Annotated in this window: 42 protein-coding genes and 1 pseudogene (1 of these 43 cut by a window edge); 21 read left to right on the top strand and 22 right to left on the bottom strand. The window is 61.5% G+C overall.

Going from position 1 to position 57,671, the window contains the following annotated elements; all coding sequences use genetic code 11:
• Both CD58_RS12220 and CD58_RS29240 read right to left on the bottom strand, forming a co-directional pair.
• A protein-coding gene (locus tag CD58_RS12220) for a LysR family transcriptional regulator (RefSeq protein WP_025213279.1) crosses the window boundary here: on the bottom strand, positions 1-291 show its beginning. It extends 603 nt beyond the left edge of the window; only the first 291 of its 894 coding nucleotides appear in the window; its start codon is at positions 289-291; the stop codon falls past the left edge of the window.
• Positions 292-377: 86 nt separating this feature from the next.
• Entirely contained in the window at positions 378-641 is a 264-nt protein-coding gene (locus CD58_RS29240; protein ID WP_025213280.1) for a hypothetical protein, read from the bottom strand.
• 184 nt (positions 642-825) lie between these two features.
• On the opposite strand from CD58_RS29240, the gene CD58_RS12225 reads away from it, so the two are divergent.
• Both CD58_RS12225 and CD58_RS28770 read left to right on the top strand, forming a co-directional pair.
• Complete coding sequence (locus tag CD58_RS12225) at positions 826-1,383, top strand: NADPH-dependent FMN reductase (RefSeq protein ID WP_025213281.1); 558 nt, start codon at positions 826-828, stop codon at positions 1,381-1,383.
• A gap of 177 nt (positions 1,384-1,560) precedes the next feature.
• Complete coding sequence (locus tag CD58_RS28770) at positions 1,561-5,757, top strand: YncE family protein (protein WP_025213282.1); 4,197 nt, start codon at positions 1,561-1,563, stop codon at positions 5,755-5,757.
• Between the two features lie 503 nt (positions 5,758-6,260).
• Here the strand turns inward: CD58_RS28770 and CD58_RS30365 are convergent.
• Positions 6,261-6,515 (bottom strand): hypothetical protein, encoded by a 255-nt coding sequence (locus CD58_RS30365; protein ID WP_144238558.1) that lies wholly within the window; start codon positions 6,513-6,515, stop codon positions 6,261-6,263.
• Between the two features lie 554 nt (positions 6,516-7,069).
• Here CD58_RS30365 and CD58_RS12235 point away from each other — a divergent pair.
• From CD58_RS12235 to CD58_RS12245, 3 genes are all read left to right on the top strand, one after another.
• Positions 7,070-7,399: a DUF6124 family protein gene (locus CD58_RS12235; protein WP_025213283.1), complete on the top strand. Its 330-nt coding sequence runs from the start codon at positions 7,070-7,072 to the stop codon at positions 7,397-7,399.
• A 241-nt stretch (positions 7,400-7,640) separates the two neighbouring features.
• Positions 7,641-7,991 carry a metalloregulator ArsR/SmtB family transcription factor gene (locus CD58_RS12240; protein ID WP_025213284.1) on the top strand — a complete coding sequence of 117 codons (351 nt, stop codon included), beginning with the start codon at positions 7,641-7,643 and terminating at the stop codon, positions 7,989-7,991.
• A gap of 37 nt (positions 7,992-8,028) precedes the next feature.
• Positions 8,029-9,312: an arsenic transporter gene (locus CD58_RS12245; RefSeq protein ID WP_025213285.1), complete on the top strand. Its 1,284-nt coding sequence runs from the start codon at positions 8,029-8,031 to the stop codon at positions 9,310-9,312.
• A gap of 140 nt (positions 9,313-9,452) precedes the next feature.
• Here CD58_RS12245 and CD58_RS12250 read toward each other — a convergent pair whose 3' ends face one another.
• Positions 9,453-10,418 (bottom strand): DUF1853 family protein, encoded by a 966-nt coding sequence (locus CD58_RS12250; RefSeq protein WP_025213286.1) that lies wholly within the window; start codon positions 10,416-10,418, stop codon positions 9,453-9,455.
• Positions 10,419-10,605: 187 nt separating this feature from the next.
• Between CD58_RS12250 and CD58_RS12255 the strand changes: the two genes are divergently transcribed.
• From CD58_RS12255 to CD58_RS12290, 8 genes are all read left to right on the top strand, one after another.
• Positions 10,606-11,496 (top strand): NAD(+) kinase, encoded by an 891-nt coding sequence (locus CD58_RS12255; protein WP_025213287.1) that lies wholly within the window; start codon positions 10,606-10,608, stop codon positions 11,494-11,496.
• A complete protein-coding gene (locus CD58_RS12260; RefSeq protein WP_200868925.1) occupies positions 11,493-12,467 on the top strand; it encodes a metallophosphoesterase in 975 nt (324 codons plus the stop codon). The genes CD58_RS12255 and CD58_RS12260 overlap by 4 nt, the downstream gene beginning before the upstream one ends.
• On the top strand, positions 12,464-13,336 hold the full coding sequence (locus tag CD58_RS12265; RefSeq protein WP_025213289.1) for a rhomboid family intramembrane serine protease: 873 nt from the start codon (positions 12,464-12,466) through the stop codon (positions 13,334-13,336). The genes CD58_RS12260 and CD58_RS12265 overlap by 4 nt, the downstream gene beginning before the upstream one ends.
• 45 nt (positions 13,337-13,381) lie before the next feature.
• Positions 13,382-13,642 carry a YeaC family protein gene (locus tag CD58_RS12270; RefSeq protein ID WP_025213290.1) on the top strand — a complete coding sequence of 87 codons (261 nt, stop codon included), beginning with the start codon at positions 13,382-13,384 and terminating at the stop codon, positions 13,640-13,642.
• Positions 13,639-14,469, top strand: a complete 831-nt coding sequence (locus tag CD58_RS12275; protein WP_025213291.1) for a DUF2797 domain-containing protein — start codon at positions 13,639-13,641, stop codon at positions 14,467-14,469. Before CD58_RS12270 ends, CD58_RS12275 begins: the two co-directional genes overlap by 4 nt.
• A gap of 13 nt (positions 14,470-14,482) precedes the next feature.
• Positions 14,483-17,140, top strand: a complete 2,658-nt coding sequence (gene pepN, locus CD58_RS12280) for an aminopeptidase N (RefSeq protein ID WP_025213292.1) — start codon at positions 14,483-14,485, stop codon at positions 17,138-17,140.
• 387 nt (positions 17,141-17,527) lie between these two features.
• Positions 17,528-18,580 (top strand): WD40/YVTN/BNR-like repeat-containing protein, encoded by a 1,053-nt coding sequence (locus CD58_RS12285; RefSeq protein WP_025213293.1) that lies wholly within the window; start codon positions 17,528-17,530, stop codon positions 18,578-18,580.
• A gap of 43 nt (positions 18,581-18,623) precedes the next feature.
• A complete protein-coding gene (locus tag CD58_RS12290) occupies positions 18,624-20,999 on the top strand; it encodes an efflux RND transporter permease subunit (protein ID WP_025213294.1) in 2,376 nt (791 codons plus the stop codon).
• Positions 21,000-21,749: 750 nt separating this feature from the next.
• Here CD58_RS12290 and CD58_RS12295 read toward each other — a convergent pair.
• The 3 genes and pseudogenes from CD58_RS12295 to CD58_RS12305 form a co-directional block, all read right to left on the bottom strand.
• Positions 21,750-26,462, bottom strand: a complete 4,713-nt coding sequence (locus CD58_RS12295) for a hypothetical protein (RefSeq protein ID WP_025213295.1) — start codon at positions 26,460-26,462, stop codon at positions 21,750-21,752.
• A gap of 134 nt (positions 26,463-26,596) precedes the next feature.
• Entirely contained in the window at positions 26,597-27,316 is a 720-nt protein-coding gene (locus CD58_RS12300; protein WP_025213296.1) for a FadR/GntR family transcriptional regulator, read from the bottom strand.
• A 305-nt stretch (positions 27,317-27,621) separates the two neighbouring features.
• Positions 27,622-29,357: pseudogene (locus tag CD58_RS12305) on the bottom strand (IlvD/Edd family dehydratase).
• 193 nt (positions 29,358-29,550) lie between these two features.
• On the opposite strand from CD58_RS12305, the gene CD58_RS12310 reads away from it, so the two are divergent.
• From CD58_RS12310 to CD58_RS31605, 7 genes are all read left to right on the top strand, one after another.
• Positions 29,551-30,873, top strand: coding sequence for an MFS transporter (locus CD58_RS12310; RefSeq protein ID WP_025213297.1), 1,323 nt, complete (start codon positions 29,551-29,553; stop codon positions 30,871-30,873).
• Positions 30,874-31,030: 157 nt separating this feature from the next.
• The gene (araD1, locus tag CD58_RS12315) at positions 31,031-32,023 is read left to right on the top strand and encodes an AraD1 family protein (protein ID WP_025213298.1); all 993 of its coding nucleotides are present in this window, start codon (positions 31,031-31,033) and stop codon (positions 32,021-32,023) included.
• A gap of 13 nt (positions 32,024-32,036) precedes the next feature.
• A complete protein-coding gene (locus tag CD58_RS12320; RefSeq protein WP_025213299.1) occupies positions 32,037-33,617 on the top strand; it encodes an aldehyde dehydrogenase (NADP(+)) in 1,581 nt (526 codons plus the stop codon).
• A 236-nt stretch (positions 33,618-33,853) separates the two neighbouring features.
• Positions 33,854-34,150 carry a DUF5629 family protein gene (locus CD58_RS12325; RefSeq protein WP_049866980.1) on the top strand — a complete coding sequence of 99 codons (297 nt, stop codon included), beginning with the start codon at positions 33,854-33,856 and terminating at the stop codon, positions 34,148-34,150.
• Positions 34,137-35,312, top strand: a complete 1,176-nt coding sequence (locus CD58_RS12330; RefSeq protein ID WP_038436631.1) for a lactonase family protein — start codon at positions 34,137-34,139, stop codon at positions 35,310-35,312. The genes CD58_RS12325 and CD58_RS12330 overlap by 14 nt, the downstream gene beginning before the upstream one ends.
• Before the next feature lie 156 nt (positions 35,313-35,468).
• Positions 35,469-35,648 carry a hypothetical protein gene (locus CD58_RS12335; RefSeq protein ID WP_003202673.1) on the top strand — a complete coding sequence of 60 codons (180 nt, stop codon included), beginning with the start codon at positions 35,469-35,471 and terminating at the stop codon, positions 35,646-35,648.
• A gap of 175 nt (positions 35,649-35,823) precedes the next feature.
• The gene (locus tag CD58_RS31605; protein ID WP_003180680.1) at positions 35,824-35,949 is read left to right on the top strand and encodes a hypothetical protein; all 126 of its coding nucleotides are present in this window, start codon (positions 35,824-35,826) and stop codon (positions 35,947-35,949) included.
• Positions 35,950-36,078: 129 nt separating this feature from the next.
• Here CD58_RS31605 and CD58_RS12340 read toward each other — a convergent pair whose 3' ends face one another.
• From CD58_RS12340 to CD58_RS12380, 9 genes are all read right to left on the bottom strand, one after another.
• Complete coding sequence (locus CD58_RS12340; protein ID WP_025213302.1) at positions 36,079-36,681, bottom strand: glutathione S-transferase; 603 nt, start codon at positions 36,679-36,681, stop codon at positions 36,079-36,081.
• Positions 36,678-40,319: an AAA family ATPase gene (locus CD58_RS12345; RefSeq protein WP_025213303.1), complete on the bottom strand. Its 3,642-nt coding sequence runs from the start codon at positions 40,317-40,319 to the stop codon at positions 36,678-36,680. The genes CD58_RS12340 and CD58_RS12345 overlap by 4 nt, the downstream gene beginning before the upstream one ends.
• Positions 40,316-41,560, bottom strand: a complete 1,245-nt coding sequence (locus tag CD58_RS12350; protein WP_025213304.1) for an exonuclease SbcCD subunit D C-terminal domain-containing protein — start codon at positions 41,558-41,560, stop codon at positions 40,316-40,318. Before CD58_RS12350 ends, CD58_RS12345 begins: the two co-directional genes overlap by 4 nt.
• A 298-nt stretch (positions 41,561-41,858) precedes the next feature.
• A complete protein-coding gene (locus tag CD58_RS12355) occupies positions 41,859-43,496 on the bottom strand; it encodes a BatD family protein (protein ID WP_025213305.1) in 1,638 nt (545 codons plus the stop codon).
• Positions 43,493-45,229 (bottom strand): VWA domain-containing protein, encoded by a 1,737-nt coding sequence (locus tag CD58_RS12360; RefSeq protein WP_025213306.1) that lies wholly within the window; start codon positions 45,227-45,229, stop codon positions 43,493-43,495. The genes CD58_RS12355 and CD58_RS12360 overlap by 4 nt, the downstream gene beginning before the upstream one ends.
• Positions 45,226-46,305 carry a vWA domain-containing protein gene (locus CD58_RS12365; RefSeq protein ID WP_025213307.1) on the bottom strand — a complete coding sequence of 360 codons (1,080 nt, stop codon included), beginning with the start codon at positions 46,303-46,305 and terminating at the stop codon, positions 45,226-45,228. The genes CD58_RS12360 and CD58_RS12365 overlap by 4 nt, the downstream gene beginning before the upstream one ends.
• Positions 46,298-46,792, bottom strand: a complete 495-nt coding sequence (locus tag CD58_RS12370; RefSeq protein ID WP_025213308.1) for a DUF4381 domain-containing protein — start codon at positions 46,790-46,792, stop codon at positions 46,298-46,300. The genes CD58_RS12365 and CD58_RS12370 overlap by 8 nt, the downstream gene beginning before the upstream one ends.
• Positions 46,789-47,733 (bottom strand): DUF58 domain-containing protein, encoded by a 945-nt coding sequence (locus tag CD58_RS12375; RefSeq protein WP_025213309.1) that lies wholly within the window; start codon positions 47,731-47,733, stop codon positions 46,789-46,791. Before CD58_RS12375 ends, CD58_RS12370 begins: the two co-directional genes overlap by 4 nt.
• A gap of 9 nt (positions 47,734-47,742) precedes the next feature.
• Positions 47,743-48,702 (bottom strand): AAA family ATPase, encoded by a 960-nt coding sequence (locus CD58_RS12380; RefSeq protein ID WP_025213310.1) that lies wholly within the window; start codon positions 48,700-48,702, stop codon positions 47,743-47,745.
• Positions 48,703-49,267: 565 nt separating this feature from the next.
• Here CD58_RS12380 and CD58_RS12385 point away from each other — a divergent pair.
• The gene (locus CD58_RS12385) at positions 49,268-49,636 is read left to right on the top strand and encodes a DUF6124 family protein (protein ID WP_025213311.1); all 369 of its coding nucleotides are present in this window, start codon (positions 49,268-49,270) and stop codon (positions 49,634-49,636) included.
• A 270-nt stretch (positions 49,637-49,906) separates the two neighbouring features.
• On the opposite strand, the gene CD58_RS12390 is transcribed toward CD58_RS12385, so the two are convergent.
• From CD58_RS12390 to CD58_RS12415, 6 genes are all read right to left on the bottom strand, one after another.
• On the bottom strand, positions 49,907-51,622 hold the full coding sequence (locus CD58_RS12390) for an ATP-binding cassette domain-containing protein (protein ID WP_025213312.1): 1,716 nt from the start codon (positions 51,620-51,622) through the stop codon (positions 49,907-49,909).
• Positions 51,623-52,054: 432 nt separating this feature from the next.
• Positions 52,055-53,032 (bottom strand): 2-hydroxyacid dehydrogenase, encoded by a 978-nt coding sequence (locus CD58_RS12395; RefSeq protein ID WP_025213313.1) that lies wholly within the window; start codon positions 53,030-53,032, stop codon positions 52,055-52,057.
• Between the two features lie 14 nt (positions 53,033-53,046).
• On the bottom strand, positions 53,047-54,345 hold the full coding sequence (locus CD58_RS12400; protein ID WP_025213314.1) for an MFS transporter: 1,299 nt from the start codon (positions 54,343-54,345) through the stop codon (positions 53,047-53,049).
• Positions 54,346-54,433: 88 nt separating this feature from the next.
• Positions 54,434-55,414, bottom strand: coding sequence for a sugar kinase (locus CD58_RS12405; RefSeq protein WP_025213315.1), 981 nt, complete (start codon positions 55,412-55,414; stop codon positions 54,434-54,436).
• The gene (locus CD58_RS12410; protein WP_025213316.1) at positions 55,407-56,189 is read right to left on the bottom strand and encodes a sugar phosphate isomerase/epimerase family protein; all 783 of its coding nucleotides are present in this window, start codon (positions 56,187-56,189) and stop codon (positions 55,407-55,409) included. The genes CD58_RS12405 and CD58_RS12410 overlap by 8 nt, the downstream gene beginning before the upstream one ends.
• A gap of 194 nt (positions 56,190-56,383) precedes the next feature.
• Positions 56,384-57,409, bottom strand: a complete 1,026-nt coding sequence (locus tag CD58_RS12415) for a LacI family DNA-binding transcriptional regulator (RefSeq protein ID WP_025213317.1) — start codon at positions 57,407-57,409, stop codon at positions 56,384-56,386.
• Positions 57,410-57,671: the final 262 nt, after the last annotated feature.

Consider the following 57,671-nt stretch of genomic DNA (forward strand, 5'->3'; position numbering starts at 1 on the left):
GCAGATGACTCGCAGGGGAGGTGCCTGATAGTGTTTCAGGCTGCTGGCCAGGCGTTGCACCGGTTCGAGGGTGTCGTACACCCGCGTGATGCCGTCGCGCAATTCAAGGGTTTCCCGGGTGGCCTGCAAGCGACCGCGCACGCTGGCAAACAGCATGAAACCCAATTGGGCCTCGGCATCGCGCAGTATCGCCTCGACCTCCGCCACTGGCAGTTGCAGCCATTCGGCCGCCGTGCCGAGGTGGCCGGTCTGCAGCAGCGCCTGGATCACTTCGATGTGGCGTAAACGCATGCAAGAAGTCCGTATTAGGCAGGTAAGCCATTGAGTGGCTGAATCCTAACCCAAGTCCGGGCATGACTTCTGCTCATAACCAACGGTTATGAAGCTATTTGCGTTTCAGTGGGCGTTTGAGTGGGCAGTGGCGTTTCTGGTTCGCGCGTCAATTCGATTTGAGATTGCACGAGAATAAATTTGCCGTCGTCGAGTTTGGTGACTCGATCACCGATAGCCAATTTATAGGTAGTGACAGGCTCCTTGCCGTTTCCGTCCGGCGACGGGGTCGATTCCTGGAACTCATGCACCGAATAGACGCGACCTTCGGCGTCCCGCGCATGAAATTGTCCGACAAGTACTGCTGCCATTGCTTAGAACCTCTGGAAATAGATCACTCGATTTGCGGTTCTGTAGACCCTGGTCAAGCGCGGTAAGTTTTCCTACATGAAAAAAATAGTCCAGTCGGCCGGTTTTCGTCGTCCCGCTGGTCCAATTGTCGCTCCGATCATCTATAACTACAGGCTCCTTTGAGCCGACAGTCGAGAGACTCTTATGAGTAATGTCTACACAGTGGCCGTTTTGGTGGGCAGCCTGCGCAAGGCATCGATCAATCGCAAGGTGGCGCTGGCACTGGCTGACCTGGCGCCAGCCAATCTGAAACTGAGCATCGTCGAGATTGGCGACTTGCCACTCTATAACGAAGACATTGACGTAACGCCGCCGGCAGCCTACACCACATTCCGTCAGCAGGTGGGCGCAGCCGACGCAATACTGTTCGTCACGCCTGAATACAACCGTTCGGTGCCGGCACCGCTGAAAAATGCCATCGACGTCGGCTCGCGCCCTTATGGCCAGAGTTGCTTCAGTGGCAAGCCGGGCGCGGTGATCAGTGCATCGCCGGGCGCCATCGGGGGTTTTGGCGCTAATCATCATTTGCGCCAGTCCCTGGTGTTCCTCGATGTGCCGTGCATGCAGCAGCCGGAAGCCTACCTGAGCGGGGCCGGGACGGCGTTTGACGAGGCGGGCAACCTGTCGGAGTCCGTAAGGCCGTTCCTGCAGAAATTTATCGATGCGTATGGCAAGTGGGTGGAGCAGCATAAAAAGGCCTGATGGCCTCCTGCGGTTCAGGATCCAGCGCTCACCAGAAAGCGGGTCACACTCAGGGCCGTTCGTGTTTTCCCACGCACGGCCCTTTTGATGTCCCTTCAACCTGTCAACTCTGACAGTAGGCACATCTCCCTTTCAGGCATTGAATAAACCCAGACCTCATCCGACTGGGACCCCGCCATGGACACTGCCGACAACACCCCCCTGGATTACGACGCGCTGGTCATTCCCGACGGCGGCCCGGCGCATCTGCCGGCTCCGGTGGGCAGCGTCGGCATCAACATCGCTGCCGCCAAGCTCGTCTTTCCCCACCAAGGGTTGCGCCTGCTTCTACCGCCCTGGGGGGACCGCATGGGCCGGGGCGATTCCTACAGGGTCAAGTTGGGCGCTGTCCCCGTGCTGACGGGCTCTATCGATGAAGAGAGTCAGGTGGGCCAGTGGGTCGAGCGGTTTATCCCCGTAGGCGGGCTGGTCGATGGGGACTTCGACTTGAGCTACGACGTGAAAATACTCGGGGACCCCGACTTCAGGCCTTCAGTGGTGACGAAGATCCACGTCAAGATCGACTTCGCCCCGCCCGGTGGCCCCGATCAGAACGGCGATACGCCCGGTCATTCCGCACTGAAACTGACGATCCCCCCCGAGTTCCTGCCGCCCGGCGCGGTGGACCAGGAGGCCGCCAAGCAAGGCGTCCCGGTAACCATCGAGCCTTACCCGATCATGGCCGAAGGGGATCGAATCAAACTGTTCTGGGGCATTAAATTCGTTTGGAAAACGGTAGAAAAAGAACATTTGCCGCCACAGAACACCCCTCTGGTGATCACCGTCGACGAAACCACCATTGTCGAGGACACCGATGCCAACGGCCTGGCGGTGGTCTTTGAAGTCTATGACGTGGTGGACAACAAGTCCGAAGACTTCAGTGCCGAAGTGCGGGTGATCGTGGACACCGGCAACTCGCGCTTGATGGCGCCGTTGGTCAAGGAGGTGTTCGACCTGGAGCTGGACGTGGATCAGCTCGGCGAGGCGGACCTGACCTTTCAGGTGATCGCAGTGGATGCCAACTTCGAGGTGGGCGATGAAGTCGAGATGCATTTGACGGGCACCACGGCGGAGGGGGAAAAGATCGATGAAGTCACCTTCGCGCTGGAGAAAATTCTCGATGTCCCAAGAGTTCTTGAGTTCAAACGCCCCAGCGCCGAGGTGCGACAGCTGGCCGGTGGTCTCCATGCGGCTTTCTTCTACCGGCTGATCAAGGCGGATGGGAGCCCCGACCTTTTTTCGAAAGTGTTTGCGCCGCGGATCGTGGGCCGGACCAATCCCCTGGCGGCCCCGATCCCCCTGGACGAAATCGCCGGCACACTCGACCCACAACTGCCCAGTACAACCATCGAGATCCCGCTGGACCCGGCCATGGAAGAGGGCAATGCCATTGCCTTGATTTGGAAGGGGCTCACCGAGACCGGCAGCCCTTACGAGCCCGACTTGCCCCTGCATCCGCTCAGCGAGAACGAAGCGGAGGGTCGCGTACCGATCGAAATCGTCGTGACCGGCGAGCACCTCACCACCATTGAAGGCGGGACGCTCGATCTGTATTACAAGCTGTTGCGCGATGTGGTGAGCCGGGAAGTCATCGCAGAGGAATCGCTGCACGCCGACCTGCTCAGTATCGGCATCCCCCAGGCCGAATTACCGCTCCCGGTGGTTGAAGGCGAGAACGACGGCGTACTGGATCCGGCGGACAAGCCGAACGGCACACGCTTGATCGTTCGCCAATACAGCGGGCAAAAGGCCGGCGACCGGGTGCATAGCTTGTGGTGGGGGTCGAAAACCGGCCGGTATCGGGACTCGATTCGGGTGACTGAATTTACCGAGAACCAAGACCTCCCGTTCCCCATCACCGCCGCGTTGATCGAGGGGAATCGGGATGGCACGGTGCGGGCGATGTATTGGGTCAAGCGGGTTGCGGGTGGTACTTCTGCTTCAGAAATCTTGCAGATGCGCATTGGCGTAGGCATGGATTTCATAGCGCCCAGCATCAAGCAGGCCACCGGCACTGCGCCCAACCAGCAACTGAATCCGGTGGCGGCTAAGGATGCCTTGACCGTGCTGATCCCCGATTATGGTATCCAGCCCGGAGATAAAGTCAGCGTCACCTGGGCCGGTACTGCAGGCGCGGGTTCTTATACCAAGCCGGCAGACGATTTGCCTTCCAACCGAGAGATTGAACTGCCGGTCTCGGTCATCGCTTATAACCTGGCGAGGTCGGTGACAGTCACCTACACCGTGACCCGCGAGGGTAAGGAGTGGCCAGCGTCAGCACCACTGACCCTGAGCGTGCAGGCGTTCGCCGCGGGCGATCTGCCCACGCCGCTGATCCCTCAAGCGGCTAGCAACGGCACCGGTAGCGAGCTCGACCTGAGCAGCTTCACCGGCGATGCCCGGGTCACGGAAGCGCCGTGGCCGCTGATCGCCGCAGGCCAGCGGGTCTGGTTGCGATGCGAGGGCACCGCCAGCGATAACACCGATCACACGATCACCCTTTACACCAATTCAGCGGTAAGCGGAAGTGAAGTGGGCGCCGGCCTCTCCAAGGAAATCCCGCGGGCCGAGCTTGCGAAGTTGCGCGATGGCTCCGCGCTCAAGGTGGTGCTTGAGGTCACGTTTAACCGCAGTAGCAACCAGAGCGAGGTCGTTGCGTTCCCACTGCGTACTTATATCGTCAGGGCCGTGGAATGGCTTACACCGACCCTCACCGATATCCGTGACTCCAAAGGTACTGTCGTGGGCGGCAGTACCGTGGAGACCAGCGTCACCGTCACGGGTACCGGACACAGCGGTGAACGGATTCAGTTGATGGACGGTACGGCCAATATCGGCAACCCCGTGCCCATTTCTGTTGGTGGGACAACGTGGAGCACCCCACTCACGGGCCTGAGCGTCAAGGCTTACAGTCTGAAGGCCAGAGGCTTATATGGCAGCGAACCTGAGTCAGCTGCGTCGACCTTTACCGTCATTACTCTGACCGAGGTGCATAAGCCTTACATCCAGCAAGCCGAGAACAATGGGGAAGGCGCGACACTCGACCTGAGCACATTCACGGGCAATGCCACCGTCAAGGTAAGACCGTGGCCGGGTATCGCGGCCGGGCAAAAAGTCTGGCTGCGCTGTCTAGGCAAAAAAGCCAATGGCGATGATCATTTCATCACCTTGTACACGGCATCAGGAGTTACCTCTGCGGAAGTCACCGCCGGGCTTTCAAAAAGCCTCGCGCGCGCTCAGCTGGAACTATTGGGGAGCAACACCGAGTTAATGGTGGAGCTCAAGGTGACATTCAATGGCTCCAGCGTGGAGGAGGGCGCGACTGTTTTTCCTTTACGTACCTATAACGTAATAGTCAGAGCGCCGGTCAGCATCGACGTCGGGATCAGCCCAACCCGGCACGCGCTGAGTCCTGACGGCGCCTATCTCTATGTATGTGTTTTTGAAGCAAGAAAAATCGTTGTGGTGAGCACCGCGACGTATGCGGTAATAAGAACCGTCGACTCTCCAGAACCAACGCTTGGTCCTTGGGACATCGCCGTTTCCCCGGACGGTAGATGGGCTTACGTTTTTCTGACAGTCTTGAATTTTGGAGGGATACTGCATTCAATTCGAATTCTTGACCTCACGACCTATTCGTTCACCAGTGGAGGGGCTAACCCATCCCCGACAAGCAATGCTATAGCACTGACTAAGAACGGTACTCAAATTTATGTCAGGAATACCCGCAGTATTTCCGTGTACGATACAGTGAGTCTTTCGCTAATTGGGTCAATCTCGCTTACAGGCAATCCTGATAATAACCATATCAGCTTCAACCCAACAGGTGATCTTGGTTATTACGCTTCAGCTTTAGGCGTCGGTCCAAGTAAAGTCGAGGTTGTCGATACGGTGACTCATACCGTTTTACGCACCATTGGCGTTCCAACCGACTATGCTGTCTCTCTGAGCCTAAGCCCTGACGGATCCCGCGCTTATATAGGGCATAATCCAAACTATTTTACCAGTGGTAGTGGTATAAGTTCTGTGTCTATTATGGAAGTGGCGACGGGGCGCATTATGAAGACTATCGCTATTCCTCAGATGAGCGCAGGTACAGCCTCATTCAGAGTTATAAGTAGTCCAGGTGGCACCCGTGTCTATTTGTATGGGGCTAGTTATCGTCACATAGAGGTCATTGATACGGCGACGCTGACGCTTATGTCAAGTATTCCAATGCCTGACCAGCTTGTGGGGGATGGAGTTGACCACATAACGTATAGTTCGTCTGGTACATACTTTTATATGTCCATGGCAGGAGGGCATCAGTTAGGTATTGTCCCAAGACGCTCCTAACTTGAAGCGAGAAAGGGGGCTGATTTGTTAGATTGGCAGTTGTTACATGAGTTTTCACAGAGCCAGTTTGCAACTGCTGCGCAGCCGAGCGGGAGCAAGCTCCCTCGCCGCAGGGGGCCGTGTACTTCCAGCAAAGCCGTGGCCCACCCGTTTTTGTACGAGCCAAATGAAAAAGCACAAAAATTTTCAGGTGAAAGGACGGCCCAGAGAGTGTGCGAACTGTCAGCATGATAGTAGGCACACATCCGCTTTCAGATATTGAATAGGCCCAGGCCTAGAATAAAGGGTGCATTTATTTACTAGTAAACACAGCCTGTGAAAGCGAGAGCAATCGCCTTCACAGACCCGCGCTTGCCGCTTCTTCGAGTAATCGGTCAATGATGTATGTCGCCAATATTGAAGATAAAAGCGAAAGGAGTTGGAGACTGCTAAGGCAGCCTTCAACTCGGAGAGGTTGTGCCGAAACTAATGGCGCGGAAGCATCGTAATGGTTCAAATTAAACTTAGTGTTTTACATCAATGTCTATTGACCACGAAGAGTCGGGAAGTTCTGGTAGTGTTGTGTCGCCTCTTGAAAAGTGTCTGCCAAACACGGTTCCAAAGTATTTTTTTCCTTCGTGGGAAAAGGCTATGGTATCACCGACTCTAGCCTCAAGAAGCACCTCACGTTGTTCGTCATAGGGGGGGACTACAAATCCTGTAAAGTCGGGATAGTCTGTCGCTGCAAAGCTGATACGAATGCTCAGTGGTCTGGCCATGGCAAGTTACCTCTTGTGTATATCACTTAATAGACGGATTTTCCTGGCCCTAATCGAACTACTGTGGGTCATCTGCTTGCCACGTCGCTTAAGGTCATGCTGATTTTATTTTGGATCGCTGGGCGTGTCTGCTGTCAGACCTGACAGTTGAAACGGAAGGATTATCATGATTCGGTTCGAGGAATGAGGGCGCATTTAGTTTGTAAAGACGGACGCTCTGTTTGTAGGACGCTGCTGCCCCAGGCTACACCGTCTTGCGCCATTGCCTACAACTGCGCCAGAATCCGCCGGCTTGTGCGCTTGGGGGGCGGGCTCTATCGTTTGCGGGTCGCTGATTTATCAGTGATCGGGTTTGGTAGCCCGGGCTTTCGGTGCATAGCGTCATCTTCTGCAAGCGCAATCATGCGCTTCGCTTTTTGGTGGCCATGCGCAGGGCCTTTTCGGAGGCGCCGGCTCCGATGCCCGGTCTACCAACCTTCGTATGGCCACCGCCCAATTCGTTTGGTAGCGAGAGGGTGATGGCTCCTTTTCATAATGCATCGGAGCTTCACTATATGTTCAAAGTAACCCCCAACCCGCCAGACACCGATCCAGACCCCACCGCTTTCGACAAAGCCGCCAAACGCGCCCTCGATTACTATCTCAAGCCCGAGCCCGACACCGATTCGCCTCCAGGCCAGCTCTTCACCGTAGTGAACGGTGTCGACACCGAATGCCTGCTCGCCAACCTCAGCGAAACCCTGGCTTCGGCCGATGCCATGATCAGCGACCTGGCCTTTGAACTGGATGGTTCGCGACGACATGTAGCATTGGGTATTCAGCAGTTGATCGAGTTGGGCGGATTGCTGGCTAACCGCGCGCTGGATAACGGCGATCCGCGCTAGCTGGTCCACTCAATCCGTGGCGAGGGGATTTATCCCCGTTGGGGCGCGAAGCGCCCCCATTCAAATTGCCTGGCACACCAGGGTGTTGGGTCTGGGGCTGCTTCGCAGCCCAGCGGGGATAAATCCCCTCGCCACAAGTGCATGTACATCTGCAAGTGCATCTGCAACTTTAAATCCCTGCTTTACGGAATATTCGAATTTCCATATATTCCCCATTCGCTCATCCAGACTGTTTCCCTTCATGTCCGAATCCCACAATCCCGTCGATGTCTTCAAGGCGCTGGCCGACGACACCCGAACTCGCATCGCGCTGTTGGTGGCCCGCGAGGGTGAGTTATGTGTCTGTGAACTCACCGCGGCGCTGGACCTGAGCCAGCCGAAGATCTCCCGGCACCTGGCGCAGTTGCGCAATGCCGGCCTGCTCAACGACCGGCGCCAGGGGCAGTGGGTTTACTACCGCCTGCATCCACAATTGCCATCTTGGGTGCGTACTCTGTTGGAACAAGCGTTGGCGGCCAACAGCGCCTGGCTGGCGGTGGATGTGCAGCGTTTGGGCGCGATGACCGATCGTCCGGTGGCGCGTTGCTGCTGATGTCTTCTTTTCAATCTCTCTTTCAAGGCTGTTACGCATGCTCATCGCGTCGTTGATTTTTCTGCTGACCATCACACTGGTGATCTGGCAACCCAAGGGGCTCGGCGTTGGCTGGAGCGCGACGCTCGGTGCGGTGCTGGCCTTGTTGAGCGGGGTGGTGCAGGTCGGTGACATTGCGCTGGTGTGGCAGATCATCTGGAACGCCACCGGCACGTTTGTCGCGCTGATCATCATCAGCCTGCTGCTGGACGAGGCGGGGTTCTTCGCCTGGGCGGCCCTGCATGTGGCCCGGTGGGGCCGGGGCAGTGGGCGCAAGCTGTTTGCCTTCATGGTGCTGCTGGGCGCGCTGGTGTCGGCGCTGTTCGCCAATGACGGGGCGGCGCTGATCCTGACCCCCATCGTGATCTCGATGCTGCTGGCGTTGCGTTTTTCCCCGGCGGCGACCTTGGCGTTCGTGATGGGCGCCGGTTTCATTGCCGACACCGCGAGCCTACCGCTGGTGGTGTCGAACCTGGTCAACATTGTCTCGGCGGACTTCTTCGGCATCGGTTTCAACCGCTACGCAGCGGTCATGGTGCCGGTGAACCTGGTCAGCGTGGCGGCCAGCCTGGCGATCCTGCTGTGGTTCTTTCGTCGGGACATTCCGAGCGACTACGACCCGCATCAACTGGACGATCCAGCGAGCGCGATCCACGACAAGGCGACCTTTTATGCTGGTTGGGTAGTGCTGGTGATTCTGCTGGTGGGCTGCTTTGCCCTGGAGCCGCTGGGGATTCCCATCAGCGCGATTTCGGCGGTCTGTGCCGCGTTGCTGCTGGCTGTCGCCGCCCATGGTCACAAGATCTCCACCCGCAAGGCGATGAAGGAAGCGCCCTGGCAGATCGTGATCTTCTCCCTCGGCATGTACCTGGTGGTCTATGGCCTGCGCAACGCCGGGCTGACCGGCTACCTGGCCCACTGGCTCGACAGTTTCGCCGACTATGGCGTGTGGGGCGCAGCCATGGGCACCGGGCTGTTGACGGCGTTGCTCTCGTCGGTCATGAACAACCTGCCGACGGTGCTGATCGGCGCCTTGTCCATCGATGCCAGCCAGGCCACCGGGGTGGTGAAGGAGGCGATGATCTACGCCAACGTCATCGGCAGCGACCTGGGCCCGAAAATCACCCCTATCGGCAGCTTGGCGACTTTGCTTTGGTTGCATGTGCTGGCGCGCAAGAACATTCAGATCGGCTGGGGGTATTACTTCAAGGTCGGGATCGTGCTGACGGCGCCGGTGTTGCTGGTGACGTTGGCGGCGCTGGCGTTGCGGTTGTCCTTCTAGAACCGAGTTGGCTTCATCGCGAGCAAGCTCGCTCCCACAAGGGCGCGCGTTCCAATGTGGGAACTCACTTTTGCAGAAAGGTGCTTTCCAATGTGGGAGCGAGCTTGCTCGCGATGAGGTCCTGACAGGCAGCACAAGGCTCAGCCATTGCCCGGCACATCCGGCCAGCGATCCGCCACCAGGAACAGCCGCTCGGCCTCTTCCCACTCACCCTCGGCGTTTTCCGTCAGGCGCACCATCAGTTGCGCCGGCGCCATGGGGTCGAGCGCCATTCGCCAGGCGTCCAGTTGCTCGGTGCTCCAGGTCTGGTCCGCCGGATAATGGGCTGGAGCCAGCCAGGCGGCGCGGGGCAGGGGTTGCCAGCGGCCTGGCGGGCGTTGGGCGACGAAGGCGGGCCAATCGCGCTGATGCAGCCAACTGCCCCGCAGATGCCTGGGGTGCGCACCGGCCGGTGGTTCGGCCTGGCCCGGCCAGGGGTACAGCAAATAACCGCCGAGCCAGAGCTCGGAACGAAACACCTCGCTGCCGGACGGTTCAATGCCCAGCGCCGCCAGGGCCTCGCGGCTTTCCGGGCGCGTCGAGATCGGTAGCTGGTGCTCGCGCAGATGCGCCAGTTTACGGTCGAGGCGGTCGTGGCACCCCGGGCCGAGCCACTGCGCGGGGTCCTGGCCATTGCCATGCTGGGGGCCGAGGTACAACTTGATCGCCAATTCCAGATGATGGACGCCGTCGCCATCGCGCAGCAGCAGGTCCAACTCACCCAGCGTATGGCCGGCGTGCCGGATCGGCAGGTTCGCGGCAATCAGCTCGATGCCCGGCGCGTGTTGCACGGCAAACTGCCACAGCCTTTCGTAATACAGGCCCAGGCGCCGTGTCCGCCCTTGGGACAGGCAATGCAATAGCGGATAGCTGTCACGGTCCAGTTGCCGCAACCAGTGTTCCAGCCGATGGGGATCCTGCACCCAGCCGCTGCCGGTCAGGGGGTGGCGCTGGGGCCAGGGTGGGTCGATGAGCATCGGCGGGGCGAGTATCGCCCACGCCAGATCGCGCACTTCGGGATGGCGCAGGCGGCGGGGCAAGTCCAGCAATTCGGGAAACAGGATCATCTTGCGAGCATAGCCGCTATGCGGCCAATGCTGTCAATTCAGAAAGGTAAAGCTCCCTCGCCACGGTGATTCAGGTAAACCTTGAATAACAGCATTGCGCCACGTGAAGGCTTAAAGAATTTTGTCTATGGAGCGCTTTCGCCCATAATCGTGGTTTTCGCCCGCCGCAGACCTTCGCAGGAGCCTCATGGAGCAATTTCGCAATATCGGCATCATCGGTCGCCTGGGCAGTTCACAGGTGTTGGACACCGTTCGCCGTCTCAAACGTTTCCTCCTGGAGCGGCACCTGCATGTGATCCTCGAAGATACCATCGCCGAAGTGCTGCCGGGCCATGGCCTGCAGACGTCGTCGCGCAAGATGCTCGGCGAAGTCTGTGACATGGTGATCGTAGTCGGCGGCGATGGCAGCCTGTTGGGGGCCGCCCGGGCCCTGGCGCGGCACAACGTTCCCGTGCTGGGCATCAACCGGGGCAGCCTGGGTTTCCTGACCGATATCCGCCCCGACGAGCTGGAAACCAAGGTCGCCGAAGTGCTGGACGGCCACTACCTGGTGGAAAACCGCTTCCTGCTGCAGGCCGAGGTCCGTCGTCACGCCGAGGCCATCGGCCAGGGCGACGCCCTCAATGACGTGGTGCTGCACCCCGGCAAATCCACGCGCATGATCGAATTCGAGCTGTACATCGACGGCCAGTTCGTCTGCAGCCAGAAGGCCGACGGCCTGATCGTCGCCACGCCCACCGGCTCCACGGCCTATGCGCTTTCCGCGGGTGGCCCGATCATGCACCCCAAGCTCGACGCTATTGTGATTGTGCCCATGTACCCCCATACCTTGTCTGGGCGACCTATCGTGGTCGATGGCAACAGTGAGCTGAAAATCGTCGTGTCCAAGGATATGCAGATCTACCCGCAAGTGTCCTGTGACGGTCAGAACCATTTCACCTGCGCGCCGGGTGACACCATCACCGTCAGCAAGAAGGCGCAGAAGCTGCGCTTGATCCATCCGCTGGATCACAACTACTACGAAGTCTGCCGGACCAAGCTCGGCTGGGGTAGCCGGTTGGGGGGTGGAGGCGACTGATGCTCGATCCTGCGCGCAGTTACGACCTGATCGGCGACGTGCACGGATGCGCCTTGACCCTTGAACGCCTGCTGGACCAACTCGGTTACCACAAGCAGGGCGGGGTCTGGCGGCATCCGTCGCGCATGGCCGTGTTCCTGGGGGACATCATTGACCGGGGCCCACGCATCCGCGAGGCGCTGCACATCGTCCATGACATGGTGATGGCCGGCCAGGCGTTGTGCATCATGGGCAACCACGAGTTCAATGCCCTGGGCTGGAGCACGCCGGCACTGCCAGGCAGTGGCCAGCGTTACGTGCGCGAACACACCCCGCGCCATGCCCGCCTGCTCAACGAAACCCTGACTCAATTCGAGCAGCATCCCGGCGACTGGCATGACTTTCTCAAGTGGTTCTATGAGCTGCCGGTGTTTGTCGACGCCGGCCGTTTCCGGGTGGTGCATGCCTGTTGGGACGCGGGTCTGATCGAGCCGCTGCGCGGCCTGTTCCCGGACGGCTGCATCGACGAGCATTTCCTCCAGGCCTCGGCGGAACCGGGCAGCTTTGCCTGCACGGTGTTCGATCGCTTGCTGCGCGGCACCGACATGCGCCTGCCCCATGGCCAGACCCTCACTGGCGGCGACGGCCTGACCCGTTCGTTTTTCCGGACCAAATTCTGGGAAGACAACCCGCAAACCTACGGCGACATCGTGTTCCAGCCCGACGCCTTGCCTGAACCGGTGGCCCGCACGCCGCTGTCGCCGGAAGAAAAGAACAACCTGCTGCGCTATGGCGTCCATGAACCGCTGTTGTTCGTCGGTCACTACTGGCGCAGTGGCAAACCCGCGCCGATCCGCCAGAACCTGGCCTGCCTGGATTACAGCGCGGTGCTCTACGGCAAGTTGGTGGCGTACCGCCTGGACCAGGAAACTCGCCTGGATCCGCACAAATTTGTCTGGGTCGATGTCGAGCGGCCGGAGATGATGCAATGAGTGTCGTCGCCGTATTGCGCTTGCCCCTGGCCGTGGATTTGAGCGGGTTCGTCAAGCTGTTGCAACGCATGCAGGTGCCCCATCGGGTCAGCGAAGAGGCCGGTGAGCAGGTGCTTTGGGTGCCCGATGAAATCAGCGAGGACGTGCGCTCCCTGTATGCGCGCTTCCCGGCCGGCGATCCCGAGCAACAGCTGGAATTGCCAGCCAGTGACAGCACCTCGCGCCGGGCCGGATTCTTCCAGCAACTGAGCCGTAGCCCGGTCACCGCCCTGGTGTTGCTGCTGAGTCTGATCGTCGGTGCCGTGACTCTGTTGGGGGAAAATCTGCAAACCCTGCGCTGGCTGACCTTCCTGGAGTTTCGGGTCGTCGGTGACTACATCCAATTCACGCCCCTGGGCGACAGTCTGGCGGCGGGGCAGTGGTGGCGTCTGGTGACACCGATGCTGATCCATTTCGGTTTCCTGCACATCGCCATGAATGGCATGTGGTACTGGGAGCTGGGGCGGAGGATCGAGGCCCGGCAGGGCGGAATCAACCTGCTGGGGCTGACGTTGCTGTTCAGTCTCGTGTCCAACTATGCCCAGTATGTGTTCAGCGGCGCGACGCTGTTCGGCGGTTTGTCCGGGGTGTTGTACGGACTGCTGGGGCACTGCTGGATCTATCAACTGCTGGCGCCGAACCCGGCCTATCACTTGCCCCGTGGGGTGTTGGTGATGATGCTGGTGTGGCTGGCGCTGTGTCTGTCGGGGCTGGTCTCGCTGATCGGTTTCGGCGAAATCGCGAATGCGGCCCACGTCGGCGGGTTGCTCATCGGTTGCTTCACCGGTTTGTTGGGTGGGCTTTTCGCTCGCCGTAAAATGGCCCTCTGATTGGCGTTTGTGCCTCTTGAATATGCGCGATTGCGCGGAGAACCCATGTCCTCGTTCAACGAAATGATCAAAAACATCACCCCGGACATCTACCAAAGCCTGAAACTGGCGGTGGAAATCGGTAAATGGTCCGATGGCAACAAACTCACCGCCGAGCAGCGCGAATTGTCGCTGCAGGCGATGATTGCCTGGGAAGTCCAGAACTTGCCCGAAGAAGAGCGCACCGGCTACATGGGCCCGCAGGAGTGCCACTCGAAGTCGACCGAGGTGCCAAACCTCCTGTTCAAGTCGGACGCCATCCATTGATCGAGATTGGCCGCGGTGCAATCAGCAAGATGTCGGCGCGCCTTGACGGGCCGACCGTTCAATACGCCTTTCGCCTGGGCGATACCGAGGTGCCGGTCAACCCGCTGATTGGCAGCACGGTGCGCCTGGAGTTTCTCGGTGCGATCCACTGCACCCATTGCGGACGCCGGACCAAGACCAGTTTCAGCCAGGGTTATTGCTACCCTTGCATGACCAAGTTGGCCCAATGCGACCTGTGCATTATGAGCCCCGAGCGCTGCCATTTCGAGGCGGGCACCTGCCGCGATCCGGCGTGGGGCGAGCAGTTCTGCATGACCGATCATGTGGTGTACCTGGCCAATTCCTCGGGCGTGAAGGTCGGCATCACCCGCGCCACGCAACTGCCGACCCGCTGGCTGGACCAGGGCGCCAGCCAGGCGCTGCCGATCCTGCGGGTCGCCACGCGCCAGCAATCGGGGTTTGTCGAAGACCTGTTCCGCAGCCAGGTGGCGGATAAGACCAACTGGCGCGCGTTGCTCAAGGGCGACGCGGTGGCGGTGGACCTGCCCCGGATCCGTGACTCGCTGTTCGAAAGCTGCGCCGAGGGATTGCAGGGCTTGCAGGAACGATTTGGCCTGCAAGCGATCCAGACCATAGCGGACGTCGAGCCCATCGAGATCCGTTATCCGGTGGAGCAATACCCGGCCAAGATCGTCAGCTTCAATCTGGACAAGAACCCGATCGCCGAAGGCACGCTGCTGGGGATCAAGGGCCAGTACCTGATTTTCGACACCGGCGTGATCAACATTCGTAAATACACGGCTTACCAGCTCGCCGTGCATCAGTAGAAGGATTCGACCCATGCGCACCGAACAACCGAAGATGATTTACCTGAAGGACTATCAGGCGCCCGAGTACCTGATCGACGAGACACACCTGACCTTCGAGTTGTTCGAGGACCACAGCCTGGTCCATGCGCAACTGGTGATGCGCCGCAATCCCGAGCGCGGTGCCGGGTTGCCGCCCCTGGTGCTCGATGGCCAGCACCTGGAGCTGGTCTCGCTCAAGCTCGATGACGCTGACCTGGGGCAGGGTGATTACCAGCTGGACGATAGCCACCTGACGCTGCAGCCCAAGGTCCAGACCTTTACGATTGACACCACCGTCCGGATCCACCCGGAAACCAACACCGCCCTGGAAGGCTTGTACAAGTCTGGCAGCATGTTCTGCACCCAGTGCGAGGCCGAAGGTTTCCGCAAGATCACCTATTACCTCGACCGCCCGGATGTAATGAGCAAGTTCACCACCACCGTGGTGGCCGAGCAGCACAGCTATCCGGTGCTGCTGTCCAACGGCAACCCGATTGCCAGTGGCCCCGGCGAAGACGGCCGGCACTGGGCGACCTGGGAAGACCCGTTCAAGAAACCCGCGTATCTGTTTGCCCTGGTGGCCGGTGACCTGTGGTGCGTCGAAGACACCTTCACCACGATGAGTGAGCGCAGCGTGGCGCTGCGCATCTATGTCGAGCCGGAAAACATCGACAAATGCCAGCACGCCATGACCAGCCTGAAGAAGTCGATGCGCTGGGACGAAGAAGTGTACGGGCGTGAATACGACCTGGACATCTTCATGATTGTCGCGGTCAACGACTTCAACATGGGCGCCATGGAGAACAAGGGTCTCAACATCTTCAACTCCAGCGCCGTGCTGGCCCGCGCCGAAACCGCCACCGACGCCGCGCACCAGCGGGTCGAGGCGATCGTTGCCCACGAATATTTCCACAACTGGTCGGGCAACCGCGTGACCTGCCGCGACTGGTTCCAGCTGTCGCTCAAGGAAGGCTTCACGGTGTTCCGCGATGCCGGGTTCTCGGCCGACATGAACTCCGCCACCGTCAAGCGTATCCAGGACGTGGCTTACCTGCGCACCCACCAGTTCGCTGAAGACGCAGGCCCCATGGCCCACCCGGTGCGTCCGGACAGCTTCATCGAGATCTCCAATTTCTACACCCTGACCGTGTACGAAAAGGGGTCGGAAGTGGTCGGCATGATCCACACCCTGCTGGGGCCAGAGGGTTTCCGCAAGGGCAGCGACCTGTACTTCGAGCGTCACGACGGCCAAGCCGTGACCTGCGATGACTTCATCAAGGCCATGGAAGATGCCAATGGCGTCGACCTGGCCCAGTTCAAACGCTGGTACAGCCAGGCCGGTACGCCACGGCTGGCGGTGAGCGAGGCCTACGACGCCACGGCCAAGACCTACAGCCTGACCTTCAGCCAGAGTTGCCCGCCAACCCCGGACAAGCAGGAAAAACTGCCTTTCGTGATCCCCGTCGAACTTGGCTTGCTGGACAGCAAGGGCGCTGAAATACCGTTGCGCCTGGCCGATGAAGCGGCGGCAAGCGGCACCTCCCGGGTGATCTCGGTGACTGAAGCCGAGCAGACCTTCACCTTCGTCGACATTGCCGAACAACCTTTGCCATCGTTGCTGCGCGGCTTCTCGGCGCCGGTGAAGCTGAGCTTCCCGTACAGCCGCGACCAGTTGATGTTCCTGATGCAACACGACAGCGACGGCTTCAACCGCTGGGATGCCGGCCAGCAGTTGTCGGTGCAAGTGTTGCAGGAACTGATCGCCCAGCATCAGCAGGGCGCCAGCCTGTCACTGGACCCGCGCCTGGTCAGTGCGCTACGCACCGTGCTGTCGGACGAATCCCTGGACCAGGCCATGGTCGCGGAAATGCTCTCGCTGCCAAGCGAGGCCTATCTGGCGGAAATCAGCGAAGTGGCCGACGTCGACGCGATCCATGCCGCCCGCGAGTTCGCTCGCCGACAGTTGGCCGAGAACCTGTTCGAAGGCCTGTGGCTGCGTTATGAAGCCAACCGTGACCTGTCGAAACGCACGCCGTATGTGGCCGAGGCCGAGCATTTCGCCCGGCGTGCGTTGCAGAACATCGCGCTGTCGTACCTGATGCTCACCGACAAGCCCGAGGTGTTGAGTGCGACCCTGGAGCAGTTCGACAGCGCCGATAACATGACCGAACGCCTCACGGCGTTGGCGGTGTTGGTCAATTCGCCGTTCGAAGCCGAGAAGGCCAAGGCCCTGGAAGTGTTCGCGGAAAACTTCAAGGGCAATCCGCTGGTCATGGACCAATGGTTCAGCGTCCAGGCCGGCAGCCCGTTGCCCGGTGGCCTGGCGCGGGTCAAGGCGCTGATGGAGCACCCGGCGTTCAATATCAAGAACCCGAACAAGGTGCGGGCACTGGTCGGCGCGTTCGCCGGGCAGAACCTGATCAACTTCCACGCCGCCGACGGTTCGGGTTATCGCTTCCTGGCGGACCTGGTGATCCAGCTCAATGGCTTCAACCCACAGATCGCCTCCCGGCAGCTGGCGCCACTTACCCGCTGGCGCAAATACGACAGCGCCCGCCAGGCGTTGATGAAGGGTGAACTGGAACGCATCCTGGCGTCGGGCGGGCTGTCGGCCGATGTGTTTGAAGTGGTGAGCAAGAGCTTGGCATAAACAGGCAGCGTCGTACCTTTGTGGCGAGGGAGCTTGCTCCCGCTGGCCTGCGAAGCAGGCCCGATCCTGGTTCCCTTTCGCTGCGAATAGCGGGTGGACCAAGGTCAGGGAGTCCTTCGGCCTCCAGCGGGAGCAAGCTCCCTCGCCACATTCATCACCCTCGCGAATGTCTTCTTATTCGCCCTTGGCCTATATGCCCCTGGTTAACAAAAGATAACGTGGCGTCGATTGTCAGACCTTTCGAAAGCCCGATAGGATAGACCCGCTTGCAAAGTGGCTCTAGATTGCAGGTTTCAGGGCTATGCTCAATGCCTGGCAATGTGGAAGAACCGCTTATGGCGCCCTGAAAAGGTTGATGACCTAACAATAATAATGGGGGAAAGGTCTATGAATGAGCCTGTCATGGCTGTGGGCCGCTGCCGCCCGCCAATGCTGCGCAAAGTCGCGTTGCTGGCTGCGGTGCTCTCGCTGCTGGGCTCTGCCGTGTTGTCGGCACCGGTGATGGCTGTTGCGGCGTCGACGTCCGACGTCATTTACTCCGTCGAATCGGCCAAGGCCAGCAAAACCCTGATGCTCGATGTGGCCCACGCCGGCCAGCGCCTGGTGGCGGTCGGTGATCGTGGGCACATTGTCTATTCCGACGACCAGGGCACGTCCTGGACCCAGGCCAAGGTGCCGAGCCGACAACTGCTCACCGCGGTCTTTTTCGTCGACGACAAACACGGCTGGGCCGTGGGGCACGATGCGCAGATCCTCGCCAGCGACGACGGTGGCAGCACCTGGACCAAGCAATACGAAGACCTCACCCGTGAAGCGCCGCTGCTGGACGTCTGGTTCAAGGACGCCAATAACGGTTTTGCCGTGGGCGCCTACGGTGCGCTGTTGGCAACCACCGATGCCGGCAAGCACTGGGAAGACGTCAGCGATCGCCTCGACAACGAAGACCAGTTTCACCTCAACGCGATCACTGCCGTGAAAGACGCTGGGCTGTTCATCGTGGGCGAGGCCGGCAGCATGTTCCGCTCCAGCGACGACGGCCAGACCTGGGAAAAGCTTGAAGGCCCGTACGAAGGTTCGCTGTTCGGGGTCATCGGCACGGCCCAGCCCTCGACGCTGCTGGCCTACGGCTTGCGCGGCAATCTCTATCGCTCCACCGACTTCGGCGATACCTGGGAACAGGTCGAGCTCAAGGCTGCCCGGGGTGCCCTGGAGTTCGGCCTGTCAGGGGCCACGTTGTTGCCGGACGGTTCCATCGTGATCGTCGGCAACGGCGGTAGCGTGGTGCGCAGTACCGACGACGGCGTGACCTTCAGCGTGTTCAACCGTCCGGATCGGATTTCCGTGGCGGCCGTCACGACTGCGGGCAACGGCAACCTGATCCTGGCGGGACAAGGGGGCGTGCGCGCCACCACCTCCACCGGCGCCGAACTGAGCAAATGAGTCAGGCCTATAAGACGGGCATAAAAACAAGAAGGCGGACCCCATGAGCAGTCATCACCAAGACAAGGCGACGTTCCTCGAGCGCCTGATTTTCAACAACCGCCCGGCAGTGATCGTCATTTGCCTGCTGGTCAGCGTTTTCCTGTTCTGGCAGGCCACGCTGATCCGGCCGTCCACCAGTTTCGAAAAGATGATCCCCCTTGAGCACCCCTTCATCCAGAAGATGCTCGAACACCGCAATGACCTGGCGAACCTGGGCAACACGGTGCGGATTTCCGTGGAGGCCACCAACGGCGATATCTTCTCCAAGGAATACATGGAGACCCTGCGCCAGATCCACGACGAAGTCTTCTACATCTCCGGCGTCGACCGCTCCGGGCTCAAGTCGCTGTGGAGCCCGAGCGTGCGTTGGACCGAAGTGACGGAGGAGGGCTTCGCCGGCGGCGAGGTGATCCCCCAGAGCTACAACGGCTCGGCCGACAGCCTCGACCTGCTGCGTAACAACGTGCTCAAGTCCGGTCAGGTCGGGCGTTTGGTGGCGAACGATTTCAAGTCGAGCATCGTCGACATCCCGCTGTTGGAGTCCTACCCGGATCCCCAGGACCAGGGCAAATTGCTCGCCCTGGACTACCAGAAGTTCTCCCACGAGCTTGAAGACAAGATCCGCAACAAGTTCGAAGCCCAGAACCCCAACGTGCAGATCCACATCGTCGGCTTCGCCAAGAAGGTCGGCGACCTGATCGACGGGCTGGTCATGGTGGTGCTGTTCTTCGGCGTGGCCTTCGTCATCACGCTGATCCTGCTGTACTGGTTCACGAACTGCATGCGCAGCACCGTTGCGGTGTTGACCACCACCCTGGTGGCGGTGGTCTGGCAACTGGGGCTGATGCATGCGGCCGGTTTCGGCCTCGATCCGTACTCGATGCTGGTGCCGTTCCTGATCTTCGCCATCGGCATTTCCCATGGCGTGCAGAAAATCAACGGCATCGCCTTGCAGTCCAGCGAGGCGGATAACGCCCTGACGGCGGCGCGGCGCACCTTCCGGCAGTTGTTCCTGCCGGGCATGATCGCAATCCTGGCGGACGCCGTCGGTTTCATCACGTTGCTGATCATCGACATCGGCGTGATCCGCGAACTGGCCATCGGCGCCTCCATCGGCGTGGCGGTGATCGTGTTCACCAACCTGATCCTGCTGCCGGTGGCGATCTCCTACGCCGGCATCAGCAAGCGCGCGGTCGAGCGCAGTAAAAAAGATGCGACCCGCGAACATCCGTTCTGGCGCCTGCTGTCGAACTTCGCCAGCGCCAAGGTTGCGCCGGTGTCCATTGCCCTGGCGGTGATCGCTTTTGGCGGTGGCCTCTGGTACAGCCAGAACCTGAAGATCGGCGATTTGGATCAGGGGGCGCCGGAACTGCGTCCGGACTCACGCTACAACCAGGACAACAACTTCATCATCAGCAACTATTCCACCAGCTCCGATGTGCTGGTGGTGATGGTCAAGACCAAGACCGAAGGCTGCTCGCGCTACGAGGCCATGGCGCCTATCGACGAACTGATGTGGAAGATGCAGAACACCGAGGGCGTGCAATCGGCGATTTCCTTGGTGACCGTGTCCAAGCAGATGATCAAGGGCATGAACGAGGGCAACCTGAAATGGGAAACCCTGTCGCGCAACCCTGACGTGCTGAACAACTCCATTGCCCGGGCCGATGGCCTGTACAACAACAGCTGCTCCCTGGCGCCGGTGCTGGTGTTCCTCAACGACCACAAGGCCGAGACCCTGGACCGGGCAGTGAAGGCGGTGCAGGACTTTGCCAAGGAAAACAACCGCGATGGCCTTGAGTTCATCCTTGCCGCCGGTAACGCCGGAATCGAGGCCGCTACCAACGAAGTGATCAAGGAGTCGGAGCTGACTATCCTGATCCTGGTGTACATCTGCGTGGCGACCATGTGCATGATCACCTTCCGTTCCTGGGCGGCGACGCTGTGCATCGTGCTGCCACTGGTGCTGACCTCGGTGCTGGGCAACGCCCTGATGGCGTTCATGGGCATCGGCGTGAAGGTCGCGACCTTGCCGGTGGTGGCGCTGGGCGTGGGGATTGGCGTGGACTACGGCATCTACATCTACAGTCGTCTGGAAAGCTTCCTGCGGGCCGGATTGCCGTTGCAGGAGGCGTACTACCAAACGCTGAAATCCACCGGCAAGGCCGTGCTGTTCACCGGCCTGTGCCTGGCCATCGGTGTCTGCACCTGGATCTTCTCGGCCATCAAGTTCCAGGCGGACATGGGGTTGATGCTGACGTTCATGCTGCTGTGGAACATGTTCGGCGCGCTGTGGCTGCTGCCGGCGCTGGCACGGTTCCTGATCAAGCCTGAGAAACTGGCGGGGCAGAAGGGCAATTCGTTGTTTGCGCACTGACTGCTGGCAGAATGCAATGCTGCAACCTTGAGACTATCCACTCAAGGGAGCCTGGAATGTTCTGTGGCGAGGGAGCTTGCTCCCGCTGGGCGTGAAGCAGCCCCCAAGCCTGACACCTCGTTACAACTGGCTGATCGCACCCAGCCTTTTGGGGCTGCTGCGCAGCCCAGCGGGGATAAATCCCCTCGCCACAAGAAGTCTTCAGTCCGGGTTTATGTGGCGAGGGAGCTTGCTCCCGCTGGGCTGCGAAGCAGCCCCCAAACCAGGCACCTCGGTGTAACTGGCTGATCGCGCCCAGCCTTTTTGGGGCTGCTGCGCAGCCCAGCGGGAGCAAGCTCCCTCGCCACGGGTTTTATGTTTGGCCATGGGCTGGGTGAATCAGGCAGTTCAGCCACTTTTACCAAGCACGAACCTGTGGTGAGGGGATTTATCCCCGTTGGGCTGCGAAGCAGCCCTCAAACCAGGCACCTCGGTATAGCTGGCTGTTCGCACCCAGCCTTTTTGGGGCTGCTGCGCAGCCCCGCGGGGATAAATCCCTTCGCCACAAGAAGTCCTCAGTCCGGGTTTATGTGGCGAGGGAGCTTGCTCCCGCTGGGCTGCGAAGCAGCCCCCAAACCAGGCACCTCGGTGTAACCGGCTGATCGCACCCAGCTTTTTTGGGGCTGCTGCGCAGCCCAGCGGGAGCAAGCTCCCTCGCCACAATGAGTTACCGCCGTCTCAAGTGGGCAGCGTTTTGCTCTTTCACCGTGATCAAGGCGCCAATGGCAAGAACTTGCTTTGCGCCAACGGCCTGCCGATCTGTCCTCGATGCACATTCACCACCGCGTAAGGGCTTTTCGCCTTGGCCAGCATTGAATGGTAGTGCTCCTTGCGCTGTTCCTTGGTTTTCAAATGCGCGACGCTAAAGTCAGCTTTTGGCGTGTCCGCCGCTTCGTAATGAAAGTGCGCATACCAGAGGGGCCAACCGTCCCGGTCATTGATGGCGTACTCCTGGAGGAAATCCTTGCGCTCGCCTTTCAAGGCTTTGCGTTCACCGAGCATCGCGACTTGCACCAGGTTTTTCTCGAACAGGTAGCGAAGGTTGCTGTCGGTGGGCGGCAGTTTCAGGCTCAATTCGGTGCGCAGCTCGCTGCCCCGGGTGGTCAGGCGCGAAACGGCGTCTGACAGTTGCCCGGTCAGTGTTTGATCGGCTGCGGTGCGCGGGTTTTTCGAGGCGGTGAAGGCTCGTTCGAGTTCTTCGGACAGCTTGCGGTAGCGACTTGCCTCATTGCTCAGGATTTCTTCGATTTCCTGAGGGAAGCGGCACTGGGTTTTATAGCGCTCGGCGTTCGCCAGACTGTTGTCCAGTTGCCCGAGCAGTTTTCGTGCATCGGCCTTGATCGCTTTGACTGAGCGTGTGCGGGGTGCCGGGGCCGGTCGTTGGACTTCGACGATGTCCCAGACGTCGTCGTGTTGCGAGTAGGTGGCGAGCAGCCTGTCGTCGACTTCAGAGCGCAGCTCGACAACCTCGATCGGCAGTGACGTGCCGGCCGGCTTCAAGTCACCAATCAACACGCCGCTCTTGCGCGTCTTGATCACCTTTTTCTGCGGACGTCCGGCAGCTGTCCTGCTGCGTTTGGGCGGGCGCCTGCGGGGCTGCGGCTCGGGCTTGATTTCGGCGGCCAGCTTCGTGGACGCCTCTTCATAAAGACCCTCGACCAGCCTGAACAGCCTGCCGAAATAAGACGTGTCCATGTCAGCGGCATTGAGGGCTTTCATGCCCTGCATGGCATCGAGTGCCGCGCCATAGTGTTCAATCAGGCTTTCCAGGACCTCGATCTGTTCCGATGGGGTCAGCTCGTAGGTGCTCAGGTCGGATTGGGAGCTCGCCTGCTCCATCAACAGCTTGGTGATGCTGTGCAGGTTCTCGGGAAGATTGGAGTCGGGATCCTTGAATATCAGTGCCGCCAGCGTAGGCACTTGCAGGGCCTTGGTGGCCAATGCTGTTCGTTCACCTAATGGACGGTCCAGGGTCAGGCGCTCGAAGACTTGCGCGCCGGCGGCATCCAGGTTCAACAGCGCTTCCAGATAACGATCCCTGAGTTCCAGCCAATAGATCGAGCGATCGTTGATGTCACTCAAGGCGTTCAGGTAGTCGAAATAATCGAGAAGGTTGCCAGCGACATTCGCTTGAAGGGTCGAAAAATCTTGCGTGAATTGGCCATAAGCGGCATCCAGCGCCGTCAGCTCGAATTCGTTGATCAGGAAGCCCTTGCGGGCGTTGTTGACCACGTTCTCCATCAAGGCGCGAATGATGCCGGGGGGTAATTGCATATCGTGGCTGGCATATTCGGTGACGTTGTCCAGCAGCTTCAGATAGGTGTCAGTCTGCTCCTCAAGGAGCTTGTAGAACCGCGCCCGCTTGTCCGCGCGTTGCGCCTCGGTAAAGTTGCCTGCCTGGGTCCTGGTCATGACTTCCTGGGCGGTATCCAGGGCGCGTTGCCGATCGGCCTCGTCCTTGTAATAACCCTTCAGCAGCTCGCTCAGTTCGGCCGCGCGTTGGGCCTTGAGGTCCCGCAGTTTGGCCAGGCGCTTGGGCGGCATGCCCCCTCGCAGGCGCAGACGCAGGTCGATGGACCAGTTGCCGCGGGCATCGGGTTGCAACACTGGGCCATTCTGGGTCGGATCCCGCGGGGCGAGCGGGTTGACGATGATCGCGCTGCCGTCCGATTCCGGGGTCACCTGATACATTTTTCCGTCCACCAGGGCGTGCCAGGTGTTCCGGATGACGTACAGGCCCGTGTAGGGGCCGTATTTTGTCGGCTCGGGCATGGATGCCGGTTGGCTTACCTGAAAACGCTGCAGGCGGGCGAGTTGCTCCGGTGTCAGCCGACGGCGGGCGCTGGCGAAACTGAGGTCCAGGTTTCTGCTGGTGTTCTCCAAGCGTGCGCCTGGCAAGGCCACCGGCCCCTCATGAATGCTCGGTGGCGCGGGTGCGGGCCACTGCTCCGGGATGATGCGCGGCGCGGGAGGGCGCATCGCCTGTTCCTTAAGTGTCTCAGGCAATGCTGCAGCGAGAGGTGCACGGAGGGATGGCAGTTGGCTTACCAGCATGACGAGGTTGAGCAGCGAGTCGACGGCGGCGAGTTCTCGTGTCAACGGATCGGCGCTACTCAAGGCAGGGATGTCACGGCTGGCAATGGCCATCAAGCTCCATAGCCAGGCGGTAGCCATGGCTGGGCCGCGTAGCAACGGCATCAACAGCGTATTGAACAGCAGGTTCCATCCCTCGAGGAGAACGGCCCAGCGACTCTCGCTATTGGAAACTGAGGCCCGATCAGCCTGGCTTACCAGAGCTCGGGCATTGCTCCCATACAAGTACTCCATCAGTTCGCCGTTATGCAGGAATTGCCACAATTCGTCGTTGACACTGCCGTCAGCCAGCGTCGCCGGGGCGGGCTTGGCAGGAGCGCTGAACTCATCGCCTTGGAAAAAACGCACGATGTGCGGTTCCAGAAACCCTCCATCCGCGTAGATCGGTCGCGCGGAATCAGTCATCCAAGTCAGGATGCTGTTTTGTAGGTCTCCGGGGGCGACGATGGCTTCCAGCAGCGCCTCGCGTGTGGGGAATTCTTGCAGCGAAGGAGCGTAGAGCGGGCGATACAGCAGGTGCGGGCCGGTCCGGATGTCCAGTGGCTCGATGATGAACATGTTGGTCACGATATCGGGATGTGCCTCGGGTTTGCGCAGGAAGGCCAAGTGCCGAATGACCACCGACCGGTCGTTGACCCGCTGACTGTCAGAATCGGGCTTGAGCACTGCCTCAATCAAGCGCAGGCCTGGGCGGGTAATGCCATTTTCGTTGTTGAGCATCTGTTTCAGCGCTTCCAGCGGCAGTTGCGCCGCGACCTGTTCGGCGAACATTCGCTTGCGCTCTTGGGCTTGAGGCGCATCGTCCAACAGGCGTTGTTGCAGATAACGAGGGTAGGTGGCGCCTATGTCGACCTGCTCGATCAGCCCACCCTTGCGGGTAATGAAATCCGGTGTCAGCCACGCGGGAAGCGGTAGGCCCAGGCGATGGGCGAGTGTCGGGTGGCCACTAGGGCGGGAAACGAGGTTGTTGATCGCCAGTTCGGTCAGGCTCATCGTTCTTTTCTCGATGATTCCGGTAGTTCCGGGGTAACCTGCGGCCACGCTGAAGGTCAGCTGTACATCGTCGGGCTGATACTGGCGGACGTTGAACTTGGCTGCCTGGCTGGCGTTGCTTTGCTGCAGTTGCTGGAGCAAGGCGGCGGCGGCAAAGGCCTTGATGTCCTTGATGTCGCTGAAATAGTTCCGGCCCTGGTGACGTTTTTTGGCGCTGGCCAGGTCCAGGCTATAGTGCTGGAAGGTCGTTTGATCGACGATGGAGGCCTTCTTTAACCAGTTGGGCAGTAGCGGTTCAAGGCGTGCCGAGGTTTCAGGCGTAAGGCTCGGAGCATCTAGCAGATAACGGCTGGGGTCACTCAGCGTTTTATAGAGTGTTGTCAGATCTTGAAGGCCAATGCGCGAAGGCAACTGCACGGCCTGCAGGTCGGCCAGCTGCTGCTCCAGGATCAGGGCCGCCTGGGTCTCGAAGGCATTGCCACTGATCTCGTGACGCTGGCAGGTCACGCTGTCGACGACGTACTGGCTGGCGATCAGCGTGCCCCAGTGCTGAGTGAACGCTTCCAGGGAGTCAAAGACCTGGACCGCGCCGGCAGGGCTGCAAAGCAGCCAGAGCGTCGCGTTGTTCCTGCAGTGGACCAACAGGATGTCGCTGCTGGTCAACACACTGCTGGAGCCGTCCCGAGTGAGTCGGGTCTCCAGGCTATAGGCATAGACGGACGATTGGCCGTGGCGCCGAAAGCGTTGTTGCCGATCGGGCCATTGGACAATCTGGCCCAGGGCTTCCCGGGCCTGTCCAGTGAGGTCCTGTTGTTGCAGGCTGCGGATCTGCGCAAGGTTGCGCAGTACATCGCTGAGCCACTGCCAACGGCTGGTGCCGTCCTGCCTGTCGTCCTGCGGAGCGGTGTCGATGTTGGCGTTCCAATAGCGGGTCAGCGCATCCTCCAGCCCGATCGGTACGGTCCAGGGCAGTTCGAGCAGCAGCTTTTCGATGACCTTCATATCCAGCTTTCCATTGTCTGGCGAAAGAAGTCGCGGTGGCTTGTCGGACAGGAAACTGCGACGCCCCTTGAGATCCTTGAACTCAATGGGGGTGCCAAGCGCCAGGTAATCGAGGACGCGAGGCATGAAGGGTTCAAGCAGGTAGCCGCGGGAGGCCGTATCAGGTGTGGCCAGCCGGGTCTTGGAAAGATCGAAGGCCAGCGTGGGGTATTTTTCCTGGATGGCTTGCTTGAGCATGCGTTGTGCGAACTGCTCGAAGGTCGGGCGACTGGCGAATTGCAGGCTGACGCTCTGTGCCAATGCAGAAGGGTTGTCAGCCGGGGAGGGCGAGGTCATGAGAAATCCTTTTCATGGGGTCATTGGAATTGACGCCTGGAAAAGTATCGATCTCTGGGCTTGTGCGGGCGGTATATAGATACCGCCACGGCGGCTGGAGTGTGTGCCAGGCCACGGCTGGGCCGGGCAAGCTATCAGGAAGGATCGGCGCCCAACACCACGTTCAGCGCACTGCGGGCATCGTCCAGTTGTACCAGGGTGGCATGGCGTGCACCGAGGGCATCGCGGTTCTCGATGGCGGTGAGGATCGCCTTGTGCCGTGGCATCGCCAGTTCATGCAGGTTGGGCCGCTGGTTGGAATGCTTGAGCGCTTCGGCGATGGCGACCGACAACATGTTGCACAGGTTGGCGAGCAGGTCGTTATGAGTGGCGTCGGCGATGCGGCTGTGGAAGTCCAGGTCCGGTTGCAGCACGGCTTCGGGGGTCGGTGCCGCTTCCATGCGCTGGTAGGCTTCGCGGATGGCGGCGATGTCGGCCTCGTCGGCGAACTGGGCGGCGAGGGCCGCGGCGGCCGGCTCGATGATGCTGCGTACGCTGGTCAGCAGGTTGAAGAATTCATTCTGCGGGCTGCTCTGCATCAGCCAATGCAGGACATCCGGGTCGAGCATGTGCCATTCCCGCCGAGGCTTGACCACCGTGCCCACCCGCGGGCGTGAATACACCAGGCCCTTGGCGACCAGCACGCGGGTGGCTTCGCGCAGCACCGGGCGGCTGACGGCGTATTCCTCGCACAGCAAGGCTTCGGCGGGCAGTTTATCGTCCGGCTTGAAACGCCCGGAAACGATCTGCATGCCCAATTCCTGGACGATGCGCGCGTGCATGCTCTTGCGGTCGGAGGGTTTACGGTAATCCATGGGAAGCGGCGCGATCCTGTGCGAGGGGGTGCTGCGCATGATAGCAGGCGCGGCGATGGCGGGTCGCTAGTGCGATTCAATGCTGACGCCGACCTACTGTGGGAGCGAGCTTGCTCGCGATAGCGGTTGAACATTCAACATCTAAGTTGGCTGTCACACCGCCATCGCGAGCAAGCTCGCTCCCACAGGGGATGGATGGGGTCAGTGGGAGTGGCGTTGAACATTCAACATTTGGGTTGACTGTCACACCGCATTCGCGAGCAAGCCCGCTCCCACAGGACCTTCTATTGAGCATGAATCAAGGATCAGTGGGAGTGGCGCGGCACCTCGGCGCCGCGGCAGCCCACCAGGAAGTCGAAGTCACAGCCTTGGTCTGCCTGCAACACATGGTCGATATACAGCTGGCGGTAGCCGCCCACCAGCAGTTGCTGCGGGGGACGATGTCGGCCAGGCGAGCGGCGAGTTCGGCGTCCGGGATGTCCAGGTGCAGACGACCGCTGGCGCAATCGAGTTCGATCCAGTCACCTTCCTTCACCGCGGCCAGAGGCCCGCCGGCTGCGGCTTCCGGTGCTACGTGCAAGACCACGGTGCCGTAGGCGGTGCCGCTCATGCGCGCATCGGAAATCCGCACCATGTCGGTCACGCCCTGGGCCAGCAGCTTGGCCGGCAAGCCCATGTTGCCGACCTCGGCCATGCCCGGATAACCCTTGGGCCCGCAGTTCTTCATCACCAGGATCGAGCTGGCGTCCACATCCAGTTCCGGATCGTTGATCCGGGCCTTGTACTCGTCGAAGTTCTCGAACACCACGGCGCGACCGCGATGCTGCATCAGTTCAGCGGTGGCGGCGGACGGCTTGAGTACCGCTCCCAATGGCGCCAGGTTGCCGCGCAGCACGCAGATGCCGCCGTCGGCGCGGATCGGGTTGTCCAGGGTGCGGATGACTTCATCCTGGCCGTAGATCGGTGCGTCCTTGGTGTTTTCGCCGATGCTCTTGCCGTTGACGGTCAGGGCATTCGGGTTGGGAATCAGATTGGCTTCGCCGAGACGGCGCAGTACGGCGGGCAGGCCACCGGCATAGTAGAACTCTTCCATCAGGAAGCGTCCGGACGGTTGCAGGTCGACGATGGTCGGCATGCCGCGACCGATGCGGGTCCAGTCGTCCAGGTCCAGTTGCACGCCGATGCGTCCGGCGATGGCCTTGAGGTGGATTACCGCGTTGGTGGAGCCGCCAATGGCCGCGTTGACCCGGATGGCGTTTTCGAAGGCTTCCTTGGTCAGGATCTTCGACAGCTTGAGGTCTTCGCGGACCATCTCGACGGCGCGCATGCCGGACATATGGGCCAGCACATAGCGGCGCGCATCCACCGCCGGGATGGCCGCGTTGTGCGGCAGCGACGTGCCGAGGGCTTCGGCCATGCAGGCCATGGTCGAGGCGGTGCCCATGGTGTTGCAGGTGCCGGCCGAGCGGGACATGCCGCCCTCGGCCGCGAGGAAATCGTCAATGGTGATGGTGCCGGCCTTGACCTGCTCGCTCAATTGCCAGACCACGGTGCCCGAACCGATGTCCTGGCCTTTGTGCTTGCCGTTGAGCATCGGCCCGCCAGTGACGACGATGGCCGGCACGTCGCAACTGGCAGCGCCCATCAGCAGGGCGGGGGTGGTCTTGTCGCAACCGGTGAGCAGCACCACGCCGTCAATTGGGTTGCCGCGAATCGCTTCTTCGACGTCCATGCTCGCCAGGTTACGGGTCAGCATGGCGGTGGGGCGCAGGTTCGATTCGCCGTTGGAGAACACCGGGAATTCCACCGGGAAGCCCCCGGCCTCGATCACGCCGCGCTTGACGTGCTCGGCGATCTGGCGGAAATGCGCGTTGCACGGCGTCAGCTCCGACCAGGTGTTGCAGATGCCGATGATCGGCTTGCCGTGGAACTGATGGTCGGCGATGCCCTGATTTTTCATCCAGCTGCGGTACATGAAGCCGTTTTTGTCGGCGGTGCCAAACCATTGGGCCGAGCGCAGGGAGGGTTTCTTATCAGACATGATCGATTCTCTTATTGTATGACTATATTGTTCTAGCGTGAGGGTAACATAAGCGCAATTTACGCCGTTTGGAAGTGTTGTTGGGTAAATAGTATTACTATATAGTCCGATTCAGTGGAGGGATTGTCCTGGCGGTCATTCGCGAGAGAAATCCCCCGAGGTTCCATAACAACAACAATCGGAGACCGGTCCCATGAGCCAGGAATTGCGGCTTATTCGTCGCATCACGCTGAAACTGATTCCCTTCCTGATCCTGCTGTACCTGATCGCTTACGTGGACCGCTCTGCCGTGGGCTTTGCCAAGCTGCACATGGGCGCCGACCTCGGCATCGGCGACGCCGCCTACGGCCTGGGTGCGGGCCTGTTTTTCATCGGTTACTTCCTGCTGGAGATCCCCAGCAACCTGATGCTGGAACGCTTCGGCGCCCGGCGCTGGTTCGCCCGGATCATGATCACCTGGGGCGCCATCACCATCGGCATGGCGTTCGTGCAGGGGCCTCATAGCTTCTATGTGATGCGCTTTTTGCTCGGCGCGGCCGAAGCCGGGTTCTTCCCGGGCGTGCTGTACTACATCACCCAGTGGTTCCCGGTACGCCATCGCGGCAAGATCCTGGGCCTGTTCATTCTGTCCCAACCCATCGCGATGATGATCACCGGCCCGGTGTCCGGCGGCTTGTTGGGCATGGATGGGGTACTGGGCCTGCACGGCTGGCAGTGGTTGTTCATCGTCATCGGCCTGCCGGCGGTGCTGTTGACCTGGCCGGTGCTGCGCTACTTGCCCGATGGTCCGCAACAGGTCAAGTGGATGGACCAGGCCGAGAAGGACTGGCTGACCGGTGAGCTGAAAAAAGATTTGCAGGAGTACGGCCAGACCCGTCACGGCAATCCGCTGCATGCCCTGAAGGACAAGCGCGTCCTGTTGCTGGCGCTGTTCTACCTGCCGGTGACCCTGAGCATCTACGGCCTGGGCCTGTGGCTGCCGACACTGATCAAGCAATTCGGTGGCAGCGACCTGGTGACCGGTTTCGTGTCGTCGGTGCCATACATCTTCGGCATCATCGGCTTGCTGATCATTCCCCGCAGCTCCGATCGCTTGAATGATCGCTACGGTCACCTGGCCGTGCTCTATGTATTGGGCGCCATCGGCCTGTTCCTCAGCGCCTGGTTGTCGGTGCCGGTGTTGCAACTGGCGGCGCTGTGCCTGGTGGCGTTCGCGCTGTTTTCCTGCACCGCGGTGTTCTGGACCTTGCCGGGGCGTTTCTTTGCCGGCGCCAGTGCGGCGGCGGGTATTGCGCTGATCAACTCGGTGGGCAACCTGGGCGGTTACATCGGGCCGTTCGTGATCGGTGCGCTGAAGGAGTACACCGGTAACCTGGCTTCGGGGCTGTATTTCCTGTCCTGCGTGATGCTGTTCGGCCTGGTGTTGACCGGCGTGGTGTATCGGTTGCTGGAGCGTAAGCACGTACTGCCGGCGGATCAGTTCGCGGCCAGTGCCCGGGGGGCGACGCGTACCTAAAATTTGAAGGCTGAGATGAACAGTGCGGGAGCGGGCTTGCCTGCGAAAGCGGTGGGTCAGCTTGCATCAATGTTGAATGTACCGCCGTCTTCGCGGGCAAGCCCGCTCCCACAGGTGATTGACGGTGTATTTAAGTATTGTTTACAGGGAGAACATCATGCGTTTAGTTCAGTTCGAATTGCCTAACGGCGAACGCCGCGTCGGTGTGGTCGACGGCGACCAGGTGCGGGAAGTGCAGGGCGCTGGTAGCGTGCGCGACCTGGCGCTGGCGGCCATCGAGGCGGGCGTGAAGCTTGAGCAGCAGGTCAACAGCCTGGGCCTGGGCGCCGGTCATGACTACGCCCGGTTGCTCAGTGAGCTGCGCATCCTGCCTCCGCTGGATCACCCGGATCCGGCGCACCTGCTGGTCAGCGGCACCGGCCTGACCCACCTGGGCAGCGCCTCGGCCCGGGACAAGATGCACCAGCAGGCTGGCGACGAAAGCGCCATGACCGACACCATGCGCATCTTCAAATGGGGCGTGGAGGGCGGCAAGCCCCAGGCCGGACAGGCCGGCGTGCAGCCGGAATGGTTCTACAAAGGTGATGGCAGCATTGTGGTCCGTCCGGGCCATCCGTTCCCGTTGCCACCCTTTGCCGAAGACGCCGGCGAAGAGCCGGAAATCAGCGGCCTGTATGTCATCGGCCACGACGGCAAGCCCTATCGCCTGGGCTTCGCGGTGGGCAACGAGTTCTCCGATCACGTCATGGAACGCAAGAATTACCTGTACCTGGCCCACTCGAAATTGCGCAGCTGCAGTTTTGGTCCGGAACTTCGCGTGGGGGAACTGCCTCAACATCTTTCCGGAACCAGTCGTATCCTGCGCAACGGCGAAGTGCTGTGGCAGAACGAATTCCTCAGTGGCGAGGCCAACATGTGCCACAGCCTCGAAAACCTGGAGTTCCATCACTTCAAGTACAGTCAGTTCCTGCGTCCGGGGGACGTGCACGTTCATTTCTTCGGCACCGCGACCCTGTCGTTCGCCGACGGCATCCGCACCCAGCCGGGGGATGTGTTCGAAATCAGCCAGGCTGAATTCGGCGCGCCGTTGGTCAACGGCATTGCCCCGGTAGACGCGGTGTTCAACCCGGGTACTATCGGCACACTTTAAAAGGAGACTTGCGATGAACCAGATCCTTGGCCACAACTACATCGGCGGGGCGCGCAGCGCGGCCGGCCAGACCCGCCTGCAAAGCGTCGACGCCAGCACCGGCGAGGCCTTGCCCCATGATTTCATCCAGGCCACGGCCGAAGAAGTCGATGCTGCCGCCAAGGCCGCGGCTGCGGCTTATCCGGCCTACCGGAGCCTGAGCGCGGTGCGCCGGGCCGAGTTCCTCGAGGCCATTGCCGATGAACTGGATGCCCTGGGCGATGAGTTCGTGGCCGTGGTCTGCCGTGAAACCGCATTGCCGGCGGCACGGATCCAGGGCGAGCGCGGTCGCACCAGCGGCCAGATGCGCCTGTTCGCCAAGGTTCTGCGTCGTGGCGATTTCTACGGTGCGCGTATCGACCGCGCCTTGCCGGAACGCACGCCGTTGCCACGTCCGGACCTGCGTCAGTACCGCATCGGCCTGGGGCCGGTGGCGGTGTTCGGCGCCAGTAACTTTCCCCTGGCGTTTTCCACGGCCGGTGGCGACACCGCGTCGGCCCTGGCCGCCGGTTGCCCGGTGGTGTTCAAGGCCCACAGTGGTCACATGGCGACCGCCGAGCACGTGGCCGATGCGATCATCCGTGCCGCGGAAAAAACCGCGATGCCTGCCGGTGTGTTCAACATGATCTACGGCGGTGGCGTTGGCGAATGGCTGGTCAAGCATCCGGCGATCCAAGCGGTAGGGTTCACCGGTTCCCTCAAGGGCGGGCGCGCCCTGTGCGACATGGCGGCCGCACGTCCGCAGCCGATCCCGGTGTTTGCCGAGATGTCGAGCATCAACCCGGTGATCGTCTTGCCGCAAGCGCTGGAGACCCGCGCCGAGAGCGTTGCGCGTGACTTGACCGCCTCGGTGGTGCAAGGCTGCGGTCAGTTCTGCACCAATCCTGGCCTGGTGATCGGCATTCGTTCGCCGCAATTTACCGCCTTCACTCAGCAAGTGGCCGCGTTGATCGGCGACCAGGCGCCCCAGACCATGCTCAACGCCGGCACGCTGCAAAGCTACGGCAATGGCCTGCAGAAGCTGCTGGCCCACCCAGGCATCGAGCACTTGGCCGGGCGCGAGCAGCAGGGCAACCAGGCCCAGCCGCAGTTGTTCAAGGCCGATGCCAGCCTGTTGATCAACGGTGACGAGGCGTTGCAGGAAGAAGTGTTTGGCCCGACCACGGTGTTTGTCGAAGTGGCGGACCAGGCGCAACTCAGCGCGGCGCTGAACGGCCTGCACGGTCAACTGACCGCGACGATGATTGGCGAGCCGGCGGATTTCGAACGGTTCAGCGAATTGACGCCGCTGCTGGAGCAGAAGGTCGGCCGCATCCTGCTCAACGGTTACCCGACCGGTGTCGAGGTGTGTGATTCGATGGTCCACGGCGGGCCTTACCCGGCGACGTCCGATGCCCGCGGCACTTCGGTGGGCACCTTGGCGATCGATCGTTTCCTGCGCCCGGTGTGCTTCCAGAACTATCCCGACAGCCTGCTGCCGGAGCCGCTGAAGAACGCCAACCCGCTGGGGATCCAGCGGTTGGTGGATGGGGTGCCGGGGCGCGAGGCGCTCTAAGCATCGCGGTGAGGCCGTGGCATTGATGTTGAATGTGCCGGCCTCTTCGCGGGCAAGCCCGCTCCCACACTGGGTTTCCTGGGATACGGAATGTGTATTCACCGCCGATCCAATTGTGGGAGCGGGCTTGCTCGCGAAGGCAATCGCCCAGTCAACATCGAGTCTGAAGTGATGGCCCAAGGTCCACCAGCACATTGGGTTATCATGGCAACTTTCCCAACGACCGACTGATCACCATGACTGCCGTAACCGCCCCCCTGCTGCAAGCCCTCGACTCCTGCGACATGCTGATTATCGACGGCCTGCACGCATTCAATTTTGAGCTCGACGAGCAGGACCAACTGCACGTTGAGTGCATGAACGGTCGCACCCTCGAGCACTGGCGGTTCACGCCGGCGCAAATGCAGGCCGCGACGTTCGACAAGGCCTCGAATCACTGGATCATCACCAGTGACTCCGGCGACCACCATCTGGAATGCGTGGAAGCCTCCAGCGGCCACGACGATGAGGACGACGAAGATGAAAATGCGTAGCCTCTGGCCGTTGTTGATGGCCGGCAGCCTGGGCGCCATGGGCGTCCAGGCAGACACCAACGAGCGCCATCAACTGCTGGTGGGTTCCTACACCGCCGGCCAGAGCCAGGGCATCTACCGGTTGCAATTCGACAGCCGCACCGGCCAGCTCGATGCCAACCCGTTGCAAGTGATCAAGACTGACAATCCTTCCTGGCTGACGCTGTCCAGCGATATGACCCGGCTGTTCGTGGTCAACGAAAACGGGCCGGGACAGCAAGACCCGGTGGGCAAGGTCAGCAGCTACGCCATCGACCCGAAAACCCAGCAACTGAGCCTGATCAACCAGGTGCAGTCCCTGGGCAACGAGCCGACCCATTCCAGCCTCAGCGGTGATGGTCGGCATCTGCTGGTCAGCAACTATTCGGTCGTGGAAGACCCGGGCGGCACCCTGGCGGTGTTGCCAGTGGGCGCCGACGGCAAGCTGGCGCCGGTGGTGCAGTTGAGCAGTCATCAGCCGAGCCGGGTCAATCCCGAGCGGCAGATGTCGGCCCATGTGCACTCGGCGGTGTCCTCACCGGATGGCAAATATGTGTTCGCCAACGACCTGGGGGCGGACAAGGTCTTCATCTATCGCTACGACCCCAAGGCCAATCCCGAACTGCCGCTGACTGCCGCCAATCCGGCCTTCGTGCAATTGCCACCCGGCAGCGGTCCACGGCACTTGCTGTTCAGCGCCGATGGCAAGCACGCCTGGCTGACGATGGAAATGACCGCGCAAGTGGCGGTGTTCGATTACCAGGACGGCCGCCTGACCCAGCGCCAACTGGTGGACCTGGCGGCCGGCAAGCCGCAGGCGGGTAGGGCGGCGGCTGCGCTGCATGCTTCCAAGGACGGCAAGTTCCTCTACGTCAGCAATCGCGGCACCACCAACGAACTGCTGGTGTTCGCCATCGACTCGGCGGCGGGGACGCTCAAGGAGCTGCAACGACGTTCCGTCGAAGGCGACCATCCTCGGGAGTTCAGCCTCGATCCGAGTGGCAGATTCCTGCTGATTGCCAACCAGAAGAGCAATCAGATCGTGGTGGTCGAGCGCGATCCCAAGACCGGCCTGCTGGGTAAAACCGTGCAGAAAATGCCGATGGATGCACCAAGCGATTTGAAATTCATCGTGCGTCAATAGACCGCAGGCCCCGTTTTTCGGGGCCTTCACTCTTGTATCAACGGGACTGATATTCGCTAGTATTACAAAGCATTTCAAGCCCACACGCCTCGGCGCGTAAGTTTGCTTCACGGCCCAACCGGGCAAGCCAGCCAACTGAATCCGAGGTCTACCGCCATGAATCTGAATCTCTTCTCCGTGATCGCCGCTTCCGCCATCTCTGCCACTGTGGCGCTGCCTGCCAGTGCCAGTGTCGAGATCAGCGACAAGAAAAACCGTACCCAGAGCTACACCGAGAAATACCTGCAACAAAGTGCCAACTTCTATGCGGCGCTGGATCACAAGACCCAACACTGAAATCTCGCGCAACGACTGAAGCCTGCGATCTTTTCATCTTCACTGAACACCGGGTGAAAGAGAAAAGATCGCAGGCTTCGCCGTTTCTGGAAAAATCCAGCTGTAATATCACTTGGCCATGTGTTTAAATTTGACGCTGACAAATTGACTCCTTTGCAGGTTAAGGATCGACACCATGGCCATGCGTCTGGCAGTGATGCTGCTGTTTCTCTACTCCACTCCGATTGTTTCAGCCGCCCAACCGGATTCCGGTGAGTTGGAAGTGGCTCGTGAGCGATTGTTGAGTCTGCTTAGCGACTGATCGGATCGGCAACAATCGGGCTGCAGGATTGCCTTTGTGGCGAGGGAGCTTGCTCCCGCTCGATTGCGCAGCAATCGCAAAAAGGGTCCGCTGCGCGGCCCAGCGGGAGCAAGGGCTGTGTGCAGGCTGTTACTTGGCCATGATCGCCACGAACAGCTCGGACGCCAGGAACCGCTGCAACCACTGCTGCAAATGCGGGTAGGGCGCCTGGGCAAACCACTCGCGGTCGACATGGGCGAATTGCCGTATGAAGGGCATCACTGCTATGTCCGCCAGACTCTGGTGCTCCGCCGCCAGAAACGGCCGGGTTGCAAGCAGTGCCTCCAGGCGGCGCAGAAAGTCTTCGCCCTCGCTGCGGTAATACTCCTTCGGGTACTCGGGGTAGCGCTCGGGGTATTTGTAGCGATTCAGGTGAAGCTTGAACCGATGGTCGTTCTCCTCGATCAACGCCGCCGTCAACGCTTGGCCCACAGGATCGTCCAGCAGCCGCCAGTCTTGCGGATCATGCCGGGCCAAGGCCCAGGCCATGATCTCCAGGCTTTCATCGATTACCCGGCCCTCAACCTGCAGCACCGGCACCGTGCCTTTGCTGGACAATGCGAGCATCTCGGCAGGCTTGGCCTTCAGGCTGACTTCGACAATCTCCAACTCGACAGCGCTGTAGCGCAAGGCCATGCGCGCTCGCATTGCGTAGGGGCAGCGGCGGAAGGAATAGAGCGTGGCGCGGCTCATTTCACCTCCACGGTGCTCAACCCGTTGCCCTGGCGATGGACCTGGATCTGCACCGGGATCCGCTCGTGCATTTCCTGCACGTGGGAAATCACCGCGACCTTGCGGCCCTGGGCCTGCAACCCATCAAGGGCGTCCATCGCCAGTTGCAGGGATTCGGGGTCGAGGCTGCCAAACCCTTCGTCGATGAACAGCGACTCGATTTTCAGCGTGCTGGACGCCATCGAGGCCAGGCCCAGCGCCAAGGCGAGGGAGACCAGGAAGGTTTCGCCGCCGGACAACGAATGCACCGAGCGCAGTTCATCGCCCATCTCCGTGTCCATCACCAAAAGCCCGAGCATGCTGCCGCCGCGCTTGAGTCGGTAACGGCGAACCAGCTGCCGAAGCTGGACGTTGGCGTGGTGCACCAGCAAGTCGAGGTTGTAGGCCTGGGCCAGCTTGCGGAAACGGTCGCCGGTGGCCGAACCGATCAGCGCATCCAGTCGCGCCCAACGCTGGTATTCGACATAGGCCTGTTCGATCTGCTGGGCCAGGGCCTGGTTGGCGTTCTGCCGGCGCTGATCCTCGGCCTGTTCGGCGCGCAGTTCGGCGCAACGCTGTTCGCTGGCGGCGAATTGGGCTTGCAGCTCGGTGAGGGCTTCGGCCAATTGCTCCGGCAGCAAGTTGCCGTTGTGCTGGGCCTGGTGGTTTTGCAGACGCTGCTCGCGTTCGGTCAGCAGCACGCGGGCCTGCTCGATGGCTTTTTCGCTGTTGAGCAGGCGCTGGCGCAATTGGCTGACGTGCTGCTCATCCAGGCTGAGCAAGGTCTCAAGCGCAGCGTCGTCCAGCTCTGGATGGGAGGCGCGCCATTGTGCGATGCCGGCGGCCAGCGTCTGATGTTCTGCATTCAGCGATTGGGACTGTTCCTGCCGGGCTTTGAGTTCGGCGGCCCGTTGCACCAGGTTGTTACGCAACTCCTGCAGTTGTTGATTGGCTGTCGCCTCGGCATGGCGAGCCTGTTCGAGGGCCTGGTCAAGTTGTTGCTGCCACTGTTCGGCGCTGGAGTGTGCGCCCAGCCGTTGCGTGAGTGTTTGTTGGCAGGCCTGCTGTTGCTTGGTCAGGGCGTTGAATTGCTGACGCGCCGCTTCTAATTGCTGCACGCGAGTCTGCTGGCGGTCCTGCTCTTTCTCCAGGGTTTGCTGGCGCTGGAGTTGTTCGCTGAGTTCGTCGCGCTGCTGTTCCGATTGTTCCAGGCGCTGGGCAATCTGCTGGTCGAGCTGCATGAAGGTGGCGGCCGGTTCAGTACGCAGGGCCTGCAAGGTGTCGGCCGGCAACAGGGCGCTGAAGTGGCTCAGCTCATCGTCCAGGCGCTGGCGATCACGGGCCAGCTCCTGTTGCTGGTTGCTCAACTGCTGTGCCGCCTGCTGGCTTGCCGTTTCGGCATCGCGCAGTTGTTGGGCGAGGCGCGCGGCATCCTGTTGCAGGGTCAGCAGGGCGGTTTGTCGTTGTTCGTCCTGGCTGATGTGCTGATGCAGCTGACTGTTCTGCTGGGCCAGCCAAGTGTCACGCTTGTTCGAATCCTGGGCCAGCAACTGCGCCGACAGCGGGTGGGCTTCCAGGCTGGGGGTCAGGCTCTGCTGCTGGCTGGCGAGCTGTTCTTGTTGCTGTTTGAGTTCCTTGAGCTGGGCGATGACGCCGCTGTATTGCGCGCGCAGGTCGATGACTTTTTCATTGAGCCGCTCGACCGCTTTGCGGGCGTTGGCCTCTTCGTTTTCATCGTGACGCCCGAGGCTTTGCAGCAGCGCTTCGGGCTGATGATAAGGATGTTCGACACTGCCACACACCGGGCAGGGCTGCTCGTCCTGCAACTGCGCGCGCAGTTGCTCGACGCTTTCGCTGCGGGCCAGGCGCTGGCGCTCCAGCAGTTCACGGGTGACGCTCAGGGTCTGTTCGGCGATCGTCAGTTCGGCCTTCGCTTCACCGCCTTCACGTACCAACCGGTCGCGTTCCTGCAATGCCAACTGCTGGCGTTGCTCAAGCTCGGCGCCGCGTTTGTCCAGTTCTTGCTGGCTGGCCCAGAGCCGGGTCAGCTCTTCGAACGCTCGCAGTTGCTTGCGGTTGTCTTGCAGCAGGTTGCCGAGCAACTGGATCTGTTCGGCCACCGCTTCCGGTTCGGCGCCGGCTTCTTTGTAGAGGACTTCGAGGTCTTGCCGACGGGTCGCCAGGTCCTCGGCGGCGCGCGCGGCGCTGTGCTCCAGTGTGGCGAGTTCCGCCTGGCCCTGGTTCAGGCGATTGCCAATCAACATCAACTGCTGGAGTCGATCGCGATAGGCGTTCCAGGCATCGCTCAGCGGCGCAAGGTGGCTGCTTTGTTCAAGCTCGCCAGCGATACGCTGCAAACGTTCGGCCACTTGCTTTTGCTGTTCAAGCAAGGTGTCGATCGTGCGCTGGCCTTCGCTACAGGCCTGTTGCGCCTGTTCCTGGCGTTCGGCGCTGAGGCTCGCGTCCTGGGCCAGGCGGGCGAGGGTGCTCTGTTCGTCGAAGGCCTGGCGCAGCAATGGTGCACTGTCAGTGCTTTGCTGGCGGGCGCTGGTCAGCGCCTGATGCGCGTCCTCGAGGGCCTTTTCCAGTTCGGCTTGTTGGGCATGCAGGTCGATCTGCTGCTGGGTGAGCTGCTGGATCTGCGCCGCCAGGGGTTCGAGCTGCCGGTTCAGTTCCGTCTGGCGAATGAACTGATGCCGCTGGGGCGCCAGTTGTTCCAGGCGCGTCAGTTTCAGGCGTTCGTCTGCCAGCGTATTCCAATCGGCTTGGGCCTGTTGCAGTTGCTCGGCGGCGCTGCTCTGTTCGTCCTGCAACTGGCGCAGGTCCTTGAGCCAGGTGTGTTGCTGTTCCAACTGCTTGAGTTGGGCCTGTTGGGTCTTGAGTTGCTGCTGGGCTTCGTTGAAGCGCTGGTCCAGCTCGGCCCGGGCCTCGGGAGCGAGCGGCGTGACGCCGGTGGCCTGGTCCTGCAACTGTTTGTGGGTTTCCTTGGCGTGCTTGGCCTTGTCGAAGGCGCGGCGCCCGAGGCGGGTGTAGAGGGCGGTGTCGGTGAGTTTTTCCAGCAGTTCGCTGCGCTCGTTGTCATCGGCCTTGAGGAACGCACTGAACTCGCTCTGGGCCAGCAGTACGGCGCGGGTGAACTGCTCGAAATTCAGGCCAAGGGCCGCCTCGAGTTGGATCTTGTATTCGCCTTTCTGGCTCGCCAGCAGTTGATCGTTGTCCAGGTCCCGCAGGCTCTGGCGGCTGGCCTGCAACTTGCCGCCGGCCTTTTCCCGGGCACGATTGGCTTCCCAGCGGGCCCGATAGCGGCGCCCGTCGATGCCGCGAAAATCCACTTCGGCATAACCGTCGCCCGTACCCCGGCGCAACAACGTGCGCGGATCGCCCGTGGCAATGTCGCCGTCGGCGTCTGGCACCTTGGCGTCACGCCCGGTGTTGTTGAGGCGCGGCACGGCGCCGAACAGCGCCAGGCACAAGGCATCGAGCAGTGTGCTCTTGCCGGCGCCCGTGGGGCCGGTGATGGCGAACAGGCCGGCGCTGGCCAAGGGTTCGGCGGTGAAATCGATCTCGAAAGGCCCGGCCAGGGAGGCGAGGTTTTTGAGGCGGATCGCGAGAATCTTCATGGTTGCTCGCTCTCCATCTGCACGTCTTGCAACAGCACGGCAAAATCCTTGAGGGTCTGTTCGTCCACGTCATTGCCGTAGGTGTCCTGCCAGGCGCGGCTGAACAGTTCCTGTGGGCTGAGTTGGTCCAGCTCGATCAGCGCGGCGCCGTCATCGGCGCTGCCGTTGGCACCGTTGCCGGCGTACTCGGCGGCGATCCGCACCAGGCGCACGGCTTTGCCTTGCAGCGCGGTTTCAACCTGATGACGCAGGTCTGGCTGCGGCTCGTCGAGGCGCACCCGGACTTCCAGCCAGGGCTGACGCTGGACATCGGCCAACAGGTCGATGTCGGGCAGGTCCTTGAGTTGCACCAGGATCTCGGCCAGCGGTGCCGGGCCCAGGCGTTGCAGGTTGACGGCGCGGGGAATCAGCCGTGGCTCGACCTTGACCAGGGTTTCGCCGTCCAGGGTGATGTCGAGAATCTGGTGCTGATAGCCAATCTCCGAGAACGACAGTGGGATCGGCGAGCCGCTGTAGCGGATGCGCTCTTCACCGTTGACCTTCTGCGGCTTGTGCAAGTGGCCGAGGGCGACGTAGCTGATGCTTGGGCCGAACAGGCTGGCGGGCAGCGCTTCGGCGTTACCGATGATCAGGCTGCGTTCGGAATCCTCGGACACCGAGCCGCCGGCCATGTGCGCATGGCTGACGGCGATCAGCGCCTGGCCTTTCTTGCGCTTGCCGTTGGCGGCGGCGATCAGCCATTCATGGACCTGGCCAATGCCCCGCAAGTAGTCGTCGCCCAACTGCGCGCCGGTGACTTCGGCGGGTCGCAGGAACGGCAGGGCCAGGCACCACGCCTTGACCTTGCCCTTGGCGTCGGGCAACGGCAGCAGCAGGCGCTCGACGTCCAATTGGCCGTCGTCCAGCCACAACACCCGGCCCAGGGCATGGGTGCGCAAGCGTCGCATCAAGGGCGCCGGCAGCTCGATCCGCGAGCCGGAATCGTGGTTGCCGGCGATCATCACGATGGTCAGGTTGGCATTTTGTTCATGGGCGCTGACGATGAAGTCGTACAGTCGCTCCTGGGCTTTGACCGGCGGGTTCACGGTGTCGAAGATATCGCCGGCGATCAGCAGCACATCGGGTTTTTCGCTGGTCAGCTGGCGCAGTAGCCAGTCGAGGAAACAAGCGTGTTCGAAGTCGCGTTCCTGGCCGTGGAGGTTTTGCCCCAGGTGCCAGTCGGAGGTGTGAAACAGACGCAAGGTGAACTCCAGAAAACAGAGGGTGGCCGCGTGAAGAGGGGCGGCTAAAAGAAGGAGAGTTTACTGGGAAACCAGGGTGAGCACTTGCTCGACTTCGTTGGATGTACCGATCAAGTCTAGAGTCAACTCTGTGGCGAGGGGATTTATCCCCGATAGGCTGCGAAGCAGCCTTGGAATCTCACCTCTCCATCTGTCTGATGGAGTCGACAGTGTTGGGGCCGCTTCGCGGCCCAGCGGGGATAAATCCCCTCGCCACAGGTGCTGTGCCTGGCTTTATTTCTATACAGGAAACCGTGAATTACTTGGGGTACAACGGCGGCAACCCGGAATCACTGGCCGAGGCCAGCGCCCCTTCGGTGGGGGGAATCGCCCGAATCGCCCGCCACAGGTCTTCACCCTGCCAGTGCTGGCCGGTCTCGCTGTAGAGCGCGCCGTTGAGGCCGTCCAGGGCGTCGGACAGTGGTACGAAGCGCGCCGCCATGTCGGCCAGGGTTTCCGGTTGCTGGCGGGCCCAGGCGTCCAGGGCCTGGCGCGTAGCATGGGGGTCGTTGGCCAGGCAGGTGCGCTTGAGGTCGTCCAGCAGGGTGCGCGGGCTCGGTCCGGCCTGGGTCGAGCGCAGGATGGCCGGCTGCCAGCGGCCGCGCCACCACAGGGCGAAGCCCAGCACGGTCGTGCAGGCCAGGATCAAAGTACTCAGTTGCCAGTACCAGAGCATGTCGCTGTCGACCGTCGTCACGATCTGCGCCGTGCCCGCCGGCGTGTCCACCATCAGGCTCGGGTTGTTCGCCACTTGCAGGGTCCGTGCCGGGAGACTGGTGCGGTCCAGGTGGTTCTCCAGGGTGTTCCACCAGACCACTTCCACCGGCGGCAGCTCGATGGTGCCGCTGCGATTGGGCACCAGCGCCTCGCGGTCTTCTCGACTGCCCACCAGTCCGCGCTCACTGCTGCGGCTGCTGAGGACCGGTTGGTCCGGGTAGCGCCGCAGGCCATTGATCTCAGTGGCTGGCAGCGGCGGTAGCTGGGCGCTGGCCAGGCCTTCGGCTTCCAGGGTCAGGCTACGGGTCAGGGAGTCGCCCACCTGGCTGTGGGTCGGTTCCGGGCTCCAGCTCTCACTCAAGGACAGGCTGCGGGCCGGCAGCCAAGGCACATCGGCCGGGTAGCTGGCGGGCTTGGGATTGACGGTCAGGCGCAATTGCTCGGAACTGACGCGCATCAATTGGCCGGGTTTGGGCCCCGAAGGCGCTGCGCCCTGGGCCACCGGCTCGACCAGGGTGGCGCTGAAGGTCTGGGCCGGGATCGTCAGTTCGCCGCTGCGCTGCGGGTAGATGCCATAACGCAGTTCAATCACGCCATGGCGCACCTCGTTGATGACTTTTTCGTAGGTGCGCGACTCGCCCAGTTGTTCGGTGCGGGCGTCGGGGATGTGCAACGGCGTCAGGCTGCTGTCGTCGTACAGCGACACCGAATGGTAGATGCGCAGGGTCAGGATCGCCTGGGCCTGCACGTACACCTGGGCCTGGTCGAGGCTGGCTTCGATGAACACCGGCGCCAGGTTGCCGGAGGCGCTGCGGGTTTCGCTTTCGATCACTTGCAGGGTGATCGGCTGGCTGCTCGTTTCGCCCAGTTGCAAGGGCGGGATGACCACGGTGCCGCTTTGGCGCGGCAGCAGGGTCACGATCCAGCGGGTGGTGGCGCGGTTCTCGCCGTCGAGGGTGGTCAGTTGGTTGACCTGGCGGGTGCCACGCACCTCGAACAGCGCCTGGAGCGGGTTCAGGTCAGGCTTGCCGAACAAGGTGGCGTCAGTGGATTCCAGGGTCAGTTCCACCGTTTCCCCGGAGTTCAGGCGGCTGCGGTCCACACTGGCAGTCAGCTGTGCAGCCTGGGTTCCAGAGGCCCAGAGCAGCAACATGAGGAGGTAGGCGGTGAAGCGGGTCATTGGGTTTTTCCCTGGGCCTGATGGCTTTGCTGTTCATACCAGAATTTACGCCTGAGCAGCTCCCCTGGGTTATCCGGGATCTGGCGCAGCCATTGTTCCAGGGCCTGGCGCTGTTCTTCTTCGTTGCGCTGGCCAGCGGCGGGACGCAGCGGTGGGGTGGTGGTCTGCTCATCGGGCAGTTCGCTGCCCGGCACATCCTGGGCCGTGGGCGGTGGCGCTGTCCGGGGCGGCTGGGACTCGTCCGGTGTCGCGCTGCTCTCGGAAGAGGGTTGCCCCGGCTCCGAAGACTGGGTGGCGGTCTCGGCATCCGGCGATTGCTCGGCGGGGTTCGCGTCCTCGCTTTCGGCGGGTTTCGGTTCTTCCGCTGGCGGCGTCTGTTCTTTCAACAGGCTTTCCACCAGCGCCTTGTTGGTCTGGGCGGGGCGCAGGTCCGGTTGCAATTCCAGGGCCTGTTCATAAGCATCCAGCGCGGCTTCCAGTTCGCCGCTCCTGGCCAGGGCGTTGCCACGATTGTAATGGGCACGGGCATCGGTGCCTTCGGCAAAGCGCCGGGCGGCTTCGCCATAGTTGCCGGCTTCGTACAGGGCGACGCCTTGCCATTGGCGGTCCTCGAAGTGCTCGGCGGCCTCGGCGGGGTGTTTCTGCTTGAGCAAGTGCTGGCCCTGTTGGTCGGGACGCAACCACAGGTCCTGGAGTTCGAAGGCATGGCCGGTTTGCGGCAACACCCACAGCAGCGGCAGGCAGAACAACCAGCCTCGACGTCCGGCGCAAGCGGCCAGCAGCAACAGTGGCAGGAGCAGCCAGTAGCCTTGGTCGGCCCAGGTGTCCAGGCGCAATGTCTGGCCGTCGCTACGCAGATGCCGAGGGCCGTCCAGCAGGCCCAGGCCGCGCAGGTCGCTGTCGTCCAGGCGCGCCGGACGGTATCGGCCGTCCAACTCGTTGGCGAATGACTTGAGCCCCGGACTGTCCAGGCGCGGCAGCAGGATCGCGCCTTGGGCGTCCTTGAGGTAACTGCCATCTTCCTGGGCCACCGGTGTGCCTTCGCGGGTGCCGATGCCCAGCATCAGCCATTGCGTGGCGGAACCGTCCAGGGCCTGGCGGATGCCTTGGCGTTCCTGCTCGTTCAACGACGAACCGATCAGCAGGATCCGGCCGTGGCCAAGCTCGCCCTGGTCCAGCAGGGCCAGGGCCTTGTGGACAGCGAGGTCGGCGCGATGGCCGCTTTGCGGCATGATCGAAGGAGTGAGCGCTTCGAGCAGGTTGGCGCTGGTGGACAGGTCATCGGACAGCGGCACCAGCGTGTGGGCGCTGCCGGCATAGACAATGATCGCGGTCTGGGCGTCGCTGCGGTTTTGCAGCAGGTCCAGCACCTTGCGCCGGGCCTGTTCCAGGCGCTTGGGCGGAACGTCGGTGGCGAGCATCTCCGGGGTCAGCTCCAGCACCACCACCAGCGGGTCGGCAGGTTTCTGGCTGGTCTGTTCGACCCGTGCCCAGCTCGGTCCCAGCAACGCCAGGACCATCAGCAACCAACCCAGGCCCAGGGCGATCCATGGCAGCCTGCTTTCACGGCCACTGCCGCCACTGAGCAGCACGGCATGAAAGGCCGGAGGCAAGATCATCTGCCAGCGGCCTACGCGTTTCTGTCGATGCCACAGTTGCCAGAGCAACCAGCCCAGCAACGGCAGCAGCAAGATGAACCAGGGGCGCAGCCAGTGCGGCCAGAGGGCAATCATCGACGCCTCCGCAAGCGCAAGCGCTTGAGTCGCTGACGCCACTCGGCATGTTGGCTTGGCTGGAACAACGGCCGGTTGAACAGGCGTTGCAGTGGGTTATCCGGCCAACGTTCCCGCGCCACCAGCAATACGCTCAACAGCAGCGCAAGGGCCAGGGGCCCATGATAAAGCGCCAGGGCCGGGCGGGCCTGGGTCGGTTGCTGGGTCACCGGTTCGAGCTGATCGAGGGTGGTCTTGATCGCCAACAGTTGTTCGCCGTCCTGGGCGCGGAAATAGCGCCCGCCCGTGACCTGGGCGATCTCCTTGAGGGTCGGTTCGTCGAGGTCCAGGCTCGGGTTGACGCCCAAAAAGCCTGTCGTACCGCTTTGCTCCGGATCGGCGCCGATGCCGATCGGGTAGATTTTCACGCCTTCGTCGGCGGCCAGCCGCGCAGCGGTCAGCGGGTCGATTTCGCCACCGTTGTTGGCACCGTCGGTGACCAGGATCAGCACACGGCTGTGGGCCGGGCGCTGGCGCAGGCGCTTGAGGGCCAGGCCGATGGCGTCGCCAATGGCGGTGTTCTTGCCGGCGATGCCGATGCGCGCTTCGTCCAGCCAACGTCGCACCGTGCGGCGGTCAAAGGTCAGTGGTGCTTGCAGATAGGCCTGGCTGCCGAACAGGATCAGGCCGACCCGGTCACCTTCGCGGCCCTCGAGAAAGTCTCCCAGCATGTGTTGGACCAGCGCGAGGCGGCTGACCTCTTCGTCCTTCCACTGCATGTCAGGGAAATCCATGGATCCAGAAACGTCCACCGCCACCAGCAGGTCACGGCCGCTGGCGGCAATCGGCAGCGGTTCGCCCAACCATTGAGGACGGGCGGCGGCGATCAGCAACAGCAGCCAGAGCAGGATGAAGGGCGCCTGTTGACGCCAGGTCGGCAGATGGGCCCGGGCCCGACGGCCCACCAAACCTTCCAGATCGCCGAGGAAACTGACCTTGAGCGCCGGCTCGCCACTGTCGGCCGCCGGCAGCACCAAGCGCATTAGCCAGGGCAGCGGCAACAGGGCGAAGATCCACGGCCAGGCGAATTCAAACATGTTTGCGGATCCAGATTTCGACCGCTTGGGTCAGGCCGGCGATGGCTTTGTCATCGAGCTTGCATTCGGGCTTGTAGGCGCCTTCCACCAGTATCATCCAGCGCGTCAGGCCGGCGGCCGGGCAGCGGTTATCCAGGAAGGCCAGCCATTTACGCCCGTTGAGGGTGTGGCTCTGGCTGTAGGGGTAGTGGTTGCGGCACAAGCGCTTGAGCAGCCCGTTGAGCTGTTGCAGCCAGGCCCCGGCCGGCGCGCCGTCGTAGGGTTTGGGCAGCAGGGCGAGTTCGGCCAGGGCGGCCAGGCGTACCGGGTCCAGGGGTTGTTCGGCGCGGGCGGTGGTGCGCTTGACCGGAATGAACCGGCGCAGCTGCCACAGGCCCAGGCCCAGCAATGGGATCAATGCCAGCAGCAGCCACCAGCCCGGCGCGGGCGGCCAGAAACCGATAGAGGGCGGCGCCATCAGCGGCTGCAATTGATCGAGGCTGCTCATCGGCTTTTCCCGGCCCGCTTGGGGTTCAGGTATTCACGCAACTGCTCGACCATGTCGCCCTGGGTGCTCAGGGGCATCATCAGGATCCGCAGCTTCTGCGCCAGGATCTCCCAGCGTTCCTGGCGCGCCTCGGCCTGGGCGCGATAGGCCTGGCGCAGTTCGAAATTCAGGGTGTCGAGCTCCAACTGTGAGCCGCGCTGGGTGAAGCGCAGCAGGCCGGCGGCGGGCAGGGCATGATCCAGCGGGTCCGACAGCGGCAACAACAACAGGTCGCAATGACGTGACAGCAGGCTCAGCTGTTGCTCGGCGCTGTCCGACAGCGCACGCTCGTCGCAAATCACGATCACCAGACTGCCGGGCCGCAGCACTTCCCGGGCCCGGCGCAGGGCAATGCCGAACGAGTCGCGATCCGGTTCGCCTTCGGCGTGCAGCGACTGATTGACCCGCACCAGGCGGTTGAGCAGTTGTAGAAGACTCTGTTTGCTGCGCCGGGGCTTGACCTCGTAATGGCTGTTGTCGCCGAACACCAGCCCGCCGACCCGGTCGTTGTGCCCCAGCGCGGCCCAGCCGATCAGACTGGCGGCCTGGGCCGCGAGCACCGACTTGAACACCAGCCCCGAGCCGAAGAACAGCCGGTGGCTTTGCTCGATCATGATGAAGATCGGCCGCTCCCGTTCTTCGTGGAACAGTTTGGTGTGGGGTTCCTGGGTCCGGGCGGTGACGCGCCAGTCGATGGTGCGCACATCATCCCCGGCCTGGTAGACCCGCACCTGATCGAAATCCACTCCACGTCCGCGCAGCTTGGAGTGGTGCAGGCCGATCAACGGGCTGCGCTGGCCCGGGGTCGAGAACAACTGCACTTCACGCACGCGATGGCGCATCTCGATCAGCTCCGAAAGGCTGACGCGGATGCCCGGTGCGGGTGCCAGTGGGTTATTCATGACGCATGCTCAAGCGACAGCGACGACGTCGAGAATCCGCTGCACGACCCGATCCTGGTCGATGCCGGCGGCTTCGGCTTCGAACGACAGGATGATGCGATGGCGCAGCACGTCGAACAGCACGGCCTGGATGTCTTCCGGGCTGACGAAGTCACGTCCGGCCAGCCAGGCGTGGGCACGGGCACAGCGGTCCAGGGCGATGGAGCCCCGCGGGCTGGCACCGTAGGCGATCCACTCGGCCATCTCCGGGTCGAACTTGGCCGGTGTACGGGTGGCCATGACCAGTTGCACCAGGTATTCCTCCACGGCATCGGCCATGTACAACCCGAGGATTTCCTTGCGGGCAGAGAAAATCGCCTGCTGGCTCACGCGGCGTTCGGGCTTGGTTTCGCCGTTAAGCGCTTCACCCCGGGCCTGTTGCAGAATACGGCGTTCCACCGCCGCATCGGGAAAGCCGATTTTGACGTGCATCAGGAACCGGTCGAGCTGCGCTTCGGGGAGCGGGTAGGTGCCTTCCTGCTCGATCGGGTTCTGCGTGGCCATCACCAGGAACAGCGGCGACAGTTCATAAGTGCTGCGCCCGACGCTGACCTGGCGTTCGGCCATGGCTTCGAGCAGGGCCGACTGGACCTTGGCCGGGGCACGGTTGATTTCGTCCGCCAGCACCAGGTTGTGGAAGATCGGCCCTTGCTGGAACACGAAACTGCCGGTTTCGGGGCGATAGATCTCCGTGCCGGTGATGTCGGCGGGCAGCAGGTCGGGGGTGAACTGGATACGATGGAACTGCGCTTCGATCCCTTCGGCCAACTCCTTGATGGCCTTGGTCTTGGCCAGCCCCGGCGCGCCTTCCACCAGCATGTGGCCGTCGGCGAGCAGGGCGATGAGCAGGCGCTCGATGAGTTTTTCCTGGCCGAGAATCTGCGTTGAAAGAAAGGTTCGCAGCGCAAGCAGCGCTTCACGATGTTCCATCGGTGACTGTTCCTGGAAAGGGTGGCCCCAGGCGTTCAGATAACGCCGGGGCTGGGGGCGTTACTTTAATGCATGGCAGGGGGTGGCGACTAACGGGATTTTGATTGGCCGTGTGAATTGTGATCGGCTTGGAAAGATTGTGGGGGTGGGTTTGCTGTGGCGAGGGAGCTTGCTCCCGCTCGACCGGGCTGGTGCACCAGTGCGAAGCACTCACAAAGTGAAGGGGTGTTTATCTAGATGTAGGAGTGTTCTGTATCGGGCTACGTTGTCTTGCGCCATTGCCTACGACTGCGCCAGAATCCGCCGGCTTGTGCGCTTGGGAGGCAGGTTCTATCGTTTCCGGGTCGTTGAGGAATCAGCGATCGGGTTTGGTAGCCCGGTTTTCTGGCGCAGGTGCAGCCTGATATAGGGGGCTTTTCGTCCTCTGTTTTATGGTGGTCATGCGCAGGGCGTCCTTGGACGCGCCGGGTTGCCAGGTAACCGGTCTACCAACCTTCGTATGGCCACCTCCCTTCGTTTGGTAGCGAGAGAGATGGCTCCAATTTTCTAATCTGGAGTTTCATCTATGTTCAAAGTAACCCCAAACCCGCCGGACACCGATCCGATCTCACCGCGTCCAAAAAACAAGTCCCAAAAACACGACGAAGTCACCGACCGAGTCCTCGACCATTACCTGAACCCCAAACCAGGCAAATCCGAAGCAGAACCTGCTCCGGGCCAACTCTTCACCGTCAACAAAGACATCGACACCGAAAGCCTGCTTGCCAACCTCAGCGAAACCCTGGCTTCGGCCAATGCCATGGTCAATGACCTGGCTTTCGACCTGGACGGTTCGCGCCGACATTTCCTCCTGGGCATTCAGCAATTGATCGAACTGGGCAGCCTGCTGGCGAACCGTGCACTGGACAACATCGAAACCCGTCAGCCGACATAACCCCCGTGGCGAGGGAGCTTGCTCCCGCTGGGCTGCGCAGCAGCCCCAAACCGAGCCGGCGTGGTTCCCCAGACACACCGCGCCCGCCGGGCCTGCGACTGCTGCGCAGTCGAGCGGGAGCAAGCTCCCTCGCCACAAGGGACTTGCGTCACTCCTTAAATCCTGGGCAAGCCGCAAAACCTGTGGGCCCAGGATCTGAGTGTTGTCACAGCTCCAATGTGGGAGCGAGCTTGCTCGCGATGACGGCAGCAGATCCAGCACCCTATTTCGCTAATTCTGGGTTCGAATCTCATCCACCAGCAGCTTGACTGCTGGCCTTTCGATCAGCTCCCGCCACGGACCATCCTCCACGATTGCCCCGTCATGCATCACAATGACCCGGTCAAACCGATGCAGGTGGTCAACGTCATGGGTGACACAGATCAACCCCTGCCCGGCAAAAACGTCGAATAACAGCTCCCAAAGGGGCGTGGTCAGCCTAGGTTCGATGGATGCGCTTGGCTCGTCGAACATATTGAATTTTCCGGGCTTGTTGATCAGGCGCAGCAGCGATAGGCGTTTGGCTTCGCCTCCGGAGATATTCGATGCATTTTCGCTGACCTGCCTTGTTGTCACGATCTCATCCAGTTCCAGTTGCCGTATGGCCCTAGACAGAATCGGCGACGCGCTGCCTCCGAACAGGACAGATTGTTCAAAAGAGCCTTCCAGAAACCGTGGTTGTTGGGGGCAGTATCTCAAGGCGTCCAAGTGCGCTTGACCGGTCAAAAGTGAGACCGGTACCGAGTCGATACTCAGTTGGTCTCGCGTTGATGCATCAAGCCCGGCGAGGACTTCCAGAAAAGTGGTTTTGCCTGCGCCGCTAGGGCCCGTAACGGCCACTGACTGCCCTTGAGTAAATGCCAGGAAGCGCTTGATCGACAGGCGAAGCGGTCCCGTTCCTGCCACTTCGCAGGGGCCGAGCTCCAGGACTGAGGACCGCTGGAAATCAACCCGCGCCAGCCGATTGCTGCAATCGAAATCCGGAAGTGATAGCAAACCCTGAAATTGACGCTGGTCTGCAAGGAACTGATCAAGAACACGATACCCTTCAGTCAAGGTTGAAATACTCAGCAGATAACTCCCCGCGATTGAAAAAATGGCAACCAACTGCCCGACACTGATACTGGGCTGACCCGACAGTTGGTCCACGACGCCCCAGTAGAGCAATCCCCCAGTGGAAAGGCTTACGAACAGTATCTTGGCGGTGCTCAGCAGGCCGCCCGATGATGCTGTAGTCACCGCAGCGTTGGCATAGCCTCCGAACGCCGCGTTCAACGGGCGCAGGGCCGTAGGTATGGTGCTTTCCAGTTTTATGACTTTTCCGGCGTTAAGGGTGTTGTAGAGGTGGGCACTTAATTCATCTTCCTGTTCATTGACCGCATCAATGTGCTTTCTCCGCCATCTGATAATTTTATGGGTGACAGCCAGATAGATAACTCCGAACGCCGTCATGCTCAAAAAAATTTCACTGCCCCCTATGTAAATAAAAGCAGCTCCAACAACTATGAATTCCAAGAGTACGGGAAGCGCAATGGTCACAATGAAAGTCAGCAGTTGTTCGTGAGCCGTAATGCCGCGCTCGACCGATTTGATGAAGTGGCCGATTCTCCAGGAGTTGAATAACGAAAATTCCTTGCCTATGAGTTCAGTGATCCACTCGATGGAAGCGTTCATGATAATGCTCTGCACCAGCTTGGACAGCGCATGGGTTTGCAGTGGAGTGATGATGGCATGAATACATCCCGCAACAATCAGGCCTATCGTCAGTGCGAGCAGCGTGCTGGAGGCTGGATTTCTGTTGCCTTGCAGGGTGTCGATGATGGTTCCAAGTAACAGTGGTGGGGCGAGTGTGATGAGTTTGAGTGCGACGATTGTCGCGACGGTTAATATCAGAAGTGACGTATGTTTTTCGCATGCAGTTCTAATAAGCATTTGTATAGATAGCATGCGACCGTCCGTGAGGAATTGCGATTTAGGCATTAACTGGCGTGTTAGCGGCACCGAAGGGCGCGCGCATTGAGTTATATGAATAGCAGCAGGTTTCTGGATGAGCTAGAGCGCAACATCCGACGTTGATGTAGGGGGCTTCCTGACAATCGGTAAGACGTATCTGAAGGAAAATCTGCCGCGGATTTTTATGTACATTTGTTAAGTCAGGTTTTGTAGGGGGTTAACTTAAGGGGCGTCCACACACCCTGAAAGTCGGCCGTATTTTTCGGCTAACCATTGTGGCGAGGGAGCTTGCTCCCGCTGGGCTGCGCAGCAGCCCCAAACCGAGCCGGCGCGGTTCCCCAGACACACCGCGCCCGCCGGGCCTGCGACTGCTGCGCAGTCGAGCGGGAGCAAGCTCCCTCGCCACAGCCGTGCTTGGCTGATTGCTCAGCCTACCCACGCCCCCGCATTCACCAGATTCACCGGCCGTTCACCCGCCAATGCCGCCAGCAGATTATCCACCGCACAACGCGCCATCGCTTCCCGTGTCTCATGGGTGGCCGAGCCCATGTGCGGTGTCGCCACCACATTATCCAGTTGCAACAGCGGCGAATCCGCACTCAAGGGCTCGCGCTCGAACACGTCCAGCCCCGCGCCACGGATCTGGCCGCTGCGCAGGGCGTCGATCAGGGCCGCTTCGTCCACCACCTTGCCCCGGGAGATATTGATGAAGAGGGTCTCGGGACGCATTCGGGCAAACGCCTGGGCGCCGATCAGTCCTTGGGTTTCAGCCGTCAAGGGCAAGGTCAGGCAAACGAAGTCCGCCTGCTGCAACAATGTTTCGAGGCTGCAATAGCGTGCATTGAAACGCTGCTCGACCGCGGGTTTTGGCGAGTGGCTGTGGTAGAGCACCGGCATGCCGAAGCCGAAGTGCCCGCGCTGGGCCAAGGCTTCGCCGATGCGGCCCATGCCGATGATGCCCAGGGTCTTGCCATGGACGTCGCTGCCGAAATGCTTGGGGCCGATGCTCTGTTGCCAGCCGCCGCTGCGCACCAGGTTGGCCAGTTCCACCACGCGGCGGGCGGTTGCCAGGATCAGGGCGAAACCGGTGTCCGCGGTGGTTTCGGTGAGCACGTCCGGGGTATTGGTCAGCAGGATCCGGCGTTCGGTCAGGTAGTCGATGTCGTAGTTGTCGACCCCCACCGAGACGCTGGCGATGGCTTGCAGGTTCGGCGCCAGGTCCAGCAACGGCGCGTCCAGTTTGAGGCTGGCACCCAGCAAGCCATGGGCGCTTGGCAAGGCCTCGCGCAGTTGCACCAGGCCCTGCGCGTTGAGGCGCTCGATGAGCGTGACTTGGGCCTGGGCTTGCAAACGGGCCATTAATTGCGCTGACAGCGCCTTGTACAACACCACGTGCTTTTTCATGGAGGGGTCTCGATTCAGGAATGGGCGGGCGCCGAGTGTGGCGTCGCGGTTTTCGGCACGGCCCGGTCGCTGGCGCCGGGCTTGAGGGCGAGGGTCAGCACTACGGCCATCAGCAACGCGCCGCTCATCAATAGGAAGGACATGCCAGGGGAGCCGGTGGAGCCGTTGAGGTAACCCACCAGGTACGAGCCGCCGAACGAACCCAGCGCGCCCATGCTGTTGATCAGCGCCATGGCACCGCCGGCGACGTTGGCGGGGAGGATTTCCGGAACGATGGCAAAAAACGGCCCGTACGGCGCATACATGCAAGCCCCGGCGACCACCAGCAGGCTGTAGGACCACCAGAAATGTTCAGGCCCCAGCAGGTACGAGGCATAGAACGCGATGGACGCGACCAGCAGCGGCGGCCAGACGAAGCGCTTACGCTTCTGGGCCTTGTCCGAGGCCCAGGACACCACCAGCATGCCGACCACCGCCGCCAGGTACGGCAACGACGACAGCCAACCGGCCTCGACCATGCTCATCTGCAAGCCCGCCTTGAGGATGGACGGCAACCACAGCACGAACCCGTAGACCCCAATGCTCCAGCAGAAAAACTGCAGCGCCAGGATGATGACCTTGGGCGAGCGGAAGGCCTCGGCATAGTTCTTCACCGCCTTGATGCCGACCTGTTCAGCCGCCAGTGCGCTTTCCAGGTCGTGTTTTTCCTGCTCGCTGAGCCACTTGGCCTGGGATGGACGATCATCGGCCAGGCGCCACCAGATAAAGGCCCAGAGTACCGCCGGCAGGCCTTCAATGATGAACATCCAGCGCCAGTCGAATTGCTGCACCAGGTAACCCGATACCACCGACATCCACAGCATGGTCACCGGGTTGCCGAGGATCAGGAAGGTGTTGGCGCGCGAGCGTTCGGCCCGGGTGAACCAGTGACACAGGTACACCAGCATGGCCGGCATCACGGCGGCCTCGACCACGCCGAGCATGAAGCGGATCACGATCAGCCAGTACGCGTTGGAGACGACCCCGGTCAGCGTCGCCAGGGAGCCCCAGAGGATCAGGCTGACGAAAATCAGTTTTTTCACGCTGTGTTTCTGCGCGTAGATCGCCCCCGGCACTTGGAAGAAAAAGTAACCGAGGAAAAACAGAGCGCCCAGCAAGGACGACAGCCCCGGCGTGATCATCAGGTCCTCGGCCATGCCCGAGGCGGCGGCGAACCCGTAGTTGGCCCGGTCCAGGTAGGCCAGGCTGTAGGTGATGAACACGATGGGCATGATGTACCACCAGCGACGGGTGGCGAGGTTGAGCGTTTGCATGTCGTTGACTCCTGAGCTTGTTGTTTTTGTTTGCAGCAGGTGTGTTTTGCGGTGGCCTCTATCACGAGCAAGCTCGCTCCCACAGGGGTTAACTCGATCCCATGTGGGAGCGAGCTTGCTCGCGATAGGCGGTTTCAAATTCAGCCAATAACTCAGCGCGGGTCGGCAATCCCTCCATGTCCCCACGGCTCTGTACCGCGCGGCTGCCGATCCAATTGGCGCGTTGCACGGCCTCGGTGATGGCGCGTCCTTCGAGCAACGCACTGATCAGGCCGACGGCAAAGCCATCGCCGGCACCCACAGTGTCCACTACGCGGGCCACCGGCACGCCGGCGACAACACCCTGGTCCTGCGGCGTGCGGTAATAGGCGCCGTCCGGGCCGAGCTTGATCACCACGGCTTCGGCGCCCTGGTCCAGGTAAAACGCGGCGATGTCGGCGGGCTCGTCGTACCCGGTCAGCAAGCGGCCTTCGCTGAGACCCGGCAAGACCCAGTGGGCGAGGGCGGCGAGGCGATTGATTTCGCGAATCATCATCGACTCACTGGGCCACAGGCTTGGCCGCAGGTTGGGATCGAACGACAGGCTGCGACCGGCCTCGCGCATGCGGGTCATCAGCTCAAAGGACATCTCCCGGGCGGTGAGCGACAGCGCTGGCACAATGCCGGTGGCGTGCAAGTGACGGGCACCCAGCAGCGGCGCTGCGATGGATGCGAACGACAGCTGGCTGGCCGCCGAGCTGCGGCGGAAGTATTCGACTTGCGGATCGCTGCCGTCGTCGGTGCGGGATTTGAACTGGAAGCCGGTGGGGCGTTCCGGATCGACCGCCACGTGACGACAATCCAAACCTTCGTTCTCCAGCGTCTGCACGACGAAACGTCCCAGGGAATCGGCGCCGACCCGGCTCAGCCACGCGACCTTGAAGCCCAGTCGCGACAGACCGATGGCCACATTGCTGTCGGCCCCGGCAATGCGTTTATGAAACTGGTTGACGCAGGCCAGGTCACCGTTCTGGTCGGCCACCAGCATCGCCATGGTTTCGCCGAACGACAACACATCGAACTCAGACATGGGCAGGCTCCCGGCGTGGCTGCCCGAGGCGGGCAAGAGTGGCGACATGTTCAGCGGTCAATTGCAGCAGGTCATCGCCTTGCAGCGGGTACTCGGCGGCACGCATCACGCTGGCTGGCATCTGCTTGAGCAACTGTTCCCACAGATGCAGGTCCACCATCGCCGGAGGCACGGCAATCAGTTTGCCGTCGGCGCGCCGGGCCACGGCCTTGCAATGCACATATGCCACATGCCGTCCGAGCTGCCGGGCCGCCACGGCCGCCGATTGGTCCTGCCATTGCCAGTTGCCAATGTCGAAGGTCATGCCGATGGGCAGCGCTTGCTGCTCGGCTGCGGCGAAGAACCGTTGCAACGGCTCGATTCGCCCGCCCTGCAAGGTCTGGTCGTTTTCCACCAGCAACTGCACCGGGCTTGCGGCGAGCACATCCGCCAAGGCTGACAGGTCATGAGAATCGCTGAAGTGACCGAGGGAGACTTTCAGCCATGTCGAGCCGAACGCCTCGGCACGTTGCAAGGTAGGCGCCAGGGCGGGATTAGGTTTGGACCGACCCGCGAGCCACAACTCAAGGGGTGACGAAAAAATGCTTTGCAGACCTTGGGCCTGGGCGTCCGAGGCCAATTCAGCGGGCTGTTCGGTGGTGAGCAATTCTTCGCGCCATTCGATCCGCGAGGCGCCGGCAGCGGCCAGCAGATTGATGAAGCTGCCTTGGCCATGTTGCCGCACCAGATCGGCGCCGTAGCTGGAAAGGCTGATGGAAACGGGTGGTTTGTTCATTGTTGTTGTACCTCTGAAACCGGTTTCAGTTCTGTTCAAAAAAAGGGTTCAAAAAAAAGCGTTCAAAAAAAAGGGGGTGTGCTTCAGGGCCCTATCGCGAGCAAGCTCGCTCCCACAGGGATCTCCCACAGGGATCTTCAGTGCGACGCAGATCCAGTGTGGGAGCGAGCTTGCTCGCGATAGGGCCCTCACCATCACTGACCATTCCCAAGCGTCGACCCACGCTCAATCAACCGCGCCGCAAAATCCAGGGTCCGCACCGGCCCGTTGTCGCCACGCAGGCGCTTGAGCAAACACTCGAACGCACTGGCGCCAATCTCGGCCGTCGGTTGGGCCAGGGCAGTAATGCCGCTACCCACCAACGGGTACCAATCCAGATCGTCGAGGGCGATCAGGCCCACGTCGTCGAACAAGTGGCAGCCCAGGTCGCGCAATACTTGAGTGGCGGCCAACGCGGCGATGCCGTTGGCGCAGAACAACGCCTTGGGGCCATGACCCGGTTGGGCCAGGAAGGTCTTGATGCGTGCTGTCAACTGATCGCAGGTGTCCACCACGGCGCCGGTCAGGGCAGGGCGCCGCTCGATGCCGGCCTTGAAACTGTCGACTCGCTCGATCCGCGAGCTGGTGCCGTCGAAGGGCTCGGTCACCAGCAGCAGATCGCGGTACCCCCGTTGTTCCAGGTGGTCGAGCGCCATCGTGACGGCGGCCGGGTTATCCAATCCCACCAGGTCGCTTTCGAGCCGATCGACCTTGCGATCCACCAACACCAGGGGCATCTCACCGCGCAGTTCGAGCAGTTCCTCACGGTGATGACCGAGGGTGTTCACGATCAGCCCTTCGATGTTGTAGGCCCGCAACAACGCCAGGTGCTGGCGTTCCTGCTCATCATCGCGGTCGGTGTTGCACACCACCAGGCTGTAGCCATGGCGACGGCAGGCGGTTTCCACGCCATGCATCACGGCAATTGAATAAGGGTTGCGGATATCGGCCACCAGCATGCCGATCAAGCGTGTACGTCCGCGCTTGAGGCCACGGGCCATCTGGTTGGGGCGATAGCCCAGCTCGCTGATCGCCTGCTCGATGCGCCGGGCGATGGCCTCGGAGAGCAGGGCGCGGTCCTCGCCAATGAAACGCGAGACACTGGCCTTGGAGACACCGGCGCGTTCGGCGACATCAAGCATGGTCACACGGCTGCGCTGGGCGGCGGAGAAAGAATTCACGGATAGAAACCTGCTTATTGGAGTTATTTAGCGGCTCTGAAACCGGTTTCAGGAAACATCAAAATCCGGTCGGTCGTCAAGGGTGCCTTGATACGAGAGCGACCGACGGTGGTTCACCTCGTGGTAAGGAGTGTGCGATGGCGAGACCCTGGCGAACCCGTGTGGCGAGGGAGCTTGCTCCCGCTCGGCTGCGCAGCAGTCGTAATTCGTGCTGGCGCGGTTTGGCTGTCAGATCATGGTGTGTGGTTTTTGGGGCTGCTGC

Origin of the sequence: Pseudomonas brassicacearum, assembly GCF_000585995.1 — a bacterium.
Taxonomy (GTDB): domain Bacteria; phylum Pseudomonadota; class Gammaproteobacteria; order Pseudomonadales; family Pseudomonadaceae; genus Aquipseudomonas; species Aquipseudomonas brassicacearum_A.

Excerpts from the sequence above, each read along its gene's own strand:
- CD58_RS12295 (WP_025213295.1), bottom strand. The coding sequence starts at position 26,462 with ATGACCTCGCCCTCCCCGGCTGACAACCCTTCTGCATTGGCACAGAGC.
- CD58_RS12270 (WP_025213290.1), top strand. The coding sequence starts at position 13,382 with ATGTCCTCGTTCAACGAAATGATCAAAAACATCACCCCGGACATCTAC.
- CD58_RS12380 (WP_025213310.1), bottom strand. The coding sequence starts at position 48,702 with ATGGAACATCGTGAAGCGCTGCTTGCGCTGCGAACCTTTCTTTCAACG.
- pepN (WP_025213292.1), top strand. The coding sequence starts at position 14,483 with ATGCGCACCGAACAACCGAAGATGATTTACCTGAAGGACTATCAGGCG.
- CD58_RS12335 (WP_003202673.1), top strand. The coding sequence starts at position 35,469 with ATGAATCTGAATCTCTTCTCCGTGATCGCCGCTTCCGCCATCTCTGCC.
- CD58_RS12355 (WP_025213305.1), bottom strand. The coding sequence starts at position 43,496 with ATGACCCGCTTCACCGCCTACCTCCTCATGTTGCTGCTCTGGGCCTCT.
- CD58_RS12405 (WP_025213315.1), bottom strand. The coding sequence starts at position 55,414 with ATGTCTGAGTTCGATGTGTTGTCGTTCGGCGAAACCATGGCGATGCTG.
- CD58_RS12345 (WP_025213303.1), bottom strand. The coding sequence starts at position 40,319 with ATGAAGATTCTCGCGATCCGCCTCAAAAACCTCGCCTCCCTGGCCGGG.
- CD58_RS12320 (WP_025213299.1), top strand. The coding sequence starts at position 32,037 with ATGAACCAGATCCTTGGCCACAACTACATCGGCGGGGCGCGCAGCGCG.
- CD58_RS12290 (WP_025213294.1), top strand. The coding sequence starts at position 18,624 with ATGAGCAGTCATCACCAAGACAAGGCGACGTTCCTCGAGCGCCTGATT.
- CD58_RS12235 (WP_025213283.1), top strand. The coding sequence starts at position 7,070 with ATGTTCAAAGTAACCCCCAACCCGCCAGACACCGATCCAGACCCCACC.
- CD58_RS12360 (WP_025213306.1), bottom strand. The coding sequence starts at position 45,229 with ATGATTGCCCTCTGGCCGCACTGGCTGCGCCCCTGGTTCATCTTGCTG.
- CD58_RS12265 (WP_025213289.1), top strand. The coding sequence starts at position 12,464 with ATGAGTGTCGTCGCCGTATTGCGCTTGCCCCTGGCCGTGGATTTGAGC.
- CD58_RS12400 (WP_025213314.1), bottom strand. The coding sequence starts at position 54,345 with ATGCAAACGCTCAACCTCGCCACCCGTCGCTGGTGGTACATCATGCCC.
- CD58_RS12395 (WP_025213313.1), bottom strand. The coding sequence starts at position 53,032 with ATGAAAAAGCACGTGGTGTTGTACAAGGCGCTGTCAGCGCAATTAATG.
- CD58_RS12385 (WP_025213311.1), top strand. The coding sequence starts at position 49,268 with ATGTTCAAAGTAACCCCAAACCCGCCGGACACCGATCCGATCTCACCG.
- CD58_RS12325 (WP_049866980.1), top strand. The coding sequence starts at position 33,854 with ATGACTGCCGTAACCGCCCCCCTGCTGCAAGCCCTCGACTCCTGCGAC.
- CD58_RS12285 (WP_025213293.1), top strand. The coding sequence starts at position 17,528 with ATGAATGAGCCTGTCATGGCTGTGGGCCGCTGCCGCCCGCCAATGCTG.
- CD58_RS12340 (WP_025213302.1), bottom strand. The coding sequence starts at position 36,681 with ATGAGCCGCGCCACGCTCTATTCCTTCCGCCGCTGCCCCTACGCAATG.
- CD58_RS12255 (WP_025213287.1), top strand. The coding sequence starts at position 10,606 with ATGGAGCAATTTCGCAATATCGGCATCATCGGTCGCCTGGGCAGTTCA.
- CD58_RS12245 (WP_025213285.1), top strand. The coding sequence starts at position 8,029 with ATGCTCATCGCGTCGTTGATTTTTCTGCTGACCATCACACTGGTGATC.
- CD58_RS31605 (WP_003180680.1), top strand. The coding sequence starts at position 35,824 with ATGGCCATGCGTCTGGCAGTGATGCTGCTGTTTCTCTACTCCACTCCG.
- CD58_RS28770 (WP_025213282.1), top strand. The coding sequence starts at position 1,561 with ATGGACACTGCCGACAACACCCCCCTGGATTACGACGCGCTGGTCATT.
- araD1 (WP_025213298.1), top strand. The coding sequence starts at position 31,031 with ATGCGTTTAGTTCAGTTCGAATTGCCTAACGGCGAACGCCGCGTCGGT.
- CD58_RS30365 (WP_144238558.1), bottom strand. The coding sequence starts at position 6,515 with ATGGCCAGACCACTGAGCATTCGTATCAGCTTTGCAGCGACAGACTAT.
- CD58_RS12225 (WP_025213281.1), top strand. The coding sequence starts at position 826 with ATGAGTAATGTCTACACAGTGGCCGTTTTGGTGGGCAGCCTGCGCAAG.
- CD58_RS12300 (WP_025213296.1), bottom strand. The coding sequence starts at position 27,316 with ATGGATTACCGTAAACCCTCCGACCGCAAGAGCATGCACGCGCGCATC.
- CD58_RS12240 (WP_025213284.1), top strand. The coding sequence starts at position 7,641 with ATGTCCGAATCCCACAATCCCGTCGATGTCTTCAAGGCGCTGGCCGAC.
- CD58_RS12390 (WP_025213312.1), bottom strand. The coding sequence starts at position 51,622 with ATGCTATCTATACAAATGCTTATTAGAACTGCATGCGAAAAACATACG.
- CD58_RS29240 (WP_025213280.1), bottom strand. The coding sequence starts at position 641 with ATGGCAGCAGTACTTGTCGGACAATTTCATGCGCGGGACGCCGAAGGT.
- CD58_RS12410 (WP_025213316.1), bottom strand. The coding sequence starts at position 56,189 with ATGAACAAACCACCCGTTTCCATCAGCCTTTCCAGCTACGGCGCCGAT.
- CD58_RS12250 (WP_025213286.1), bottom strand. The coding sequence starts at position 10,418 with ATGATCCTGTTTCCCGAATTGCTGGACTTGCCCCGCCGCCTGCGCCAT.
- CD58_RS12330 (WP_038436631.1), top strand. The coding sequence starts at position 34,137 with ATGAAAATGCGTAGCCTCTGGCCGTTGTTGATGGCCGGCAGCCTGGGC.
- CD58_RS12375 (WP_025213309.1), bottom strand. The coding sequence starts at position 47,733 with ATGAATAACCCACTGGCACCCGCACCGGGCATCCGCGTCAGCCTTTCG.
- CD58_RS12365 (WP_025213307.1), bottom strand. The coding sequence starts at position 46,305 with ATGTTTGAATTCGCCTGGCCGTGGATCTTCGCCCTGTTGCCGCTGCCC.
- CD58_RS12310 (WP_025213297.1), top strand. The coding sequence starts at position 29,551 with ATGAGCCAGGAATTGCGGCTTATTCGTCGCATCACGCTGAAACTGATT.
- CD58_RS12370 (WP_025213308.1), bottom strand. The coding sequence starts at position 46,792 with ATGAGCAGCCTCGATCAATTGCAGCCGCTGATGGCGCCGCCCTCTATC.